Raw genomic sequence first — 49,098 nt, forward strand, 5'->3', positions numbered from 1 at the left:
GAACTATTTATGTATTCAACATTTTTAGAATTAGGCGAAAATATTGAAATTTTAGAAGTCTTTATTAAAGAAAACTTTGGGGACTTATTGCCTGTGTAATTAAATACCAGTCAAGTATTTCGAATATAAAGCCAATTTTGGAACGTTATTTTTTGTTAATTTTAGGTATAAGGGTTAGGATTGCCAATGTAAGCACAAAACACTTGTTTTGGTGCATTTTAAATAAAAGGTGATGAGTTTTATGAAAGAAACACATCGGAGAATTAGCGACTTGAGTTTGCCTTCTGTCCAAGAGATGACCTACCTACGCCTAAAATACGAACAGCAATTAACAAAAGGGCATAAAAGTGATTACAGTTTAGGATATGACCAAGCAAAACAAAATTTAAACTGTCATTTTACTTGGCATCACTATCCTGAAAAGTTGCCTAGTTTGAGTAGTTTGTCTCACTTTTTAACAGATGGTGCTTTTCAAAACTATTTACGTGGTTACGAAGATGCAATGATTAGTTGAAATAAGTTGAAAATAAGCCTTCAAGTGAAGGCTTATTTTTTGTTGTTTTAATTAAATTAAAATGATATATTTAATCTAACATTTATCTAAGAGGAGAAGAAGATGTCATATATTACAATGAAAGGTGTGAGTTATAGTTATCAAACCTATCAAAAGAAATCAGGTCTTAAAGCTAATCTGGCTGATTTGATAAAGCGTCACTACCAAAGTAAACAGGTTTTAGATAACATTTCACTATCCATCAAACAGGGAGAAAAAGTAGGATTGTTGGGGCCTAATGGTTCAGGGAAATCAACCATTATCAAATTATTAACTGGAATTTTACAGACTACTTCAGGAACTATTTCAGTGGCAAACAATACGCCTGATACAAATAATGCTGACTTTTTAGCCAAAATCGGGGTCGTTATGGGGCAAAAAAGCCAACTAAATTGGGATTTGCCGGCAGCTGACACTTTCAAAATTTTAAAATCGATTTATAAAATTAAAGAAGCAGATTATCAAAAAAGGTTATCAAAGTATCTATCAATGTTTCAACTAGAAGAAGTTGTGTATGTTCCGGTGAGAAAGTTATCATTAGGAGAACGAACCAAATTAGAAGTTATTGCAGCGTTATTGCATGGTCCTGAATTATTAATCCTCGATGAACCTACAATCGGCATGGATATCGTCAGTCAACATGCTTTGCACAGTTTCATTAATGAAATCAACCGATTAGAGAATGTGACCATTTTGCTGGTTAGTCACCAAATGGCAGATATTGAAGCGATTACATCACATCTGTTAGTTTTGTTGGATGGGCACATCACCTTTGATGGGTCAGTCCACCAATTCATCAAAAAAGCGCAACTACCCAAACCACAAATTACGATTACACATCACACTGATCAATCGCCGATTATCGCTCAGGAGCATACCCAATTTAAAACTGATTCAATGCAAACCACAATTACAGACTATGAAGATGAGAGTACAATTACGTTAAAACTTAAAGACATTCAAAACTTTCAAATTGATAATCCATCGTTAGAAGACTCCCTGTATGAATTATTCAAGAAAAGAAAGGAGTAGATTGACCGTTGAAGTATCTCACTAGTGCCAAAAATAGTTTTTTAAGCTTATTAACGTATCGGGCTAATTTTTTAATTTCATTAATATCACGAGCAATTCAATTAGGGTTAGCATTTTTAATGTGGGCAGCTATTTATCAAAATACCGCAGATACTGTTATTCAAGGATACACAGCTTCCCAAATGTTTAAATATCTGTTATTGACGGCATTATTATCTTTTATTTTTACTTTTGCACCCGTTTTTAAATTAGCTAGTTCGATTAAAACAGGGCGTTTGAATACGCTATTACTTAGACCAATCAGCATCAATCATGATAGCTTAGCTATTTTTTTAGGTAGTAGCAGTCCCTTTATTCTATTAGTATTAGTGTTTATGACCATCTCTCAAACGCATATTGTGATGACTTTATGTTTAATTGGTTATTTCATATTGAGTTTAATTGTTTGGCACGAATTAATGTTTATCATTGGAACATTAGCTTTTTGGCTAGTACAAATTTGGCCACTTCGTCCGATTATTAATGGGCTTTATCTACTTTTTGGGGGATTATTATTTCCGTTAGATATTTTACCGCCATTTATTTATCAATTATTTCGCTTTTTCCCAATCTCGCTAGTTTCTAGCGACTTTGTGGAATTAATTGTCAAAGAAGAACAAAGTTTGCAATTAATGGTGGTATATAGTGTAGCTTTAATTGGTTGGTATTTAGTGTTAAAAGTTTGTGCAAACTTTCTTTTTAAAAAAGGACTTAAAAAATTCGAAGGGGTAGGATTATGACACTAACCTTATACTTTATTCTAGCCAAACAAAGTTTTAAAGAGTTTACCACTTATCGGGGAACTTCTATTTTAGTTGCTCTCTTTGGTTTTATCCTAACTTTAATAGAGGTTTTAGCCGGTAATGTTTATTATACATTGAGTGATACGATTGGTGGTTTAACTTACAATCAATATTTAGTTATGATTATGGGTCTTGCTTGCGTGACGTCAACGTATCAATTCTTGTTTGTTGGTGCTCACGAGAATTTAGCTAATGATATTATCTCAGGTAATTTAGATTATACGTTTTTAAAACCAATTAATTCTTATTTTTACTATGCTTTGAGAAAATTAGATTTTCCAAGTTTAATTAATTTAATTATCTACTTACCCGTGACAATTTCACTAATTAATAAATTCAGCCTTAACTTTGGTCAGTGGTTAATTTTAATAGCCTTTTACCTGGTAGGCGTGTTATTTGTTTTTTCTTTAAATCAACTTGTAGTTGAAGTTGCCTTTTTTAAAGATAATCTAACGGCATTGAATGGTGTACCGGAATATTTAATTGATTCTGCTAATCGTCCTCAAGGAATTTTTCCAGGAGGATTACGTCTCATCTTATTATATTTAGTCCCTGTGCTATCGTTATCTAACGGTATTATTTATTTAGTGATGACACAAGATAAAATTCAATTAGGCATTCAAATGTTTTTAGCCTTAACAGTTTTTACAACCTTACTATTTTTAGGATCATACTTACTTTGGCAAAAAGGAATTAAAAAATATGTTTCAACTAATTAAAGACAAAATGACACTAAGTCAATTGTCTTTTTTTATTACTTTTTTACTTCCGGGAATAATGATTTTCAGAAGTTTCATACATTTTCAAAAAGAACGAGGCTATTTTAGATGTCTTTTTTTAATTCTGATTAAATTATTAACTATATAATAGGAAGAAACACGTCATTAAGTATTAGTAAAGAAAATTGTTATTTTAAATTTGGTATATTATAATCAAAAAGACGTATTGATACAAAAGGAGATTAAATAATGGCAATTTTAGTTTTAGGTGGTGCCGGTTACATCGGTTCCCAAATGGTCAAGGAATTAGTTAACAAAAATGAAGAGGTTGTGGTCGTCGATAACTTAAGTCGTGGACATCGCTATGCTGTTGCTCAACAAGCTAAATTTTATGAGGGTGATATCCGAGACACAGACTTTTTAAGTCGAGTTTTTACCAAAGAAAGCATTGATGCTGTTATTCATTTTTGTGCAGATAGCGTGGTCCCAGAATCTGTTGTGAATCCGCTCAAATACTTTGATAACAATGTGAATGGATTAATCAAATTGCTAGAAGTAATGGTTCAATTTGATGTTAAAAAACTGGTTTTTTCTTCAACAGCGGCCGTTTATGGTATGCCAAAAACAATGCCCATTAAGGAAACCGACCCAACAAATCCCATCAACCCCTATGGCCAGAGCAAATTAATGATGGAACAAATGATGAAGTGGGCTGAACAGGCTTACGGCATTCAGTATGTCGCCTTACGCTACTTTAATGTTGCAGGTGCTAGCTTAGATGGTAAACTGGGTGAGAATCATAGCCCAGAAACCCATCTGATTCCAATTGTCCTAGAAGCAGCTGGTGGCATTCGCGATAAAGTTCAAATGTTTGGAAATGATTATAATACTCGTGATGGTTATAATGTTCGCGACTATGTTCACGTTGTTGACTTAGTACATGCTCATTATTTGAGTCTAGCGTATTTAAATAACGGTGGTAAAAGCGATATCTTCAATTTAGGTTCTAAAACGGGCTTTACTGTTAAAGAAATTGTAGAAGCAGCACGTGAAATTACTGGACAAAAAATTGTAGCAGAAGATGCCCCACGACGTGGTGGTGATCCAGATGAGCTTGTAGCTGATAGTACGAAAGCTGAAACAATTTTAGAGTGGCACCCAGAACATACAAATCTAAAAACTATTATTTCAACTGCTTTTGAATGGACTAAAAACAAAAAAAGCTACTGATTTTTAATCAGTAGCTTTTTAGTTTGCACTATTATCTTGTCATATAAGCGTTTTCAATCCATTGTTGGTCATTACCAATACGGTAATATAATTTGCCATCAATAACTTTTTGTGCAAATACACGCCATTGTGTACCTGGTAGAACATATTGTGACATCATGTTTCCTTTTCTATCACGTAAATAGATTGCGTAATTAGAGTTAGGAGCAGTTGCTGTTAGTACACCAGATACCGGGGTTTCGGAGGTATTATCATCTAGGTATTCAGACTGAATCCAGAAAATACCATCTTTTGTTTGAGCTTTAGTATAGTTTCTTCCATTATATGCCATGGTTTCATAAGCAGTTACTTGACTGTTTGTTGGTGTGTAACTATTTGCCACTGCAACAAATGACCCATCACTTTGTAATTGCCAGTTTTGAACACCATAACCATCAATGTATGAAACAACTTTATTAGCTCCTGAGACACTGAATGGTTGGAAACTATCATTTGTAGCATTCAATATATCATCTAATCCATTAAAAGTAGTTGCATTTTTAATATCATCAAGAGCTTTTTGTGTAATAGTGTTAATTTGATTACGTTGAGTATTATCAGCATTTTTACTGATATTGGTTGCTGTTTCATTAACAATATAACTATTTCTTGATTTTTTATTCAATAATGCATTTTGAGTATCTTCGTTATGCTTAATGCTGTCTTTGCGAATTTGATCATATTTATCAACAATATTTTGGACATCATCTTTTGTATTATCTTTAGCTGAATGACTATCCTTAGAGTTCTTGGATTTTTCGATATCATTTTTTCCATTATCTATTTGTTTATTAATATCATCTTTCGCATTTTTCTTGTCATTATCATAAAGAGGATTCATTTCATCTACTTTATTTTTTTGATCTTGTCGAGTTTTTTCTAGCTCAGACTTGTCTTTAGCTTTATCAACAGTATGTTGGATATTGTTTTGAGCATCTTCAAGAGCTTCATTAGCACCATTTTGGTCAGTTGCTTTTTCAATGGCATCCTTACCAGCTTTGGTTTGTTGATCGATATCGTCTTTAGCTTTTTTCTTATCAGCATCACTAAGAGGATTTGTATTTTGAACTTCATCTTTCTTAGCTTGTTGGGTTTTTTCTAGCTCAGACTTGTTCTTAGCTTTATCGACAATAGTTTGGATATCATCTTTCGCATTATCTTTAATGTCATGGGACTTATTACTATTTTCCGCATTATTGATATCCTTTTTAGCATCATCAACTTTTCGTTGAATTTCATCTTTTGTCTGTTTAACATCATTAGAGTCTAGAGGATGAATTCCATCAATATCTTTATTTTGATTCTGTTGAGCTTGTTCTAACTCAGACTTATCTTTAGCTTTATCAACGATAGTTTGAATATTGTTTTTATTTTTATCAATAATATCATTCAATTGATTTTGAGTAGTTACATCGTCTTTATTAACATTTTGTCTACCCTCTTGTGCAATCTCATTAATTTTTGTTCGAGCATCATTAGCATCCTTTGAATCAAGAGGTTTAATTTTATCAATAACCTGATTTTGTTTATTAACTTCTTCATCAATAGCTTTCTTCGCTGTTTCTTTCATTGAATCGAGTTTAGCTTTGTCAATAATGTTTTGAATGCTTGTGCTACGACTACCTAGAGTACTTGTTGTATCTTCATCAGATTTATTAGTAAAGTCTTTTAGAATAGCATCTGGCGTTACTTTACCTTTCAACACATTATCAACTTGATTTATATAACTTTGATTATCAATATTTGGTAACTTATCAATTTGATTATTAGCATCGTGATGAACATCAAGTAATGTTGCTGATTTAACATAATTATTAATTTCAGTTTGTAAATGTGAAAGCTCTGCACTTATAGCGTTAGTATCATCATTTAGAGATACTTCAGGTAAATTACTAATTCTATCTTTAAAAACTTTTTTCTCATCTTCAGATAAGTGGTTTAAATCATTTATACTATTATACGCACTTTGTCTACTTCTATTCAATTTAATATTAGCTTGATTCTTGGCTTCTTGTAGTGTCTCTCTATTACTTTGTCGTACTGAATCAACAATATTGTCAATTTGTTCTTTCGCATTTGAAAGGATGTTATCTGCATTTTGCTCAGAGGTAGCATTGTTGATATTGTCTAAACCAGTTTTTACAATTCCTTCAGTTTCATCACCAATATCATGCTTTTTATCCTCACGAATAGTTGAATCAACAGAATTAAAACTATTAATAGTAGTTTTAGCACGGTCAGCATAATTTTTTAACTCGGAAGCGTTTTTAGCAGTTGCATCTTTTAGTAAAGCATCATCTCGAACAGAATTAATTGCTTGTTCTCCGATTTGACGATTTGTTGAAACTTCTTGAGGACTACCATTTGTTATTGCATTTTTAGCGTTCTCAAATTCAGTATTAATTTCAGTGTTTGCTGAGTCTTTGTTTGAAATATTTTTGACAGCATCTTTTGCTTTATCTCGAACATTTTCTAAATATTTGATGGCATCGTCTGCTGCTTGTTTGTTACGATCATCAATAGTCTTTTGATTAACATTATTAGAACTAGATTTAATATTATTTAAATCATTTTTAGCCCGAATTGTCGCGTTATTAATTCCATCGATTGTTGTTTGCTGGTCAATGTGACCGCCAAATTGATTATATCCTAATTGATGTTTGCTCTCGTTACCATTTACTGTATCATCGACAAATTGTTTAGCAGCGGTTCGTTCCGGTTCAGACAATCCATCTAACCTGTCAATAGCTTTTTTAGTATCATCAGCATAGCCTTGAATCTCTTTTTTAGCTTGTTGACGAGCGTTTTCAACTGTTGCGTTGTTTACCGCTTCTTGAATATTTTGTTGAGCATTATTAGATACTGTCTTAACACCATCACTGGTTTTAACACCAGAATCAGTATTATCATTTAGCTTGTTAATTGCCGCATTTCTAGCATCAGTAACTTCTTTAATAAAGTCACCTTTTTTATCTAAAGGTTCAAGTTTATTTATATCATCAATAGCTTTTTGGGCTACAGATTCGATATTTTTCTTTTCAATTTCCTTTTGATCATTAACTAGCTTAGTACTTTCACCCTTAGCAGCTTCAATAACACCGTCGATATAACGTTTGTATGTTACTACGTTAGCCTGAACAGCATCATTATCTTTGGAAGAAACAATTTGACTATTACCATTTTTATTAAAGTTATCGATTTCAGTAATAAATGATGTTTTATCCGGCAGGGTATTGATACCCTCAATTTGATCTTTTTTGCTTGAAGCATAGTCAGTTAGAGTTCCAATAGCAGCACGTTTTTGACTAGCTAGATCTTTAGCATCTTGGGCAGGTTTGTGAATTTGAACTTTGTTGCTATCAACAACAGCTTGCATATCTTCAGCAGTTATTTTTTGTGCCAGTTCCTGTTTAGCATTAGCTAATGCTTGATTGACTAGTTTACGATATTCACTTTTATCAACAGCGTCAGCATCTGTTCCATCAATTTTAGCAATATCTTGAATTGTTTGCTTAGCTGTATTAGCTTCTTCATCTAACTTAGATGCATAGTCATTTCTTATATTATTGATATTACTATCACTCTGGTTTTTACTATCTACCTTAACATTATTGATAGCTTCTTTAGCTTTATTAACTTGCTCATCAACTTCAGTAAAACTATTAGCATGGTTTTGAATTTGATCTTTATAATCTGTAGGTGATGTGATACTTCTTTTGACTTCAGCTTTAGCAGAATCTCTTTCTGTTTGAGATAGTCCTGAGTACTTGTCGATATCAGATTGGGTTTGTTCAACAGATTTATCTAAGTCGTTTTGAGCATCTTGTTTTTTAACCTCTAAAGCTTTGTTATTGATATTCTTTTGAGCTTCTTGAACAATATTTTCAATCTTATCGGCTGATTTTACTCCATCTTCAGTTTGACTACTACTTACACCTTGAATATCATTTTTAGCTTTATTTAAGAGTTTTTGAATAGAACCTTCATTAAAATTGCCAGCACTATCGGCTACACCTTTAGCGTCATTTTTATCGTTGTCTGTAATGTGTTGCAGTTTATCAATCGAATCTTTGGCATTTTGAGCAACGCTATTCAGTTGATCAATAGCTTTATTTTTAGAGTTTTTAACAGCTGTTTCATTTGAACCGTTATATTCATTGTAAATATTATCAATCTTACTCTTAGCATCTTGTGTATTAGCATCGATTCCTTCTAATGTTTTAGAATTTTCAACAGCGTTTTTACCATCATTTTGAGCTGTATTAATATCTTCTTCGGCTCTTTGTCTAGCTGCTGTATCTATTTGACTTTGAGCTTTTTGTTTATCTTCATCAGATAAACCACCAAAATCATTAATTTTCTTTTTAGCATCATCAGCCCATTTATCAATTGATTTTTTAGCATCATCTTTTTTACCATTTAAAGTAATTTCATTAATTTTATCTTGGCCTTTTTTGACAGAGTCATCAATATCTGTCTGATTTTTTGCACCATTAATATTGTTTCTAGCATCAGTAGCAGCTGAAGAGTCTTGATTCCCCGAATCAATTTGCTTTTTGAGTGCTTGACGTTCATCGTCTGATAAATTAGTAAAGCCATCGATTATAGAATTAGCTTGATTAACAGCATCAGTTATTTTATTAATACCTTCATTTTTCTTAGCTTGGAAATTATCGTTAGCATCTTTAGCATGTTGAGCTATGGTATCAATATCATTTTTAACTGTTTGTGTATCAGAACCACTATTAATAGTGTCTTTAAGTTTTTGATCAATCTGATTATTATAGTCATTTTGATCATCAGAAGAAATCCCAGGGAGATTGCTGATTTCAGATTTTTTATCATTAGCATGTTTTTGTAAGTCATTAGCTTCATTTGCTTTGTTTACAACATCATCAATTTCAGTGTTTCCCTGACTTTTAGCAGTATCAATACTATCTTGATTGTTACTTTTTTCGATATTTGTTTTTGCTTCAGTCGCCGCTTCATCAACTTTATCTTTAAATTTCTTTTTGTCATTGTCGCTTAATGGTGAAAGACTTTCAATGGTTTGTTTATCTCCATTAGCTTTTTGATCAATATCGTTTTTAGCAGTATCTTTATTATTATTTAGTTCTTCTTGATCTTGGGCATTTTTAGCAGCAATGATTGAATCAACAACAGCTTTAGTTGTATCTCGTTCATTTTCAACTACTTTTGTTGTAGATGCATTATCAACTTTACCCTTACCAGAGTCTGCAGCATTTTTAATAGTATTAATTGTTGACTGATCTAATCCACTGCTCTTTTCACTAACATAACCATCGATAGCAGATTTTGCTTGGTTCTTACTGTTGTTTAATCTCGCGTCATTCAATATATTCTGAATATTAGTAATACCTGTGTTCATAGCATCGTCGGCCGCTTTATTGTTTTCTTTATTTAGATCAATAGTATCAACAGTTTGGCTACGTTGTGATTCCACATTGTTTATAGCATTCGTTCTTTCAGGATTAGATAAATTAGGCAGTTGAGTTGAATCATTAATAATTCTCTTTGCATTATCAGCAGCTAGGTTAACAGCCTCTTGTCGACTATTATTATTAGTAGTAATGTTAGTTGAATTTTGTGAATTTATATCTTCCATCACACGATCAACTGCCTGTTTAGCTTGGGTTATGTTAGTTGTAATTGAGGTTTGAGAATCAGCTGTCAAGGTACCATCTGTGCCAACAAGTTCATTATTGATATTAGTGCGATAATCATTAGGTGCTTTAATACTGTTTGCAATATCATTTTTAGCATTATTTTGTTGATCAGTGGTTAAACCTGGTAGTGGCTCAACTTGTTGTTGTTTGGACTTAACGTAGTCGTTAATTTCTTTATTAGCACTATCTTTTTTGTTTGCACTATTAACCACATTAGTAAAGATATTGGTTGCATCTTGAATAATATTGTTTATAGCATTGATATTATTTGTGTCAGTACTATTCAATTGCGTGTGTGCATCGTTGTTTTTAGTATCAATAATTTGATTAAGTCTGTCTTTAGTATCTTGATCAATATTAGTTAGACTATTGACTTGTTTTTGAGCATCTACAGCAAAATTGTTCAAACTGTTATTTGCTGCTGATTTTCTGTCACTTACTCTTTGTTTTTCAAGACCTTTATAATAAGCGTAAGTGTTGTCCATATCTTGTTTACGGTTGTTTACATTAGCATCAACTGTAACTACGTTAGGAGAAGTATCAACCTGACTGTTCCCGCGTTCTAAAGCACTATTGTGAGTGTCATTATCGCTTCTAACTTCTTTTTCAGCCTTTTCTTTTTCCGCTGGTTCTAAAGAAGACAAGTTATTGATGTTCGTCATTGTAGTATCAGCATGATTCTTTAAGTCTGCTTTAGCGTTTGTTTTTTTATTCGCTAAGTCTTCTGCTTGAGCTTGTTGAACAATATCATCAATTTGCTGTTTACCCGTATTAGCAGCATTGTTCATTTCAAGCTGTGTTTTTGCTTGCTCAATTTTAGACTCTGCATCTAATCTTTTACTGTCTACTTTGCCATTATAATCAGATTGATTATTTAAGTTCGATAAACTATCAATTTTTTCTTTAGCTTTATTTGCATAATTTTCAAGATCTGTTTTTGTGCTACCTTGTTTTTGTGTTACTTCGCTATTACTTTGATTTTGTGCTTGATTTACCTGTTCATCAACTTTATTTTGTGCTTCATCTAATTTAGATTTCACTTGATCTTTATTTTGAGCACTATCAATTTGTTTATTGTAATTTTTGCTGTCATCAGTGCTGTTATTGACAGCATCGTTAATTTCTTTTTTAGCATTAGATTTTTCGGTTTCATCTAATCCTGGCATTTTATCAACTTTACTTTCAGCATCATCTGTTGCTTTTTTAAGTTGTTCTTTTGCATTATTTTTTGCATCTTCCAGTCGAGCTTCGTCAACTATATCTCTAATCTTTTGTTGAGCATTATTAAAAGCATCTTGAACACCTTGAGGTTTCGTTTGTCTATTAATATTGCTTTGGCCAGTTCGATATTCTGTATCTACTCTGTCTTTGTAATTTTGTTTACTATCATCGATATGATTAAGTCTATCAATATCATTCTTAGCACCATTAGCTACATCTTGAAGTCTAGTGTTAGAAGTATCTTTATTTCTTTGTACAATTGTCTCATTACGTCCATTATAAGCACTAACTACGTTTTGAATTTGTTGATTATAGCTATCATAAGTAGACTGAACTGACTGTGAATTAGGAGAGTTGGTAATTGAATTTTGTCCTTCAGACACCAGGTTTCTAATGTCTGTTTGAGCTTGAGACCTATCTTGCTCTAACAATCCAGGAAGACCATTAATAGTAGTTTGAGCTGTCTGTCCTGCTTGAGATAGCTTGTTTCTAGCATCGTTTTGTTGGTCTAATAACTGAGCATCTTCTACCACTTTTTGAATAGCTTGTTGTCCATTAGTGAAAGCACTATGTGTGTCTGATTGATAGTTACTATCATTAATTGCCTTTTGATAGTTATCTTTTTGAGCTTTTGCTTCATCAATCTTAGCTTTTTTCTCACCACTAGTTTCATCGCCACTTAAATTAGGTAAACTTTTTATAGTATCTTTTGCTTGGTTGAAAACAGTCTCTAAGTTAGATTGTTTACGTTCCTTGTCTTGACGAAATACTTCCTGCTGTTTTTCAGCCTTATCTTTAATAACATTGTCTAACTGTGATTTATAATCGTTCAACTTACTATAAACATCTGTACTGGTTGAAGCATATTGTTGTATATCATTTTGACCATCTCTAACAATAGAATTTAATTCAGCTTGAACGTCTTGATTATCTTGTAGCCCTGAGTTATTCACTTGATTTTGAATGTCATTATTACGATAATCTTGCAATTGTTGCTTGGCAACACCTTTATCATGATCCAATTCCGCTTTTGGCAAAACATTTTGAATGTCTTTTATTCCTTGATCTAAAACATTGTCTAAATTAGATTCTGGATCATCTACTTTATTTTGAGCATCATTAAGAACTGCTCGAGCCTTGTTTATAGCACTTTGTTTTTCACCACTATTTTCATCACCGGTTAATTTTCCAGAGTTTAAAATATCTTGTTTTGTTGAGTCAAAGACATCTTGTAATTGATTTTGAATATTTTTTCGTGAATTCAGATTATTAGCGCTATCAACAATTGACTGAATTTTTTCTTTACCGCTTTGAACAATGCGGTCCTGGTCATCAGTAGTAATATTGGGATCATCAATAGACGCTTTTGCATTATCACGCGCTTGTGTTACCTCATCAATTTTAGATTTTTTTTCACCGCTATTTTCGTCACCACTCAACTTAGGTAAATTCTTCACTTTATTAATTGCATCACTTGCAGATTGATCTAGAGTATCTTTGGCATTTCGTTTTTGAGCATTTAATTTGGCTTTTTCAATGTCTTGTAGCGCTTGATTATAAATACTATCTACGTCATCGCTATTTTCTTGTCTATTTATGCTACTTTTAGCCCTATCAATAATATCACCTACTTGGCTAATTGCAGGATCATTATATTGATCAAGTTGACTTTTCTTAGTGTTTTTATAACTTTCTAATTTAGCAGTATCAATAATAGAATCTAATTGTGATTGTGAACGGCTGATGTTTCCAGAAACAGTTTTAGTATTACTAATTTGTCGATTATAGTAAGCTAATTGTGAATTTGTAAGCGGTTTTATATCCCTTAGTTGCTGTTGAGCTGTATTCTTTTTCTCTTGCATTGCATTATTCTTGTCAACAGCTCTATCATAAGAACTAACAACATTATTCGGATTTCCATAATTATTAACTTGTCTTTCATAGTACGAAATATCATCAGATCCTAAATTAGGCAGCTTATTAATATTTTGAATCGGAATTAAACCAAAGTTACTATCTTGAGTTATTTTGTAATAAACGGTAGAAGAACTCTCATCTCCTGACAAGTTTGAGTCTAAATAACCTTGTGGAAGTTGTTTTGCATTTCCTTCTTTATCAGTCATAAAATTTTTTTTAGTTTCATAGGTGTAGATAGCTACAATGTCACCAGATTCCAATTGTAAATCCCCACCTAGTCGATTCCATTGACTATTAATAACACGTAAAGTCTGACCACCAGTAATAGACAAATTACGTTTCACTTGTCCTGAAGCTCCTACAACTCTAATTCGTATATAAAGTTCGCCAGAAAATTTATCATGTATCGCTTGACTACCTTTGCTTGTATCAAAAGAAACATTTAATTGACGATTTGAATCAATTGATAATTGTATAGGTCTCCATACCGGGCCGTTACCTTGAGTCCATGCTCCAAGCAGTAATTTTCTACTTGTATCTATTTGCGAGCTTGAGCTATTGGCTACTGTTTCAGCTTTTACTGTGGAACTTTGGGGTAAGTACATATTCATAGCTATATTGGCACTAGGTTGAACAACTGATAAAAATGTAGTTGTTAATCCTGCATAAGCTAGAATTTTTTTATTTGTTTTGTTTTTTATATATTTTTTTGACATTTAAGACTTCCTCCTAATTTACTGCTATTAACTATAATAATATTAATTAATGTGTATTACGGGTAATGCTACATTCTAAAAAAAAAAGTCAACAAGCATTATACTTGTTAACTTTCTAGTTAATTTAAATTTTTTAAACAATTCTTAAAATATTCAACACTTTGGTAACCCTTTTCATCCATAATTGTTAGTAATTCTTGTTGTAATTTTTCAAAAAGACCAATACCTTGTCGTTGAAGCTCTGTTCCAATAGAAACTAAATCAGCTCCGCATAAAATATGTGCAAAAACCTCTTCGCCACTGATTACACCACCAGTACCAATAATCTTAATCTCTGGATTTAACCGTTCGCGAAAAGCGCGGACATTCGCAAGTGCTGTCGGAAGAATCATTGCACCTCCTAGGCCACCGAAACCTTTTTTAGGTTTAATGACTGAAGATTCAGTTTCAATATCAACATATAAGCCATTACCAATTGAGTTTACTGAATTGATATGTGATAGTGGAAATTGATTTAAAATATCAGCCATTTGATCAAAATGAGCAAAATCAAAGTACGGTGGTAACTTGACACCTAAAGGTTTCTTAAAGAATTTAAAAACTTCTGTCAAAATTTGGTGAGTCGTCTCAAAATCATAGGCGACTTGAGGCTTACCCACAACATTTGGACAAGACAAATTGAATTCAGTAATTCCTTGAAAATCTGAATCTTGAACCCGTTTTAAAAGCTCAATTCCTTCAGCCATTGATAGACTAGCCACTGATAAAATAACGGGTTTTTGTGTGTGGTCTTGACTAACATAGTCTAAGTAGTAGTCAAATCCGTTATTCGGTAACCCCATAGAATTGATAGAACCTTGTTCGAATTCATAGTAAGAAGGACGGGGATTTCCTGTTCTAACTTCTTTAGTTGAACTCTTAGTTACAGCAGTTGCAACGTAGGGTGAAGCTAAGAGTTCGTCTAGTTCCTCTTTTGTTTGGCAATGGACACCTGAAGCGTTAGCTAAAACACCTTCAAAATTAATATCAGCAATGGTTGCGTGTAAACGATTGGTCATGTGTAAACTCCTTTAATAAACTTCGGTCACTTCTAGTTGGTCAACAGTTGTTTTTAAAATTGATAAGTAAACCCTAATTGTATCAAGTGCTGTGAATAAGCTCAGATTATCTTCAATAGCAGCACTTCTGATTAAACGATTTTGGTCAGAATCTAAATCAACATTGTCACAAGTGTTAATCACAATGTCGACTTCTTTTTGGCGTAAGTAAGCTAAAGCATCTGTTGTAAGTTCTGATTCACTTGCTAAGTCAGATTTAATTCCTGTTGCTTTTAAAATCGAATTATTACTATCGATAGCCAGTAACTTGAATCCTTTTTCAATTAACTCTTGGGCTACTTTGATTAGGGCATTGGGATTTTGAGGATCCATAGCCAGTAAAACAGTGCCGTTATTGATGACTTTAATTCCAGCACCAACAAATGCTTTATAAAGTGCATCCTGATAAGTTCGACCTGTTCCCATGACTTCACCTGTTGACTTCATCTCTGGTCCAAGTAAAGTATTGATATTATGGATTTTATTAAAACTGAAAACGGGCGCTTTAACATGGATTAACTCTGTTTCAGGTAAAACTCCATCTTTAAAACCTAACTCACTGAGTTTTTGACCTAACATCACTTGGGTTGCTAATTGTGCCAGAGGGGTATTCGTGATTTTTGAGATAAAAGGTACAGTTCGAGAAGCACGCGGATTAACTTCAATTACGTAAGCAATATCGTCTTTGATTACGAATTGAATATTCATCATCCCAATAATTTGTAATTCTTTAGCTAGTTTAATTGCAGCTGTTGTCATTTGGTCTTTGACTGATTGTGATAGTCGTTGAGTCGGATAAACAGCCATCGAGTCACCAGAATGTACACCGGCTTTTTCAATATGTTCCATAATCCCTGGAATGACAGCCGTTTTACCATCGGATAACACATCAACTTCGGTTTCAAATCCCTCAAGGTAATCATCAATCAGTACCGGATGGTCATGTGAAACCGCAACCGCTTGCGTCATATAATTAATTAGTTCTTTATCAGACTGAACGACTGCCATACCACGTCCACCTAGTACATAGGAAGGTCGAACTAAAACCGGATAACCAATGGTGTTAGCAATGGTAACTGCTTCTTCAACTGTCGTTGCAGTATCGCCTTTTGGTTGAGCTAAACGGGCATTTTGAATCACTTGATTAAATAAATCACGGTCTTCAGCCCGATTGATATCATCAACTGTCGTCCCCAGAATATTCACGCCATAATCTTGAAGCTTTTTGGCTAAATTGATACTAGTTTGACCACCAAATTGCACCACAACACCCCTAGGTTGTTCTAAATCAATAATGTTTAAAATATCCTCTAAATCGAGTGGTTCAAAATACAGTTTATCTGAAATCGAAAAATCAGTGGAAACTGTTTCAGGGTTGGAATTGACGATGATGGCTTCATATCCTAGTTTTTGAATTGCTTTCACACTATGAACTGTCGCATAATCAAACTCAACGCCTTGTCCGATTCGAATAGGACCTGAACCTAACACTAAGACGGACTTTTTGTCAGAAGCAGTAGATTCATTTTTGTGATCATAAGTTGAGTAATAGTAAGGCGTTTTAGATTCAAATTCACCTGCCACCGTATCAACCATTTTATAAGCTGGTATAATACCTGCTTCTTTTCTCAATTGACGGATTTCTTCAGTTGCACAGTTGGTATAATGAGCAATCGTTTTATCAGTAAAGCCATTTTCTTTAGCGGTTTTGATGAGGGTAATATCAGCTTTGTTTGCTTTCAGAACTTTTGCAATTTCTAAAATATGAAGCAGTTTATCCAAAAAGAATACATTAATTTGAGTTAAATCAGCTAACTCATCAATATCAACGCCACGATTTAAGAGTTCAAATAAGATAAATAAGCGGTCATCTGTCGCAGGATTCAGTTTTTTCATTAAATTAGCAGTTGAAACCGCCTCATAATTGATATCTTCAATACCTGCAATCTCAATTTCAAGTGAACGAATTGCCTTTTGAATCGACTCTTCAAAGTTACGACCAATCGCCATAACTTCACCAGTAGCTTTCATTTGTGTCCCGAGCGTATTATCCGCAGTTGGGAACTTATCAAAGGGCCATCTTGGAATTTTGGTCACCACATAATCCATAGCTGGTTCAAAGTTTGTAACGGTTGTTTTGGTAATTGGGTTTTTAATTTCGTTTAAAGAGTAACCTACAGCGATTTTAGCCGCAATTTTTGCAATGGGATACCCTGTCGCTTTTGAAGCAAGGGCTGATGAGCGCGACACTCGCGGATTAACTTCAATAATGTAATACTGCAAACTTTTAGGGTCTAATGCCATTTGAACATTACAACCCCCTTCAATTTTAAGAGCTTTGATAATTTTAATTGCTGAATCTCGCATCATTTGATACTCACGGTCTGATAAGGTTTGCACAGGTGAGGTCACAATTGAATCACCCGTGTGTACCCCAACTGGATCAATGTTTTCCATGGAAGCCACAATTAAAGTATTATCTTCATGATCACGCATCACTTCAAATTCAATTTCTTTAAACCCTGAAATCGATTTCTCCACTAAAACTTGATTAACTGGTGAAAGTTCTAAGCCGTTGGTAACGATTTCTTCAAGTTCCTTATCACTATGGGCAAATCCACCACCTGTACCGCCTAAGGTATAAGCTGGTCTAATCACTAAAGGATAGTCAATTTGGCGGGCAATTGCCTTGGCTTCAACTAACGTATTGGCGATTGCTGATTCAGGAACGGGTTCATGCAAGCGGTCCATTAACTGTTTGAATTTGTCTCGATCTTCTGCTTCTTCAATGGTATGTAAGTTAATACCTAATACTTCAACGTTATACTCAGTTAACACGCCAGCATCAGCCAGTTCTTTAGCCATATTAAGTCCGGTTTGACCACCTAAAGTGGCTAAAATCGCATCAGGACGTTCTTTTTCAATGACTTTTGTCACAAAGTCTAATGTAATAGGTTCAATATAGACTTTATCAGCAATATCATGGTCAGTCATAATAGTGGCAGGGTTTGAATTGATTAAGACCACTTCATAACCATCTTCTTTTAGTGATAAACAAGCTTGTGAACCCGAATAATCAAATTCTGCTGCTTGACCAATAATAATCGGTCCAGAACCAATTACCAGGATTTTTTTAATATCTAAACGCTTAGGCATGTTGTAATCTCCTTTCAGCTTTTGTCATCATTTGTGCAAAACGGTCAAACATATACGCTGCATCATGTGGACCTGGACAAGCATCAGGATGGTATTGGACTGAAAAGGCAGGACGATTCATTAACTTCAACCCTTCAACGGTGTTATCGTTAACTTCTTTTTGCGTTACTTGCAGATGTGTATTTTGAACAGAGGCTTCATCGACGGCATAACTGTGATTTTGAGAGGTGAAGTTTGATTGTCCCGTTTCAAAATCATACACTGCATGGTTAAAGCCACGATGTCCGTATTTCATTTTGTAAGTTGTGGCCCCGTTAGCTAAAGCAAAAAGTTGGTGGCCCATACAAATTCCCATTAGAGGATAACGGGCTTGTAGTTGTCTAATCAATGGTAGAACCTGTCGATGATTCGTAGGATCTCCTGGCCCATTTGAAAGTAAGATCCCTGCTGGGTTGACTGCTTCAACCGCTTCAAAAGTAGTCGTATAAGGAAACAGTACAACGTGAAGTTGACGTGCTTGTAAGGCTTTAATGATTGAGTCTTTGATTCCAAAATTAATAACCGCTACCGTATGACCTGTGTTATTATCTAAAGATTCTCCTTCTTGAACATCATTTTGGAATTGACTGTTGAGGTTAGTTTTCAAAATAGCGTCGATTTTAGCTTGATCAATTTCAGAAACAATAACGGCTTTCATTGAGCCATAATCTCTGATTTTTTGTGTTAATTCACGGGTGTCAATTCCCTTAATTCCAGGTAACTCATGCTGCTCAGCATATTCTTGTAGTGTCATGTCTGCTCTTTGATTCCCAATTCTTCGAGCAAGTTCATGAACAATGATTGCAGCAGCTGCTGGTTTGTCAGCTTCAGAATCTTCTAGATTAATCCCATAATTCCCAATCAATGGATAAGTAAAATTAATCATTTGACCTTGATAACTGTTATCAGTAATGGTTTCTTGGTAACCCGTCATACCAGTATTAAACACTAGCTCTGCATAAACATCTTTAGTTGAGCCAAAACTTTCACCTGTATATACGCTGCCATCTTCTAAAACTAAATATTTTTTCATGTTAGTTGCCCCCTTAAACTTAACCCTTGTATGCGATTTTGCCATCTACTATTGTATATTTTGTTTGTCCAAAAACTTGCCATCCTAAAAACGGTGTATTGGTCCCTTTAGATAAGAAGTCTTCTGCTTTAATTTCATATTCTGAGTCTAAATCCATAATCGTCAAATCTGCTGGTTGTCCGACTTCAAGTTGCCCGCCTTGAATGTGGAAGGCTTGTGCTGGATTTTTTGACATCCACTTCACTAAAGTTGCCAAATCAACTAATCCACTTTTAACAAATTTGGTATAAATCAAGCTAAATGCGGTTTCAATCCCCACAATTCCAAAAGCTGCAGTTGTCATGCTTCCCTGCTTTTCTTCTCGGCTGTGAGGGGCATGATCAGTCGCAATCATATCAATTGTGCCATCAATCAAACCGGCAATAAGTGCTTTGCGGTCATCCTTTGATCTTAAAGGTGGATTCATTTTCATCATTGGATTATCGAATTCAACCATTGAATCATCTAATAGTAAATGATGAGGTGAAACTTCTGCTGTCACGTTAACGCCCATTCGTTTAGCTAGCCGTACCAGTTCGACAGACTCTTTAGTCGAAATATGAGCGACATGATAATGAACGCCTGTACTGTGTGCTAAAACTAAATCTCTTGCTAGTTGAGAAGACTCACTTAATGGACTAATTCCTGGTAAGCCTAATTTTTTTGATGACTCGCCTTCATTCATAACCCCTTGATTAGTTAAGCTGTTATCTTCAACGTGAGCAATAATTGGCTTATTCACGTCTTTGGCTTTTAACATCGCTTCGTACATAATATTAGCTTGTTGTACACCACAGCCATCGTTTGTAAATCCAATAGCTCCCATCTGCGCCATTTTTTCAATATCGGTATTATCTAAAGCACTCAAGTTACTTGAAATAGCCGCATATTGCTGCGTTTTAACCACACCATCTCGTTGATTTAATTCAAACATCTGCTGTAATCTCTCAGGGTTATCAACCACTGGCTTAACATTTGGCATGGCAAACACGGTTGTAAATCCGCCACGTGCTGAAGCCTTTGTACCTGTTTCAATCGTTTCTTTATAAGTTAAACCGGGTTCACGAAAATGAACATGAACGTCAATTAATCCCGGTAAAATGGTGTTCCCCTCACCTTCAATCACGGACATCTCTGGTGTTTTTTCAATGGTTGGTGCAATCTGTTTGATAAGGTTATCCTCAATTAAAAGGGACACCAATTCATTATTTAATTTTACATTTTGAATTAAAGTCAGTTTAGTCAATGTTCAAATCCTCCTGTAATAACCCTTTTTCGTCAAGTAGACTAGCTAGAATCGCCATTCTGGCAAAAACGCCATTGGCCATTTGCTTGAATATACGTGATTGTGGAGCTTCCACTAAGTCTGAATCGATTTCAACCCCGCGATTAACTGGAGCTGGGTGCATGATAATCGCTTGTTGCTTAGCTTTTTTAAATCGAGCTTTGGTTAGTCCAAATTGAGTGTGATAATCTAAAGCTTTAAATTGTTTGACTGAATTTGTATTGAGTCGTTCAAGTTGTACGCGTAGTAACATGACCACATCTAATTTTTCAATTAACTCATCGATATTTTCAATATATTGCCCATAAGGTGTAAATGACTCGTCATACCATTCTTTTGGTCCTGAAAAATAAACGGTTGCCCCTAATTTATGAAGCAATTGTGCATCTGACTTTGCAACTCGTGAATGGGCTAAATCACCAATGATGCCGACTGATAATCCTTTGAAATAGCTAAATTCTTCGTAAATCGTCATTAAATCAAGTAAACACTGTGACGGATGTTGTCCTGACCCGTCTCCACCGTTGACCAGCGACGTTGTCAAACTCTTATCGGCGACCATTGCCTCATACCAACCGTTTTGACCATGACGAATCACTTCAATATCGGTTCCCAAAGCCTGCAAGGTTTTAACTGTATCTTCTAGCGACTCACCTTTTTGGGTGGAGCTAGTTGCCATATTCAAATCTAAAACAGTCATGCCCAACTTTTGTTCCGCCATATAAAATGACGCATGCGTTCTTGTGCTATTTTCAAAAAATAAGTTCGCAGCATAAACTGGACGTTTCAAAGTTAGTTTAAGACCTGCTTTAAATTGTTCACTCAACTCAATCAACTTCATAATTTGGGTTGGTGAGTCATTATTCATGTCGACAAAATGTTTTGTCATGTTTTTGCCTCCTAATTAACTTACCCTCTCTGGAGTAATCTTTATTAATTACAGAATCAAAACCAATAAAAAGACTCTTTGGAAAATTCCAAAGAGTCTACTGTCTAGTCTTAATGATGGTTGTAACTATCCCTTGATTAATTCTGCCGTATGAACTTTTGCGTACACTTCAGCTAAAAATAGGATAAGGTTACAGTTTGGTTATTATCATAAGACCTTTGTGACTCTCTGGCCAACATTAAAGGTTCTAACTTGTGATGTGCTTGTAATGATAATAACATCCTCGCTTTTAAAAAGAAAGGAAAGTTTTGATTTTATTTAGCTTCCACTGAAATAAAGTCCTGCTGATTAAAGTCATATAAGCCTTGATCAGTTAATTTAATTGATGGAATAACTGGAAGTGTTAAAAACGACAGCGTAATAAATGGGTCAAACACTCGGTTTGTGCTAATCTTTTGATAAGCTTGGTTCACAAGATCTAAGTCTTGTTGAGCTTCTTGGTAAGACTTAGCAGACATGAGTCCGGCAATTTTTAGTGGCATCGTTGCTAAAACTTTGCCATTTTGAGTCACTGCAATTCCACCACCAGATTCAGTAACCGCTTGAATCGCTTCATTAATGGAATCATCATCTGTTCCGACTGCCACAAGGTTGTGAGAATCATGTGCTACTGTAATGGCTACGGCACCATTTTGAATCTCAAATCCCTTAACTAATCCCAAACCATAAGTTCCAAGATTATGATGACGTTCAATCACAACCATCTTCAAAATGTCCTGGTCAATGTCTGAATTAAATTGACCGTTGTCTAATTTAACGTGTGTTTGTAAGTGATCGGTCACAATGTGGTTAGGTTGAATTTGGATAACGTTACAATAATCACTGCTTAATGGCATTTTTAAATCTTCCAATTTAAAATTGTGATGCACGGTTGATTCTGAAAATTGAGCAGGTTGTGTCGTAAACTCACTCAAAATTTCACCGTTCTTCATCACTTTATCAATTGTAACGTCTTCCAAATTATCTAAGAAAACAATATCAGCTTGATAACCAGTTGCTAAAGCACCTGTTTGATTTAATTTATGAGAAGTTGCCGCATTAAAGCTCGCCATCGTAAAGGCCGTTTCAGGTCTAACGCCGTGTTTAATTGCTAATTGAATACAGTAGTCAATCGACCCTTCACGATCTAAATCTGTAATTAATTTATCATCTGTACAAAAAGCTAATCGTTGAGCGTTTGATTCTGTTACCGCACCAATCGTATTTTCAATATCACGTTCAACCGTTCCTTCACGTAAGAAAACATAGTAGCCGGCACTAAGTCTGTCTTTAACTTCTTGGACGCTAGTCGCTTCATGATCCGTGTCAATCCCAACTTGACGATAAGTATCTAGTTGCTCAGGCGTCAGTCCAGCTCCGTGCCCATCTGCATGATAACCTGCTTCTTGAGCATCTTTAATTTTTTGCATAATTTCATGACTTTGACTTGCAACAGCGGGAAAGTCCATTACTTCTGCTAAGCCATTCACTTCTGGATAGCGATATAGCGGTTTTAAATCTTTAGCATTTAGGACGGCTCCACTATGATCAAAAGGTACACAAGGAACCGATGAAGGTAACATAAATCGCACATCAAGTGGCGTTTGACGCGCATCTTCAATCATGTATTCAATTCCTTGAGTTCCCATTACATTACCGATTTCATGAGGGTCTGTCACAATCGTAGTCACACCATGTTTGAGTAGAACTTTAGCCAATTCACTGGGAGAAACCATTGCACTTTCAATATGAACATGTGCATCAATAAATCCAGGTACTAAATATTGGTTGCGAGCTTCAATAACAGTTTTTGCTTCAAGTTGATTATTTTCACCAACCGACACAATCTTACCTTTATCTAACCATAGTGTCTGTGGTTCAAATTCTCTTGTAAAAACATTCAAAACTAATCCATTTTGAATGCGTGTATCAACCAATTTCATAATCCAATTTCCTCCCGAACGAAAATTATTTTATAGACTATCTTATAAGAAAAACTGATTTATTTCCAGTTTTTTTATAAAAAAGTTCGGTTTTTAATTAATTTCTCAATAAAAAAAGCGGAACAGATTGTCCGCTTTTAAAACCAATGATTATATAATAAATAGAAATTCACAATCATCACCAATCGACACAGCTGTCTAAACCACAGCTCAAAGTTACCGTTGACACGATAATAATACCAGCGATACTTTCGCTTTTTTTGATAAGATTTAAACTTTGGATTATAGCGATATCTCCCAAATGGGAAAAACCAATTCACACCTTGTTTAGAAAAATTATCTAAAATAAGATGCAAGGCATAACTTATTGTAAATCCTAGAATTAAATTACGAAATAAATAATCATTAGCTCCCATTTGTGGTAACTGATAAAACAATAATACCAGTAAAGCCACAATCCATAAGGTGTGGGTATATGTCCGATGGGGAATATACTGCAATACATTGAGCTTGCCTAACAGTCTTGTCAGTTCAGAGTCATAGGTATCGCCACCATCTAAATCAGGTGCAAAAGAACCGAAATGAGCACCAACTAATAGTGGCAGTGCTGCTTTAACTGGATAATTTGTTAATAATATGCCGCCAGATATCACAGCATGTGAAAACGCAATATGAGATTTTTTTAACAATTAAATCTACTTTCTAACCGAGTGTTTTACCATATTGATAATTATGGATTTTTTCGTTATCGGGCATCAAACTACCACCAGTAGCCCAAACGATATGAGTGGTTTTAGGGGTATTCATTGCCACTTCATTAGCAATTAAAGCTTTCAAACCACAAAATCCAGCCGTAGCTGAAGGTTCAACTGAAATATGTTCAGTATCTTCTAATCTAACCAAGTAACGATAAATATCTTTGTCTTCAAATGTTGCACTGGCAAAGAGCAAGGTTCGCATAATTGGTCCGGCGATTTTTGAAGGACGGCTCACTGCTAAACCATCCGCAGCAGTTAAGCCATCAAGACCGAAGTCTTCTACACAAATACGGCTGTTTTGTTTGGTAATTAAACCAAGTGTAACAGATGGCACATGTGTTGGTTCACAAAAGACAGGGTAAACATGATCACCAAATAATTGTTTTAATCCAAATGAAACGCCACTTGGACTACCTCCAACACCTGCTGGTAAATAAACAACTAATGGATGTTTGTCATCCACTACAATATTATGGTCTTTCAATTGCTTTTGAATACCTAATGCTGCAACAGAATAGCCTAAGAATAAATCTGTTGAACTTTCATCATCTACAAAATAAGTATTGGGGTCGGCTTGAGCACATTTTCGACCTTCTGTAATCGCATGAGAAAAGTCGCTATCATATTCCACAACTTCAACACCATTAGCACGTAATTTATCTTTCTTCCAGTCTTTAGCATCATGTGACATATAGACGGTTGTTCTAAAGCCAAAACTAGCCGCAGCAATACCCACGCTAAGTCCTAAGTTACCAGTTGACCCAACAGCCACTTTATATTTTGCAAAAATATTCATGAATTTTTCTTCTGCCAAAACAGCATAATTATCACGATAAGTTAAGTCACCTTTTGTCATCGCAATATGTTCAGCGAATTTCAAGACTTCATAAATACCACCGCGAGACTTAATTGATCCCGTAATAGGGAGTAAGTTATCTGCTTTTAAGAATAATGACCCCTTAACTTGCAAGGCTTCGTCCATTTCGTCATTCCATTTTTTTTGGAATTCGTCTATCCTAATTAAAGGTGATTCAATAACACCTTTGTCAGCTTTCGTTTCGGGAAATACTTTTGCGATAAATGGTGCAAAACGTTGCCATCTAGCGTCTGCATCAAAAATATCAGCCAAACTAAATCTCAAATCGGCTTGGTGATTATATTCTAGATTTTTCCAAAAAATTGGTTGTTCGTTTTCAATATCAGCTATCTCTGGTAGATGTTTGTAATCTTCTTTAGAAAATGTCATGATGATACCCCACTTTTTAATCATTTATTGGCTTCATTTTATCATTAAATCCTTATAATATCAGTACACAATGTTAATAAAATTAACACGATATCACTTTGGGTTAGTTTAATATTTATTAAAGATCGAATTTATAGTAATATTCAACTATATCTTATTATTGAACAGAAAGTAGGACAAATTCATTGAAAAGAAAACGTGAACGTCATAATCGTTCAAATATTGGGGTTATTTTAATTATTCTTGTAGCACTTATTATCGTTGCTATTGGTGGATGGCCCTTATTTGCAAATTCAAAACATACCTCACCAATGACTAACCAAAGCACAGTTGAATCTTCTCAGATAACCAACGCTTCTGATGCTCATTCAACTTCATCTGTTAATACAGGTTTTAATGCAGCTAAGGTTGAGCAGATGGATAATTATATGGCAGATTTTAGTAGTTACATGGGACAAAACTATAAACGTTACTACCCCCAAGTTCTTAATCAAACAAAACTTAATTTTTATGGTTTTGACATCACGACTGAGTTAGATCAATTTAACTACTATGTGGATAACACACCGGTTAACTTCCGCTTAGCTTCGCCTCAAGAAACGACTTATCATAATTCTGATTACAACATTGTTGGCGTCTATAGTGATGTTGAATCTGCACCTTTTGCTGGGGCTCATTTATACTTGCTAGCCATTTACAACCAGAAACCACAGGTATTAATTACGATGCAAAACCAAGGTATGCCTGGAAATGCCATGTACTTTAAACATACTGAAAATTCAAACTTAGCAACTAACTTTGCAAAAATCTATAATAATTAAATCAAACCATCATAAATGATGGTTTTTTTATTTAAAAAAGAGTTGATTTATTAAAATAAAATTAGTATTATATTAGTAACAAGAAAACAATAACTACTCAACTAATGGATAGCTTCCTAGATTTGAAGCGTTGGTTCGACTCCAACTTGGGTAATTATCTTAGTGAATTGTTCCAATTCCATTCCTTTTCCGTTATACTAATTTAATTTTTTCATAATTAATTCACTAAGATATTAATGCTCGATGGCACAATGGTACTGCGCTCGGCTGTTAACCGAGAGAGTGTTGGTTCGATTCCAACTCGGGCAGTTTAAAAAGCTGATATAGACTATCAGCTTTTTATTTTTGCTTATTTTCAATTAAACTTGTATCATTTATAGTGATTAGACTTATACCATTATAAAAAAGGACTATTAATCAAATGAAAAAAAGAAAAGACTACTTAAAAGAACATCAAAAAAAATCGTTCACACCTTGGATTATTGGCGGTATCATTGGACTGATTGTCATCGTTTTAATTGCGGTAACTTTACTAATGCCTAAAGCTAGTACAAGCTCCTTACCTGTGCAGTCTTCTGAACAAGAAACAAGTTCAACCAAAACTGAATCACAAAGTCAAAGTAGCACGCAATCTTCTGAATCTAGAATTCCAAACAGTGCACGTTTAGTTCAAGAAATGGATACTTTCATGCGTTCTTTTAGCAGTCAAATGGGACAATCTTACCAACGCTATTATCCTCAAAAAAACAGTCAAACAACTTTTTATGGCTTTGATTTCGTTAATGGTTTAGACCTTTATAACTATTACGTGGATGGTTCTCCTGCAACAATTGGCTTGATTAACCAAAAAACAATGCGTGGCACATCTGATTATAATGTTATTATGGCCTATAGTGATATCAAAGATAATTCAACCACTTATACTGATAGACATCTTTATCTATTTACATTACACAATAATCAGCCTGAAGTTTTAGTGGCTACACAAGATCAAGCGACTGCTGGTAGCGTTTACTTTAGACACACGCAAAATACTACCTTAAAAACCGGATTTGAGAATCTCTATAACCAATAAAAAAGAAAGCTGATTTAATCAGCTTTCTTTTTTATTGCCTTTCTTCTTCAAACGTTTCATATTGACGTGCTTTTTTGTGGTTGATTCGGCGTAACTTAATATGAGGTTTATACCCCAAGTTAACCGGCACATTTTCAATTCGCACGTCGCTAAAAGATAGTCCAAACCATTGAATAGGCGTTGCTGTATGATTTTGAAGCCAAATTCTAGCTGAAACTAACCATCTATCAAAACCAGAGATATTAGTTGCTAATGATAACGCTTCTTTCAAAATAACAAATTTAAAATCTCCAACTCGGCGACCTTTTGATGTGGTATATCTTTGAGGCTGTGCTTCAATCGTTCCCTGTTCAATTAAGTCATTGATGATTTGGCGTAAGTAGACATTTACTTTTTGAGATTTTTTAAACCCTAAGTAAATAGTTACTTGGATAACGTTCTTGGTACCATAAGTTTCGACCGTATAATCATGGGTATAAGGACTATCCGTTGTGACCATCGTAATAAACCAATAAACTTTAGCACGTTTTGGACGTTTATCTAAAATAGAATACAAAATGGACTTCTTAACTTGATGTCCTTTTTTAACTTTAGCCATATAAACCAAATTCGTTGAGGTTACAGGATAGTGTTCATCTTGACTCAATGAAACTAACTGATCTTTATAGTCGGTCAAACAGCCATATTCATTATCTGTTTCATATTTAGAGCGAACTTTATTACCAAAATACCAAATATACATTACTAAGATAATCGCTAATGTGATGAGTACTGTAACATAACCCCCATGTTCAAACTTCACAGCACTTGAAATGAAAAATGAAAATTCCACAATCAAGAAGAATGCTGTTAATAAGCCTGATAACCATTTAGAAACCTTTGTATCCAAGAAATTATGTAATAAAATTGTTGTCATTAGCATGGTTACCGTAATAGCTAACCCATAGGCTGCTTCCATATGTTGTGAGTTTTGGAAATATAAGACTAGAGCAATTGTAATCACACATAGCAACCAATTGACTGTCCCAATATAAATTTGACCACGCTTATTACCTGGATGATGGATGTTCATCCTTGGCAATATTTTGAGTCTAATGGCTTCAGAAACTAACGTATAAGACCCTGTAATTAATGCTTGTGACGCAATAACTGCCGCTAACGTTGCTAAAATAATCGCAAAAAATGTTAAACTATCGGGCACAACAGCATAAAAGGGATTAAGTGCTGTACTTTGGACGTTCAAGTGATTATTAATCAACCAAGCTCCTTGCCCCATATAGCTCAAAACTAATGAGAGATAAACAATTGGCCAGCTAAAGTAAATATTATGTTTACCAACATGACCCATATCTGAATAAAGGGCTTCAGCCCCTGTTGTTGCTAGGAAAATGCTCCCTAAAATAAAAAATCCTGACTTGTTAGCGGGACTAAATAATACTTGCAACCCATAAACAGGCGATAAAGCTTTCAAAATTCCTGGGTAACTTAACAAGTTACAAAATCCAACAATAGCGATGAAGAAAAACCAACCACACATAATGGGGCCAAAAGCTTGTCCGATTTTTGCGGTTCCAAAACGCTGCATAGCAAATACCACTAACAATATTGTAATGACTACCGCAATTACGACATTTTGATCACTACTGAACGTAAACAAACCTAGATTTTGAGACTTCAATCCTTCAATAGCACTGGTAACTGTTACAGCAGGTGTAATAGTCCCATCGGCTAATAAAGCCGCCCCACCAATTAAAGCCGAGATAATCAACCACTTTTTCTTTCGTCTAACTAAGGTATATAAGGCGAAAATACCACCTTCACCATGGTTTGATGCTTGCATGGCAATAATCACATACTTTAATGTTGTAATAATCATCAAAGTCCAAATGATTAAAGAAATACTTCCTATAATATAATCCGGCTGAAGATTTTTAAATCCACCGCCATCACGAATAATTGCATTCATCGTATATAACGGTGATGTCCCGATATCACCATATACGATACCAAAAGAAACCAAAATCCCCATTAAGGACAGGTTCTTTTTCTTTTGAGTTAAACTCATTGTGACCACCTCTTACCTTCTTTGTCGCCTACATTTTAGAATTACACCTTCAAAAACGCAAAGATTTTGTTACTTTTTTCAGTAAGTGGTTGAAATTTGTGTTTTTCACTTATATAATGTAAGTACAAATTGATTAAAGGAGAATTATTTATGAGTAAAATCGCAGTAATCGTGACAAACTACGTTGAAGATATTGAATATACTTCACCTGTTGAAGCTTTACAAGCTGCAGGACACGAAGCTGTCACAATTGAAAACGAAGCTAACAACGCTTTCACAGGTAAAAATGGTGGCCAATTCAAAGCTGACCTAGGTATTGCAGATGCAAACCCCGAAGACTTTGATGGGCTACTTGTACCTGGTGGATTCTCACCTGACATTTTAAGAGCAGATGACCGTTATGTTGAGTTTACTAGACATTTCTTCTTAACCAATAAAGCAATCTTTTCAATTTGTCATGGTCCACAAATCTTTATTCAAACTGGACTAACAAAAGGTCGTCGTCTGACAGCTTATACTTCTGTTGTCCCTGACTTATACTATGCAGGTGCAATTATTGAAGACAAACCTGTTGTTATTGACGAAAACTTAGTGACAAGTCGTACTCCTGATGATTTAGATGCTTTCAACAAAGCCATTGTTGAAGTTTTAAACTAAGTCAAAGATTCTTTTAAAAAAATTTAAGAAATTTCTGTTAAACTACGCTCATGAGCGTAGTTTTTTTATGACTATTATTACTAGGAGGAATATTTATTTTAGAATTTAAAGATATCACCCAAGAAAGTCCCGAAAAACAACAACTGGTTAAGGATTTATACTTAACTGCTTTTCCTGAACACGAAAGACTAGCCTTTTCTTTTATTTTGGATAGAGCTAAGTTAGATCAAAACCATCTTGTTGCAATCGAAGATGACGGTCAATTTATTGGGCTTGTTTACTACACAATCTCAGGAAAAAACTTACTCATTTCATACCTTGCTATGGATCCTTCAACTCGTTCAAAAGGTTATGGTACCCGTGTTCTTGAACAATTCAAAGAAAAGTATCAAGATAAAACTATCTTTTTGGAAATTGAAGAAGTGATTGAAAACGCTGATAACTATACTCAACGTGTTAAACGCCAATCATTCTATGAAAGAAATGGTTTTACTAAAAGCAACATTTATATGAAAACCAAAATTGAAGGTAACGGGCTTGAAATTATGACCACACAGCCAATTACATTCGCTGACTATAAAGATGCTGTGACAACTTACTTAGGTCAAGATAATATGAGTGAGTGGAACAGCTACTTTGAAGCTGTTATTAGATAAAACAAAAACATCAACTCATTTTGAGTTGATGTTTTTTAGTTTAAACTCGACACAATCGCTCTAACTTCTGGTTCTGACGTACAACAACAGCCACCTATCCACTTGGCACCTTGTTCATGCCACTGTTTAGTATAAGTGTTGAAAGTTTGTTGACTGTGAGGTGCTTTGTCCCATTCCTTAACTTCTGGTGAATAACTTGCACCAGAGTTTGGATAAATGACTAAATCTTTTTGGGCAGTTGGTTGAACTTGTTTCAAAAATGAAGTAACTAACTCAGGTGCAATACAATTTGCACCATAAGCAATTACTTGGTTATTTTCTTCAAGTAATGCTTGAACCTGTTCAAAAGGTGTGCCATCACTTAATGTTTTGGCATCTTTCAATGTACAAGTCACCCAAACAGAAATTTCTGGTAACTCTTTAAGTAGCTCTAAAATTACCTTGATTTCTTGATAGTTAGGCATGGTTTCAATCGCTAATAAGTCACAACCTTCTGCTATTAAAACATCTAGACGATCACGATGAAATTCACGATACGCTTCATCAGATAACGCGTAATCTCCTCGATATTCTGAACCATCTGCTAGATAAGCCCCATAAGGTCCCACCGCTCCTGCTAAAAATTTTGGTTGAGTTGAGTCACTAGCCTGACGGGCTTCATCAGCTAATTGAACTGCACGTTTAATCAACGTTTTAGCTTGGTCAACGCTGTAGCCTTGATCTAAATAACCTTGAACACTAGCTTGATAGGTGGAAACAATTGCAATATTAGCTCCAGCATCAAAGTAGGCTTGATGAACATCTTTGATTTTTTCGGGGTAGTAGTCAATAGCTGAAGCTGTCCATAATTTATTGTTTAAATTAACCTGACGTTCTTCAAGTCCTAGTGACATTGCCCCATCAATTACAATACTATTTTGTTGCTTTGCCCAATTTTTGATTAACTCTTTTGACATGTTTAGTCTCCTTTTTTTGAATAATAAAATAATAATAAGCAAATACGATGGCCGAGAATAATACACCGGCAATTAAAGATAGCTGTTGTTCTGGATCAAATCCAATCCCAACCAGAGAAATGGTACATAAGATGATAACTGCCCACGGTACAATTGGGTAGAAAGGAGTTTTATATTTTAAGTCTGACGTTTTGTGCCCTTCTTTTAAAAACTGCTTTCTAAATCGTAATTGTGCAACCCCAACAGATAACCAAACCGAAACGACCGCAAATCCTGACAATGATGTTAACACTAGATAAACGGTTCCAGGTGCATAAATACTAGAAAACAAGGATAATAATCCGCCTAATAATGTGAGTGTTAACCCGTAGATAGGTAAGCCATTTTTATTTAACCTAGCTAACTTTTTAGGAAGTGGGCCTTGATTAGCTAGTGACCAAATCATTCTGGATGCAGCATAAACACCTGAGTTAGCACCTGAAAGAACGGTAATAAATAAAACCACGGACATTAAATTACCTGCATAAGCAAACCCCGCGTTATTTAAAATTGCAACAAACGGACTTGTGGTCAGCCCTGATGACTCTTGTGGCAGTAAAGCTCCAATTACAAAAATGGCACCGATAAATAAGATGACTAAAATAACAAGTGTCTTTAAAATGGCACCAGGTAAAACTTTTTGAGGGTTTTTAGTTTCACCTGCAGCAACTGCGATAATTTCCGTTCCTGAAAAAGCAAAGTTAGCAGCTAAAATTACCGAAATCACAGGCAAAATTCCATTAGGTAGTAAGCCATTTTTAGTAAAGTTTGATAATAAAACGGGTTGTGTTTGACCTGCTGATTGAATAACCCCAAAAACTAAAGCTAGTCCAATTACAATAAAAACCAGTAAAGCTAAACTTTTAATAATAGACATTACCAACTCACTAGCTGCAAACCATTTGACCTGTGATAAATTCAATGCTGCTAACAAGACAATGAATATCATGCACCAAATCCAAACAGGTATGTTTTGATAAAAACCATTTGCAATCATGGCTAAGGTAATGAGTTGCGACCCTAATGAGACAGTCCAAGTTAACCAATATAACCAAGCAACGACAAAACCAACACCTGGATGAATATGCTTGCTAGCATAAGTATGAAATGATCCTGTTGTTGGATTATGAACGGACAATTCTCCCAAACACAACATCACCAAACATACCAAAATTGCCCCAATAATATATGCAGCTAAGGTTCCAATGGGACCTGCTGATTGAATTAAATAACCTGAACTCATGAAAATACCTGTTCCAATAACACCTCCAAGTGATAATGTCACCAGGTGCTTACTTTGCATTTGTTTTGTAAATGATTCTTTTGCCATGTGATTGACTCCTCCTTTTTAATTAATGAAATAAAAAAAGACACCCGCCCTAAAAAGGGCGAGTGTCTCTCGCGGTACCACCTTTGTTTTAAATTTAGCCGTGATTAAATCCACAGCTAAACTCTCTCAATCCGGAACTAACATTCCTTCACGCTATATCAGGCGTACCCGTTGTAAGCTCAATTACTTTACTCACAAAAGCTCAAAGACCATTTTCATTCTGCTTCAAATATCTACTCTCACCAACTGTAGACTCTCTTTAAAATGAAGTTGAGAATTACTTTTCTCATCATCGCTTAATCATTTCATTTTTTTATAATGTTTACATGGTTTTCACCTTTTGTCAACACTTTTATGGAACCATGGAATATTTTTATCAAATAAAGCTAACGCATCATTCAATAAGTAAAGCGTATATGTAAATAGTAACGTAAAGTTAGCATCGCCTTGAAAAGCGGTTGTGCCCCATAAAATCACACTCATTACACCTTGGAAAATCCAAAAGTAATATTGATCTCTAAATCTTAATGTTGCCAAAATAGAACCGGTAATACCAACTGCTCCAGCAAAAGCATCAAGTACTGGTCGTGGACTAATAAACAACTGTGTATCCATTAAATAAAGTAATCCAAACACAACAATAAAGAATAAAGCTGTTAGCCCCCAGTCTCTTAATGGTTTTGAGTCAGAAAGACCTCGAATATGAGCTTGTACATTCTCAGACCACTTAGGTAGAACTAAAACTGGAATGTCTAATAAAATAATATAAGCTGCCTGTAAAACAACATCAGCATAGTTCTTAGCTGAAATTGCGACAATAATATATAAAATCGCACTGATTAAACCAAACATACCATTAACAGGTTTGGCGTTTGTAATTGCAAGTGTTGTGGTGTATCCCAAAATACCCGCAAACATCGTTGTAATTGAAATAGCATTAATATCACTTGTAATTGTTGTTAAAATTACAACAATTATCCCCAATGTTAACAACTGGTAACTTCGCTTAGTCCACCCCTTCATTTGATGAATATACCAGCTTGGTTTTAACACACGTAATGCGTCTTGATTCAATTTCATTCCCCTTCTCTATAAAAAATCAACACTAGATATTGTACACGTCATTCAAAAAAACGCAATATTTTTCTATATGTTGTGTTTTTTGAAAAAGTCAAGTATTTTAACATTTGATTTTTATGTAATAAATGTTAAAATTTAATAAATTTATAATATTCGGAGGTACAGATTATGAGATATGCAGTTTTGGGATCAGGAGCCATGGGTTTTAGATATGGTGTTATGTTACAAGAAAATGCAGGTGTCACTGTTGACTTTGTTGATTCATGGGAACCTAATATTGAAGCTGTCAAAAAGCAAGGCGGCGTTCGTGTTCAACGTGATCACGAAAATGAACAGTTAATCGATGTTAATATTTACTCACCTGAAACGTATGATCAAAAACCAGATGTTTGGTTAGTTTTTGCCAAACAAATGGAACTCCAAAACTTACTTGACTGTTGTCAAAAAGCTGGATTGTTCAACGATAATCAATATGTTGTCAGTGCTATGAATGGGATTGGCCACATGGACAAAATCGTTCAATTCTTCCCAAATGAACATGTTCTGGGTGGAACAGCAATGATTGCAACACTAATGCCTGAACCTGGGTTTGTTGACTTCATGGGTAAAGAAGGCAAAGAAAGTATGCATCTTGCAACTTATGGCGATAACGAGCCTGATGCTAACCAAAAACAAATCATGGCTGATTTAGAAAGTGCTAAACTTCACCCAATTTATAGTGAAGATTACTTGAGTATGGCCATGACCAAGCTATTGTTCAACTCCGTTGTTAATACAATCTGTACGATGTTTGAAATTCCAATGGGACAATTCGGTGACTTCAAAGGGGCTAAAGAAATGACTACCCAAATGATGGATGAAGCCTTTGAAGCTTGTAAACGAAACAATATTGACCTACCTCAAACAAAAGAAGAAGCTATTCAAGGTGTTTTAGATGGTTGTGTAGATTACAAATATCACCACCCTTCTATGTATCAAGACCTTTCTAAAAATCGTCCAACAGAAGTCGATTACATTAATGGCTATATTGTCAAACTTGGTGACAAAGTTGGATACAATTGTGCCGTTCACCGCTTTGTTGTGAACGAAGTTCACTTAGCTGAAAGTATTAAACAAGCTCAAAAGTAGTTTGAATATCAAACTTTTTTACACGCTAAATAAAAACCGCTAAATCCTTTATATAAAAGGGTTTATAGCGGTTTTTGTTTTATCGAAATTCAAATTTTAATTAGCCAATTTTAAAAAAAGGTTTGATATTCAAACAAAAATAATATACCATGAATTCCAGTTCAGAAAAGTAACACAATTGCTGAACATTAGGAGGAAATTATGGAGCCAGTTTTAACTGCAAGCGAAATTATGAAAATGATTCCCAACCGCTATCCAATTCTTTTTATGGATTACGTTGATGAAATCAATCCCGGAGAATCAATCGTGGCAACTAAAAATGTCACAATCAACGAAGAGTTTTTCCAAGGACACTTCCCTGGAAACCCTGTTATGCCGGGAGTTTTAATTATTGAAGCTCTTGCTCAAGCCGCTTCTATTTTAATTTTAAAATCTAAAGAATTCGAAGGCAAGACTGCTTACATGGGTGCGATTAAAAACGCCAAATTCAGAAAAGTAGTTGAACCTGGTGATGTATTAAAACTTCACGTCAAAATGATTAAGCAACGTGCCAACATGGGTATTGTTGAAACTTACGCAGAAGTTAATGGTAAGAAAGCTTGCCAAGCCGAACTTACTTTTATCGTAGCTAATCGCGATTAAATCAAACAGACGTTGCGCTTATAACTTAACTGAGGAGAAAAGTATGTCAGTTCATGATGACGAAACAAAGTTCAAAAAAGCGGAACATGATTTTATTAATGAAGCTTTAGCTAATGTCTATGACAATATTTTAAGAATCGAAGAAAAGGAGTTAAAAAAGAGCTCTTTTAGCGATATTACTGTCAAAGAAGTCCACTTAGTTCACGCCATTAGTTTGCATGAACCCAAAAGTGCTTCACAGATTGCTAAAAAAATGCATCTATCAAGAGGAACCTTGACGATTAACTTGCGAAACCTTGAACGAAAAGGTCTCATTAATCGCACCAAAAACCCTCATGATCAACGTGTAACAGATATCACTCTAACCAAACGCGGTCGAGTGTTATATCGTGCACACAATGCATTTCATTCAAAAATGGTAGACCGTTTTTTAGCAGGTTTCAGCCTTGACGAGCTCAAGGTTGTCAAACATGCTTTAGTCAACTTACAAGACTTTTTGGATGAGCTCACTTAAAACCGACATGAAAAATTTTTCTATCGAACAAACCGCTCACGTTGTCCCTGAAAATGTTGTCACCAATAATGACCTCACGGCATTTATGGAAACTTCAGATGAGTGGATTTCAAAGCGAACCGGCATCAAACAACGACATATTTCAAATCAGCAAACCACAAGCGATTTATGTTTAAGCGTTGCTGAAAATTTGATTACTAACAGCCAATACAATGCCGAAGACATTGACTTGATTATCGTTGCAACAATGTCTCCTGACTATATGACACCTAATGTAGCGTCTATGGTTCAAGGTGAACTTGGTGCTACTAACGCGATGGCGTTTGATATCAATACCGCCTGCTCAGGCTTTGTCTACGGATTGAAAATGGCACATTCATTATTTAATGATGACAAAATTTCAACCGCTATTGTAATTGGTGGTGAAGTTTTAAGTAAACTAGTTGACTTCAATGATCGCTCAACAGCCATTCTCTTTGGAGATGGTGCTGGTGGTGCCTTAATTACGAAAAATGAAGGTACTGGTCATTATCTAGGGGATAATTTTGAAACTTACGGTGATATGGGACGCTTCCTAACTGCCGGACATTTCAATACCCAAACCCCTTTCAACCAAATGCTTGACACAACACCCCTATCTTTTGAAATGAATGGCCGTAAAGTTTATGACTTTGCGACTTCAGCTATTCCTGAGTCATTAAATAAAGCTCTTGAAGATGCTGGCTTAGACTTGGAAGATATTGATCATTTTATTTTTCATCAAGCTAATGCTCGAATTATAAAAACCGTGGTCAAAAAATTAAAACTAGATCCAACTAAAGCACATGTTAACATTGATCGATTTGGTAATACAGCTGCTGCCAGTGAACCTATTCTTCTAGATGAAGTGATTCAAAATGGTACAGTTAAAAAAGGTCAAACCTTAGCTTTAATTGGATTTGGTGGCGGTCTTGAAATTGGAACCGTCATTTTAAACTATTAAAAAACAACAATTAAAAATAATAATAAAACTATTGAAAAATTGAGAGGAAATTTAATTATGACTAACGAACAAATTTTAAACAAAATCAAAGCTATCGTGGAAGAACAAACAGATGCAGATGTAGAAAGCATTGTTGAATCAACAAACTTTAAAGATGACTTAGACTTAGACAGTTTAGATGTTTTTGAAATCGTTAACGAAATCGAAGACGAATTTGACATTGAAATCGAAACAGAAGACGAAAGTCTAGACACTGTTGGTGAAGTTGTTAACTACGTTAGCAAAAAATTAGGCGAATAATCGAGGTTCGCTTATGAATTTTAGTTATTTATTTGCTGGCCAAGGTCAACAGTCTAAAGGTATGGGACAAGACTTATATGAAGCTGAACCTTTATATCGTCAGACCATCCAAGAAGCTTCAAAAGCGTTAGACCTTGATTTAACTAATCCGGAAGTCTTTGACGCAGAAGAAAACACGCAAGTTGCGATTGTTGCAATGAGTCTTGGAATTTTCAGAATTTTAAATCATGAATTTGGTCAAGCTAGCAGCTATATTGGCCTTAGTTTAGGTGAATATAGTGCCCTACTCGCTGCAAATAGTTTAGATTTTAGCCAAGGTTTTCCACTTTTAGCCGATAGAATGCGTTATATGCAAGAAGCTGGCGATAATAATCCTGGTAAGATGATGGCTATTTTGAACTGTGATGCAGAACTTCTACAAGAAGTACTAACCGACGTCAACCAGACAGATGCGGCTTATCCTGCAAACTACAATACCCCTGATCAAACAGTTATCGGTGGTAGTGCTAGTGGTCTAAAACAAGTGAAAAAGACTTTAAAAGAACATGGTGTTAAAAAAGCCATTCCACTTAAAATGTCTGTTGCCTCACATACCCCTCTTATGCAAGAGGCTAGTGAGAAGTTAGAAAAAAGACTTGAAAGCGTTGACTTCAATACACCTGACGTTCCTGTTATGAGTAACACAACTGTCACACCGTTTGAATTGTCAACAATCAAGCAAACACTAACTGACCAACTAGTTCAACCAACCCATTTCTATCAAGGATTAGAAAAATTAGTTGCACAAGATAACCTATCTGCTGTAATTGAAATTGGTCCTGGCCAAACACTAAGTCGTTTCGCTAAAAAAACATGTCCAGAACTTGAAACTTATGCTGTTCATGATTTAGAAAGTCTTAATCAATTGCGTCAAAAATGGACAAAATAGGAGACATTATTTAAATGAGTACTGAAAAAAAAGTTGCCCTAGTCACTGGTGGTGCCAAAGGTATCGGACTAGCAACTGCTAAGCGTTTAAGTCAAGATTTTAAAGTCGTTATTAATATTCATAGCGACCCAACACCTGAACAATTGAAAATTTTTGATGACTACAACTTAACTTATGTTAAAGGCGATGTCGCTTCTGAAGCTGACAGCAAACAAATTATCTCAGATATTGTTGATGAATATGGTCATTTAGATGTTTTAGTTAATAATGCAGGAATCACACGTGACAAATTAATGACACGTATGAAACAAGCAGATTTTGAAGATGTGATTAACACAAACTTAACTGGAACATTTAATATGTCTAAATTTGCATTAAAACAAATGCAACGTCAACGTTCTGGTAATATTATTAACCTTTCAAGTATTGTGGGTCTAAATGGTAATATCGGTCAAGCTAACTATGCGGCAAGTAAAGCCGGCATTATTGGTTTAACTAAGACAATCGCACGTGAAGGTGCTCTTCGTGGCGTTCGTTGTAATGCTGTAGCTCCTGGTATGATTGAAACAAGTATGACTGATGCACTTAGTGATAAAACAATGGATTACTATAAAGAAACAATTCCTTTAAAACGTTTTGGAACAGCTGATGAAGTTGCCCAAACCGTAGAATTCTTAATTCAAAATCCATATATCACCGGACAAGTTATCGCCGTTGATGGCGGTTTGACAATTTAGGAGGGCTTTTATGACTAGAGTTGTAATTACAGGAATGGGGGCTGTTACCTCACTTGGTAACGATAGCCAATCATTCATCAAATCTATCTTAGATTCAAAATTAGGTATTTCTAAAATCGAAAAATTCGATGCAAGTAATACTGGTGTTTCTGTTGCAGGTGAAATCAAAGATTTTGATGCAACAAAACGCTTAGAAAAAAAACAAGCTAAGAGAATGGATTTATTCTCACAATACGCACTTTACAGTGCCATTGAAGCTATGGAACAAGCAGGATTAAGTGACGCTAATATTGATCCTGAACGTCTAGGTGTTATTTATGGCTCAGGTATTGGTGGTTTAACAACTATCCAAGAACAAGTCACTAAAATGAATAACAAAGGTCCTAAACGTGTTTCCCCTATGTTTGTACCAAATGCTATTATCAATATGGCTGCTGGTAATATTTCAATGCACTTCAATGCTAAAAACACAAGTCAAGCTATTGTAACAGCTTGTGCTTCTGGTACTAACGCTATTGGAAATGCGTTTGAATTAATCAAACAAAACAAAGCGGATGCTATCATTACTGGTGGTTCTGAAGCTTCTGTTAATGAAATTGGTATTGCAGGATTTGCTTCTCTAACTGCCCTTTCTACTGCTGAAGACCCAGCTAAAGCTTCAATGCCTTTTGACAAAAACCGTCGTGGTTTCGTTATGGGTGAAGGTGCTGGTACATTAGTCCTTGAAAGTTTAGAACACGCTCAAGCTCGTGGTGCTAACATTTTAGGTGAAGTAGTCGGATATGGTAGCACAAGTGATGCTTTCCACATTACACAACCTGATCCTGAAGGTAAAGGTGCCATTCGTGCTATGAAAGAAGCTATTGATGAAGCTGGTATTTCTGTTGATGATGTTGATTATATCAATGCTCACGGAACAGCTACTGGTGCTAATGATTCTGGTGAATCAAAAGCCATTGCAAGCTTATTTGGTACAAATAACCACGTTAGAACAAGTAGTACTAAAGGTATGACTGGTCACTTGTTAGGTGCTGCTGGTGCTATTGAAGCCGTTGCCACAGTAGGTAGTTTATTAAACAGCCAAATGCCTGAAAATGTTGGTGTTTACGAACAAGATGACGAATGCCAAATTGAACTTGTTAACAAAGAAAATGCGAAAGCAGATATTACATATGCCATCAGTAATTCATTTGGATTCGGTGGTCACAATGCTGTAGTTGCTTTCAAAAAATGGAGTTAATGACTAATGAATGAGAAACAAATTGAACAATTATTTGATAAATTTGAAAATTCTTCACTCAAAGAGTTTGAGCTAGTACAAGGTGACTTCAAACTTTCCCTAAGTAAAAGAGAAAGTGCAGCGCCTCAAGTAGCAGCTCCTGAAGCTGTAACTGCTGCTCAACCAACAACTCAAAATACACCTATAACAACTGAAGCTCCAACAGAAACTGAAGGGACAGCAAATGCTGCCCCTTCTAATCTTGAAGACATCAAAAGCCCACTTGTTGGTGTGGCTTACTTAGCACCAAAACCTGATGCTGATGTGTTCAAAAAAGTTGGTGACTCTGTTAAAAAAGGTGACGTTGTTTGTGTGATTGAAGCCATGAAAATGATTAATGAAGTCAAAAGTACCGTTGATGGTGTTGTCAGCTCAGTTAATGTTGAAGACGGCACAATGGTTGAATTTGACCAATCACTATTTTCAATCGAACCTAAGGAGTAAGTTATGACTCAATACAGTAACCATGATGTCTTTGAAGCAATTCCTCAACGCTACCCGTTTATGATGATTGATACCATTAAAGAAATCAATCCTGGGCAAAATGCCATTGCAACCAAAAACGTCACGATTAACGAGTGGTTCTTCAAAAGTCAAAATCCCGATCACCTAGAGATGCCTCGTCCTTTGATTATTGAAGCACTCGCACAAACTGGTGTTTGTGCTTTACTTTCACAACCAGAATTTGAAGGTAAAAACGCCTTCTTTGGTGGGATTAAATCAGCTGAATTCTCAGATGGTTTTTATCCTGGTGATGAGTTAACACTTGAGGTTAAATTAACCAAAATCAAACGCAATATCGGATTAGGGACAGGACAAGTCGTTCGAGATAACAAGGTTATTTGTGAAGCGGAGCTCATGTTTGCTATCCAATAATCCGAGGAGGAATTACATCATGTTTAGTAAGGTCTTAGTGGCTAATCGTGGAGAGATTGCCTTACAAATTATTAGATCTTTACAAGAAATGAATATTAAAGCTGTTGCCATTTATTCAACTGCTGACAAAAATGAATTATTCGTCAAACAAGCTGATGAAGCCGTTTGTATTGGTGAAGGTCCAGCTAACAAGTCTTATCTTGATATGTCAGAAGTCATTAGTGCAGCTGTTCTAACCGGATGTGAAGCACTTCATCCAGGATATGGATTTTTATCTGAAAATGCTGAATTTGCTGAACTATGTGAAAGTTGCGGCATTACTTATATTGGTCCTAAATACCAAACCATCAACTTGATGGGAAATAAATCTAACGCCCGTTTAACAATGAAAAATAGCGGTGTGCCTGTTATTCCTGGTAGTGATGGTTTAGTTGATACAGCTGAAGATGCAGTCAAAATTGCTGAACAAATCGGCTACCCAGTTATGCTAAAAGCTGCTGATGGTGGTGGTGGTAAAGGTATGCGTCAAGCTAATAATAAAGAAGAAGTTCTGACTTTATTTGAACAAACTCAACAAGAAGCCAAACTTTCTTTCAATAATGGGAGTCTTTATTTAGAAAAGATTATCGAAAAAGCTAAGCATATCGAAGTTCAAGTCATGAGCGATCAATTTGGTAATACCGTTTATTTCCCTGAACGTGACTGTTCACTGCAGTTCCATCACCAAAAAGTCCTAGAAGAAACCCCCTGTCGCCTAATCAACGATAACCAACGTCAACAACTTGGTGAAATCGTGGTTAAAGCGTGTCAAGAAATCGGGTATTTAAATACGGGTACTTTTGAGTTCTTGATGGATGAAGACCAAAACTTTTACTTTATGGAAATGAACACTCGATTACAAGTTGAACATACCGTTACTGAAGAAGTCAGTGGTGTTGAAATGATTAAGACACAAATCAAAGTAGCTGCTGGTGAAGCACTTCCTTTCAAACAAGAAGATGTTAAAGCTACCGGTCATGCTTTGGAATGTCGAATTAATGCTCAAAACCCAGCTCAAAACTTTACCCCTTCTCCTGGTCAAATCAAGAAATTGAATTTACCAATGGGAACGCTTGGCGTACGTATTGATACAGGTATTACAGCAGACAGTTTCATCTCCCCTTACTACGATTCAATGATTGCCAAATTAATTGTGCACATGGATACACGTGAACAAACAATTAATAAGATGAAACGTCTATTAGGCGAATTCGAAATTGAAGGTGTCAAAAGTAATCACCTCTTCTTAAGAGACTTACTTTCTGATGAAACAGTTGAAAATGAAACCTTCAATAACGATTACATCGAGCATTCATTCTTTAAAAGGTGGGTATCTGATGACACAAAATAATTTATTTGAATCACCAACACCAAAACAACTTAGCGAGCGTATGGATCATATCCCATCTAATACCATGATGGCGTGTCCTTATTGCCAAGCTAAGTTTTTCAAAACACAACTTGATGAGTTTCGTCAATGTCCTGAATGTCACTATGGCTTTCGTATCATGGCTTATGACCGCATCAAGTTATTGTGTGATGACTTTAGCGAAACTGAAAAAGAATTAGCACCTTCAGCTACTGACTTTCCTGAAGAAAAATACCAAGCCAAAATCAAACAAGCAAAAGCTAAAACGGGTCTAAATGAAAGTGTTTTAACTGGTTTAGCTAAAATTGCTGACCAAGATTTTGCTTTAGGTGTGATGGATCCTTACTTTATTATGGGAAGTCTTGGAAGTCAGACTGGTGAAAAATTAACTCGCTTGTTTGAACTAGCAACCAAGAAAAAATTACCTGTTGTGCTATTTACAGCTTCAGGTGGTGCTAGAATGCAAGAACGCATTTTTTCACTTATGCAAATGGCCAAAGTCTCTCGTGCTGTCAGTGAACACAAAAAAGCAGGCTTATTCTACTTAACAGTGCTAACTGATCCAACAACTGGTGGGGTAACCGCTAGTTTTGCCATGCAAGGTAATATCACAATGGCTGAACCGCATGCTTTAATTGGGTTTGCTGGTCAACGTGTTATCGAACAAACCATTCATCAAAAAGCCCCTAAAGATTTTCAAAGAGCTGAAACCTTGATGAAAAATGGGTTCGTTGATTTGATTACCCCAAGAGACAAACAAAAAGAAGTGATTGCCAAACTATTGCGTTGGCATCAAGCAAAGTAACGAGGTGATTTTATGACAAAACAAACCGCTTATGACAAAGTTCAAGCTGCTCGTCATCCTTCAAAAATCACAGCAGATGAGTTAATTAACGCGATTTTTGAAGACTTTATTGAACTTCACGGAGATCGTCACAATAAGGATGATGAAGCAATTAAAGCTGGGATTGGCTCGTTAAATCACCAACCAGTTACAATTATTGCGACCCAAAAAGGTACTGATACCAAAGAAAACATCGATCGCCACTTTGGAAGTCCTGAACCTCAAGGCTATCGTAAAGCCTTACGCTTAATGAAAGAAGCAGAGCGTTTTAATCGTCCGGTTATTACATTTATCAATACACCTGGAGCTTATCCTGGTGTTGATGCTGAATATAACGGTCAAGGTGACGCCATTGCACAATGTTTAATTGAAGGAGCTCAGCTTTCTGTTCCCTACCTTTCTGTCATTTATGGAGAAGGTGGAAGTGGTGGTGCTTTAGCACTAGCTTGTGGAGATCAAGTTTGGATGTTTGAAAATAGTACTTATTCTGTTTTATCTCCTGAAGGTTACGCTGCTATTTTATGGAAAGATGCCAAATTAGTTGAACAAGCTTCAGAAGAACTTAAATTGACTCCTGAACAATTACTCAAAGAAGCAATCATTGATAAAATTGTACCAGAAGTTCAAGATGTCCCTTCTGCTCAAAAGCTGAAAGACTTATTAGTAGCTGAAATCGATAAACTACAAGCACTTTCAACAGAAGATTTATTAAACCAAAGAAAACAACGTTTTAGAAAATTTTAATTTAATTGATGGAGTGAAGACTTAATGAGTACGTTAATGCAAGGAAAGAAAATTGTCGTAATGGGAGTTGCTAACTCTCGTAGTATCGCTTGGGGTTGTGCTAAAGCACTAGAAGAAAACGGCGCTGAAGTTATTTATACTTACCAAAACGATCGTATGAAAAAAAGCCTAACAAGAACTGTTGGCGAAGATAAATCAATGATTGCTTGTGATGTTGCTGATGATGATAACGTCACCAAAGCATTTGAAGAAATTCATGAAAAACACGGTAACATTGATGGTGTTATCCATGCGATTGCTTTTGCTGATAAAGAAACACTTGAAGGTGGCGTATTAAACACCAAACGTGACGGTTACCGTATGGCACAAGATATTAGTGCTTACTCACTAATCGCAGTATCTCGTGCTGCTAGCCGTATCATGAACGAAGGTGGAAGCATTGCCACACTAACTTACTTTGGTTCAACTCGTGCTATCCCTAACTACAATATGATGGGAGTTGCAAAAGCTGCCCTTGAATCAAGTGTTCGTTACTTAGCTCGTGACCTTGGCCCTCAAAAAATTCGTGTGAACTCAATTTCTGCTGGTGCTATGAAAACATTAGCCGTTACAGGAATCAAAGAACACTCTAAATTACTTCAACTTTCACGTGACTTGACAGTTGATGGCAACGAAGTCACACTAGAAGAAATTGGAAATGTTGCGACATTCTTAATGAGCCCACTTTCAACTGGTGTAACGGGTGACGTTATCTACGTTGATAAAGGTGTCCACCTTTCATAAAAAACTGTTCTTTTCGGAGGTACCATGTCAAGTCATTATCATCTTAAATACGATACGACAGACAATACCCTTCATCAACCACTCTTTCAACAATTCAATCAATCAAAGCATTGCTTAGAGTTACCCAAAAATGAATTGAAAAAAAACCAATTTATCTTAGGAAGAAAATTATTGGCTGACTTATCTGGTCTTCCCTTTAACCGTCTTCTCTCTAATGAATTGTTTGCCTTTAATTCACTTGGTAAACCAACTCTCAAAAAAAGCAATGCTTTTTTCTTTAGTATTGCCCATTCAGATAAACACGTTGTTGTGGCAACTAGCCAAAGCAACATCGGTGCTGATATTGAACAATACAAACTAATCAATCCCAAACGATTTCATCGGGCTTTTTCAACCAAAGAATGGGATTACCTGATGTCATTAGATGAAGCCAAACAAGCTTATACCGCACTCAAACTCTGGACAATTAAAGAAGCGGTACTCAAAGCAATTGGTGTTGGGCTACCTGGTAATCCCAAGTCCGTTGAAATTGACTTAGTAACTTTTAAATCAGCTAAAAGATATGATCAACAATTCACCTTATTTGATCACTCAACTACTGATTATCTATTAAGTGTTGCTTTAGAAACCAATCAAACAAAGGATACTTATGACTAACTCAACTATTTCAAAACTTGATTTTTTCAACTGGCACAAAACACTCTCTCATTTCAAACTATTAACGTTTGAAACAATTGATTCGACTAATACTTATGCTAAAAAATATATTGATGAAACTTCAGATATTACTCCAACAATCATTACTTCAACTCAGCAAACAGCAGGTTATGGTAAACAAAGTCGTGCGTTTTTTTCGCCTAAGGGACTGTATACGACTTTGATTTTGCCTGTTAAGCACTTAAAAAACCTCAATCCTGGATTAGTGACGATTGCGACAGGACTAGGAGCAGTTGATACTTTAAAACGTTATTTCCCCCATCAATTCTTTGAATTGAAGTGGGTGAATGATGTCTTAACTAATGGTAAAAAATGTGGCGGTATCTTAGTTGAATTAGTACAAAAAGATAGTCAGTTTTTTTTGGTTATAGGAATCGGTTTGAACATTCAAACCCCCTCTTTTCCATATGAACTAGCTCAAATTGCGACATCTGTTACCACAAATACTTGTGATTTAACTCATTTTCTAGCTGACTTAGTCCATCATATTTTGAACCGCATTACTCATCAACTGGATAATCAGTTGATACTTGATTATAAAAATTATTCTAGCCTACTTAATCAATTTATCACGGTAAAAGGTCGAAAACAGTCTTACACAGGTATTGTACGAGACTTCAACACTAAGGGCGGACTTGTTTTACAAGATCCAAAAAACCTAGATTTAACGACTTTTTATAGTGGTGATGTGACTAAACTAATTAAGTAGTCTTTGGAGGAACTATGACAATTAAAGATTTAACTTACACGGCTTTATTCACGGCATTAATCATTGTACTTGGGATTTTTCCACCCATTACAATTGCGATTTTGCCTGTTCCATTAGTGATTCAAAACTTTGGCGTATTGCTGGCAGCAACACTTTTAGGACCCAAAAGAGCCACACTTTCTGTGCTGGTATTCTTAATTCTAGTTGCGTTAGGTTTACCATTTTTAACTGGGGGACGTGGCGGAATTGGTGTCTTCTTTGGTCCAACAAGTGGTTATCTGCTAGCTTGGTTAGGTATTCCGATTGTTGTTAGTTTGACACATCGCTTTATTAATAACCGCTTTAAGACTTGGTATGCGACTTTGTTTAGTCTCATCATTGGCGGCATTGTCTTTGTCGATATCATCGGATCACTTGGGGTGAGTCTTGTTTCTCATCTTCCTTATTTACAAGTACTATGGTCTAATATCGTGTTTTTACCAGGTGATTTGATTAAAGTCATTGTATGCTTTATGATTTACCAACGTGTTAAAAAACACGTTTAGCTCACTCATTAAAAAAAGACTGGTAACGATTATTTCGTTACCAGTCTTTTTATTTTATTGGGTTTCTTGTACACGGCTATTTAAGAAGTGAAGACCTTCAGCATTAATTTTATCAATTAATAAACTGAAGTAATCACTATTAGGTTTTTGGCGAATGCTGATTTTAACGAAGTTACGTTCTTTAAAATCATCTAATGCCACTTTAATTTGATCAAAGTCTACACCATTTTCTACTTCGAATTTCTCTAAATCTTTACGATTGACAAACCCTTTTCTGTTAATTTCATTATAAATATAAACCATTAATAAGGTTTCTAATCTTTCCGATGTCATTAAATCATTCCCTCTTTGTTAGTAGAATTATTCTAGCATAAGGAAAGTCAAATAAGCTAATTTAATGACGATAAAAATAGAAAAAATCAAGGCGAAACCGCGTGATATCAACCGTTAATTTTTTTGGAAATCGTTGCGTTTTGTTAAGACTATCCACAACTGATTGCGTTAGTTACTTACTTAAGATACAGGATATAGTGGTTTTATCGTTTTTTCTGAAATAGACGATATAGCGAAAAGATAATCATAAGTGCCATTGCTACTATAAAGATATTAGCTGTCATGCCAAAAATACCTGAATTAGGATTAACGACACTACCTGAATAAGATCCTAAGAAATGGTTAGCTTTTTCACTAACATAATAAATCATAACGCCAAAAATACCGACTTCTAAAAGTGCTGCCACGGCACCTAAAAAACGTAATATTTTGGAATGTGTAAAACACGATAGAACGATAACTAAGATAGGCATTAAAACTAAACCATATCCAAGAGATTGGACGAATCCTGCACCACTTCCAGCAGAACTACCAAAGAATTGGCCCACGCCTTCAATCATTCTAATATATGAAGTCGTCTGCCCAACAAGTCCATACAAGCTGACATTACTATTAGAAATGAATCCTGCTCCTAAAACTCCATATAAAGTTGCTAGACTAGATAGGAATAAGAAGAAGGATGACCAGCCTGACCCCCTTGCTTTAATGTAATTCTTTTTTTGATAATAAGTCTGACGCTTATTTTTTTCTTGTTTAGTGGGCTGAACAGGTTCGCTACTTTCTGCAACGTGATGAGGTTCAGCTTTTGAAACATCAGGCTTATCAGATGACTGTTCTGTTTGACGTTTTGTATTGGCCTCTTCGACACTGTCTTTCACTCGGTGAAAAACTTTAGCATAAAAGTCTTTAACTTGCTGATTAGCTTTAATTGTTTTGCCATTGTGAGAAAGTCCCATCATATACAACACAATAGCTGAGATAATCACTAATAGAAATCCTAGCAATTTAGAAAATAGCGTAAATAAAAAGAGTAATCCATAAATTGTATAAACTAACTCAAAGTTATTTTGCAAGAATTGCTTTAATTGCTGTAACCGTTCTGGATTGGGCTTATATTTGTCAAAATTTTGAGCTGATTCTGACTTAGACCTCACTTTCTGTCCACATTTAGGACAAAATTGTGCATCTTCACTCAGAATCGTGCCACATTTAGTGCATTTTCGATGAGCTTTGTCATCTTTTCTGGTTAATTTTTCAACCATTAACCTCACAACCTTTCATTTAATAAAATTTGATAGTTTCTATTCAAATTATTGCACAATACGCTCTATCAATCACTCAATTTATGCTAGAATTATTACCATAATAACCAAATAAAAGAGAGGTTCTTCAAATGAACGAACAAGAAAAACAGCAACAAAAGTTAATTAAGCGAACTTATATCTACTTTATTGTTGGATTCGCTTTTTT

Annotated in this window: 42 protein-coding genes, 1 tRNA gene and 1 other annotated feature (1 of these 44 cut by a window edge); of the genes, 28 read left to right on the plus strand and 15 right to left on the minus strand. The window is 35.3% G+C overall.

The window, feature by feature from the left end; genetic code table 11:
- From R4Y45_RS06580 to galE, 6 genes are all read left to right on the plus strand, one after another.
- On the plus strand, window positions 1-99 hold the final stretch of the coding sequence (locus tag R4Y45_RS06580; protein ID WP_339970381.1) for a hypothetical protein. 186 nt of this gene lie to the left of the window's left edge; the window shows 99 of its 285 coding nt (coding positions 187-285); the start codon falls outside the window, past its left edge; it ends in the stop codon at window positions 97-99.
- A 142-nt stretch (window positions 100-241) separates the two neighbouring features.
- Complete coding sequence (locus R4Y45_RS06585) at window positions 242-514, plus strand: hypothetical protein (protein WP_339970382.1); 273 nt, start codon at window positions 242-244, stop codon at window positions 512-514.
- Between the two features lie 102 nt (window positions 515-616).
- A complete protein-coding gene (locus R4Y45_RS06590; RefSeq protein ID WP_339970383.1) occupies window positions 617-1,585 on the plus strand; it encodes an ABC transporter ATP-binding protein in 969 nt (322 codons plus the stop codon).
- A gap of 8 nt (window positions 1,586-1,593) precedes the next feature.
- Entirely contained in the window at window positions 1,594-2,364 is a 771-nt protein-coding gene (locus R4Y45_RS06595; RefSeq protein ID WP_339970384.1) for an ABC-2 family transporter protein, read from the plus strand.
- Window positions 2,361-3,146: an ABC-2 family transporter protein gene (locus R4Y45_RS06600; protein WP_339970385.1), complete on the plus strand. Its 786-nt coding sequence runs from the start codon at window positions 2,361-2,363 to the stop codon at window positions 3,144-3,146. The genes R4Y45_RS06595 and R4Y45_RS06600 overlap by 4 nt, the downstream gene beginning before the upstream one ends.
- A 249-nt stretch (window positions 3,147-3,395) precedes the next feature.
- Entirely contained in the window at window positions 3,396-4,376 is a 981-nt protein-coding gene (gene galE / locus R4Y45_RS06605; protein WP_339970386.1) for a UDP-glucose 4-epimerase GalE, read from the plus strand.
- A gap of 31 nt (window positions 4,377-4,407) precedes the next feature.
- Here the strand turns inward: galE and R4Y45_RS06610 are convergent, their stop codons facing one another.
- From R4Y45_RS06610 to R4Y45_RS06650, 9 genes are all read right to left on the minus strand, one after another.
- Window positions 4,408-13,956, minus strand: coding sequence for a DUF1542 domain-containing protein (locus tag R4Y45_RS06610; protein WP_339970387.1), 9,549 nt, complete (start codon window positions 13,954-13,956; stop codon window positions 4,408-4,410).
- Between the two features lie 119 nt (window positions 13,957-14,075).
- Complete coding sequence (locus tag R4Y45_RS06615; protein ID WP_339970388.1) at window positions 14,076-15,014, minus strand: dihydroorotate oxidase; 939 nt, start codon at window positions 15,012-15,014, stop codon at window positions 14,076-14,078.
- Between the two features lie 12 nt (window positions 15,015-15,026).
- A complete protein-coding gene (gene carB, locus R4Y45_RS06620) occupies window positions 15,027-18,209 on the minus strand; it encodes a carbamoyl-phosphate synthase large subunit (protein ID WP_339970389.1) in 3,183 nt (1,060 codons plus the stop codon).
- Window positions 18,202-19,281 carry a carbamoyl phosphate synthase small subunit gene (locus R4Y45_RS06625; protein WP_339970390.1) on the minus strand — a complete coding sequence of 360 codons (1,080 nt, stop codon included), beginning with the start codon at window positions 19,279-19,281 and terminating at the stop codon, window positions 18,202-18,204. Before R4Y45_RS06625 ends, carB begins: the two co-directional genes overlap by 8 nt.
- 19 nt (window positions 19,282-19,300) lie before the next feature.
- Window positions 19,301-20,557 carry a dihydroorotase gene (locus R4Y45_RS06630; RefSeq protein ID WP_412747372.1) on the minus strand — a complete coding sequence of 419 codons (1,257 nt, stop codon included), beginning with the start codon at window positions 20,555-20,557 and terminating at the stop codon, window positions 19,301-19,303.
- 1 nt (window position 20,558) lies between these two features.
- The gene (locus tag R4Y45_RS06635) at window positions 20,559-21,494 is read right to left on the minus strand and encodes an aspartate carbamoyltransferase catalytic subunit (protein WP_339970392.1); all 936 of its coding nucleotides are present in this window, start codon (window positions 21,492-21,494) and stop codon (window positions 20,559-20,561) included.
- A gap of 314 nt (window positions 21,495-21,808) precedes the next feature.
- Window positions 21,809-23,479, minus strand: coding sequence for an adenine deaminase (ade, locus tag R4Y45_RS06640; protein ID WP_412747373.1), 1,671 nt, complete (start codon window positions 23,477-23,479; stop codon window positions 21,809-21,811).
- Between the two features lie 134 nt (window positions 23,480-23,613).
- Entirely contained in the window at window positions 23,614-24,165 is a 552-nt protein-coding gene (locus R4Y45_RS06645) for a metal-dependent hydrolase (protein WP_339970394.1), read from the minus strand.
- Window positions 24,166-24,178: 13 nt separating this feature from the next.
- Window positions 24,179-25,480: a D-serine ammonia-lyase gene (locus R4Y45_RS06650; RefSeq protein ID WP_412747374.1), complete on the minus strand. Its 1,302-nt coding sequence runs from the start codon at window positions 25,478-25,480 to the stop codon at window positions 24,179-24,181.
- A gap of 185 nt (window positions 25,481-25,665) precedes the next feature.
- On the opposite strand from R4Y45_RS06650, the gene R4Y45_RS06655 reads away from it, so the two are divergent.
- The 3 genes from R4Y45_RS06655 to R4Y45_RS06665 all read left to right on the plus strand — a co-directional run bounded on the left by R4Y45_RS06655 (window position 25,666) and on the right by R4Y45_RS06665 (window position 27,376).
- Window positions 25,666-26,301 (plus strand): DUF4767 domain-containing protein, encoded by a 636-nt coding sequence (locus R4Y45_RS06655; RefSeq protein WP_339970396.1) that lies wholly within the window; start codon window positions 25,666-25,668, stop codon window positions 26,299-26,301.
- 237 nt (window positions 26,302-26,538) lie between these two features.
- Window positions 26,539-26,610, plus strand: a tRNA-Asn gene (locus R4Y45_RS06660).
- Between the two features lie 112 nt (window positions 26,611-26,722).
- Complete coding sequence (locus tag R4Y45_RS06665; RefSeq protein ID WP_339970397.1) at window positions 26,723-27,376, plus strand: DUF4767 domain-containing protein; 654 nt, start codon at window positions 26,723-26,725, stop codon at window positions 27,374-27,376.
- 31 nt (window positions 27,377-27,407) lie between these two features.
- Here R4Y45_RS06665 and R4Y45_RS06670 read toward each other — a convergent pair whose 3' ends face one another.
- Window positions 27,408-29,441 (minus strand): KUP/HAK/KT family potassium transporter, encoded by a 2,034-nt coding sequence (locus R4Y45_RS06670; RefSeq protein WP_339970398.1) that lies wholly within the window; start codon window positions 29,439-29,441, stop codon window positions 27,408-27,410.
- 150 nt (window positions 29,442-29,591) lie between these two features.
- On the opposite strand from R4Y45_RS06670, the gene R4Y45_RS06675 reads away from it, so the two are divergent.
- Window positions 29,592-30,098, plus strand: a complete 507-nt coding sequence (locus tag R4Y45_RS06675) for a type 1 glutamine amidotransferase domain-containing protein (protein ID WP_339970399.1) — start codon at window positions 29,592-29,594, stop codon at window positions 30,096-30,098.
- Window positions 30,099-30,241: 143 nt separating this feature from the next.
- Window positions 30,242-30,754, plus strand: a complete 513-nt coding sequence (locus R4Y45_RS06680; RefSeq protein WP_339970425.1) for a GNAT family N-acetyltransferase — start codon at window positions 30,242-30,244, stop codon at window positions 30,752-30,754.
- A gap of 35 nt (window positions 30,755-30,789) precedes the next feature.
- Here the strand turns inward: R4Y45_RS06680 and mmuM are convergent, their stop codons facing one another.
- The 3 genes from mmuM to pnuC all read right to left on the minus strand — a co-directional run bounded on the left by mmuM (window position 30,790) and on the right by pnuC (window position 34,159).
- Complete coding sequence (gene mmuM / locus R4Y45_RS06685; protein WP_339970400.1) at window positions 30,790-31,710, minus strand: homocysteine S-methyltransferase; 921 nt, start codon at window positions 31,708-31,710, stop codon at window positions 30,790-30,792.
- Window positions 31,667-33,079, minus strand: a complete 1,413-nt coding sequence (locus R4Y45_RS06690; protein WP_339970401.1) for an amino acid permease — start codon at window positions 33,077-33,079, stop codon at window positions 31,667-31,669. Before R4Y45_RS06690 ends, mmuM begins: the two co-directional genes overlap by 44 nt.
- A gap of 51 nt (window positions 33,080-33,130) precedes the next feature.
- Window positions 33,131-33,381, minus strand: a binding site (T-box leader).
- A 31-nt stretch (window positions 33,382-33,412) separates the two neighbouring features.
- Entirely contained in the window at window positions 33,413-34,159 is a 747-nt protein-coding gene (pnuC, locus tag R4Y45_RS06695) for a nicotinamide riboside transporter PnuC (protein WP_339970402.1), read from the minus strand.
- A gap of 168 nt (window positions 34,160-34,327) precedes the next feature.
- On the opposite strand from pnuC, the gene R4Y45_RS06700 reads away from it, so the two are divergent.
- The 17 genes from R4Y45_RS06700 (at window position 34,328) to R4Y45_RS06780 (ending at window position 47,295) form a co-directional block, all read left to right on the plus strand.
- Window positions 34,328-35,287: a ketopantoate reductase family protein gene (locus R4Y45_RS06700; protein WP_339970403.1), complete on the plus strand. Its 960-nt coding sequence runs from the start codon at window positions 34,328-34,330 to the stop codon at window positions 35,285-35,287.
- Between the two features lie 201 nt (window positions 35,288-35,488).
- Entirely contained in the window at window positions 35,489-35,929 is a 441-nt protein-coding gene (gene fabZ / locus R4Y45_RS06705) for a 3-hydroxyacyl-ACP dehydratase FabZ (protein ID WP_339970404.1), read from the plus strand.
- 43 nt (window positions 35,930-35,972) lie between these two features.
- Window positions 35,973-36,443 carry a MarR family winged helix-turn-helix transcriptional regulator gene (locus R4Y45_RS06710; RefSeq protein ID WP_339970405.1) on the plus strand — a complete coding sequence of 157 codons (471 nt, stop codon included), beginning with the start codon at window positions 35,973-35,975 and terminating at the stop codon, window positions 36,441-36,443.
- Window positions 36,444-36,450: 7 nt separating this feature from the next.
- On the plus strand, window positions 36,451-37,425 hold the full coding sequence (locus R4Y45_RS06715) for a ketoacyl-ACP synthase III (RefSeq protein WP_339970406.1): 975 nt from the start codon (window positions 36,451-36,453) through the stop codon (window positions 37,423-37,425).
- A gap of 57 nt (window positions 37,426-37,482) precedes the next feature.
- On the plus strand, window positions 37,483-37,725 hold the full coding sequence (locus R4Y45_RS06720) for an acyl carrier protein (protein WP_339970407.1): 243 nt from the start codon (window positions 37,483-37,485) through the stop codon (window positions 37,723-37,725).
- Window positions 37,726-37,738: 13 nt separating this feature from the next.
- Entirely contained in the window at window positions 37,739-38,653 is a 915-nt protein-coding gene (locus R4Y45_RS06725) for an ACP S-malonyltransferase (protein WP_339970408.1), read from the plus strand.
- Window positions 38,654-38,667: 14 nt separating this feature from the next.
- A complete protein-coding gene (locus R4Y45_RS06730; protein ID WP_339970409.1) occupies window positions 38,668-39,390 on the plus strand; it encodes a 3-oxoacyl-ACP reductase family protein in 723 nt (240 codons plus the stop codon).
- Window positions 39,391-39,400: 10 nt separating this feature from the next.
- Window positions 39,401-40,630 carry a beta-ketoacyl-ACP synthase II gene (gene fabF, locus R4Y45_RS06735; RefSeq protein ID WP_339970410.1) on the plus strand — a complete coding sequence of 410 codons (1,230 nt, stop codon included), beginning with the start codon at window positions 39,401-39,403 and terminating at the stop codon, window positions 40,628-40,630.
- A gap of 6 nt (window positions 40,631-40,636) precedes the next feature.
- Window positions 40,637-41,113, plus strand: coding sequence for an acetyl-CoA carboxylase biotin carboxyl carrier protein (accB, locus tag R4Y45_RS06740; RefSeq protein ID WP_339970411.1), 477 nt, complete (start codon window positions 40,637-40,639; stop codon window positions 41,111-41,113).
- A 3-nt stretch (window positions 41,114-41,116) separates the two neighbouring features.
- Entirely contained in the window at window positions 41,117-41,545 is a 429-nt protein-coding gene (fabZ, locus tag R4Y45_RS06745; RefSeq protein ID WP_339970412.1) for a 3-hydroxyacyl-ACP dehydratase FabZ, read from the plus strand.
- Window positions 41,546-41,564: 19 nt separating this feature from the next.
- Window positions 41,565-42,935: an acetyl-CoA carboxylase biotin carboxylase subunit gene (accC, locus tag R4Y45_RS06750; protein WP_339970413.1), complete on the plus strand. Its 1,371-nt coding sequence runs from the start codon at window positions 41,565-41,567 to the stop codon at window positions 42,933-42,935.
- Entirely contained in the window at window positions 42,922-43,758 is an 837-nt protein-coding gene (locus R4Y45_RS06755; protein ID WP_412747371.1) for an acetyl-CoA carboxylase carboxyltransferase subunit beta, read from the plus strand. Before accC ends, R4Y45_RS06755 begins: the two co-directional genes overlap by 14 nt.
- Window positions 43,759-43,770: 12 nt before the next feature.
- On the plus strand, window positions 43,771-44,541 hold the full coding sequence (accA, locus tag R4Y45_RS06760; RefSeq protein WP_339970414.1) for an acetyl-CoA carboxylase carboxyl transferase subunit alpha: 771 nt from the start codon (window positions 43,771-43,773) through the stop codon (window positions 44,539-44,541).
- Between the two features lie 24 nt (window positions 44,542-44,565).
- A complete protein-coding gene (gene fabI / locus R4Y45_RS06765; RefSeq protein WP_339970415.1) occupies window positions 44,566-45,324 on the plus strand; it encodes an enoyl-ACP reductase FabI in 759 nt (252 codons plus the stop codon).
- 24 nt (window positions 45,325-45,348) lie between these two features.
- On the plus strand, window positions 45,349-45,981 hold the full coding sequence (locus R4Y45_RS06770; protein ID WP_339970416.1) for a 4'-phosphopantetheinyl transferase family protein: 633 nt from the start codon (window positions 45,349-45,351) through the stop codon (window positions 45,979-45,981).
- Window positions 45,974-46,750 carry a biotin--[acetyl-CoA-carboxylase] ligase gene (locus R4Y45_RS06775; protein WP_339970417.1) on the plus strand — a complete coding sequence of 259 codons (777 nt, stop codon included), beginning with the start codon at window positions 45,974-45,976 and terminating at the stop codon, window positions 46,748-46,750. The genes R4Y45_RS06770 and R4Y45_RS06775 overlap by 8 nt, the downstream gene beginning before the upstream one ends.
- Window positions 46,751-46,764: 14 nt before the next feature.
- Window positions 46,765-47,295: a biotin transporter BioY gene (locus R4Y45_RS06780; RefSeq protein ID WP_339970418.1), complete on the plus strand. Its 531-nt coding sequence runs from the start codon at window positions 46,765-46,767 to the stop codon at window positions 47,293-47,295.
- A 54-nt stretch (window positions 47,296-47,349) separates the two neighbouring features.
- On the opposite strand, the gene R4Y45_RS06785 is transcribed toward R4Y45_RS06780, so the two are convergent.
- Both R4Y45_RS06785 and R4Y45_RS06790 read right to left on the minus strand, forming a co-directional pair.
- Entirely contained in the window at window positions 47,350-47,628 is a 279-nt protein-coding gene (locus R4Y45_RS06785) for a hypothetical protein (protein WP_339970419.1), read from the minus strand.
- A gap of 203 nt (window positions 47,629-47,831) precedes the next feature.
- Complete coding sequence (locus tag R4Y45_RS06790) at window positions 47,832-48,890, minus strand: zinc ribbon domain-containing protein (protein ID WP_339970420.1); 1,059 nt, start codon at window positions 48,888-48,890, stop codon at window positions 47,832-47,834.
- Between the last annotated feature and the right edge of the window lie 208 nt (window positions 48,891-49,098).

Source organism: Holzapfeliella saturejae, from assembly GCF_037546065.1.
Lineage (GTDB): Bacteria > Bacillota > Bacilli > Lactobacillales > Lactobacillaceae > Holzapfeliella > Holzapfeliella saturejae.

What these genes read in the sequence shown, in the direction of transcription:
- R4Y45_RS06585 (WP_339970382.1), top strand. Translation starts at nt 242, where the DNA reads ATGAAAGAAACACATCGGAGAATTAGCGACTTGAGTTTGCCTTCTGTC.
- R4Y45_RS06590 (WP_339970383.1), top strand. Translation starts at nt 617, where the DNA reads ATGTCATATATTACAATGAAAGGTGTGAGTTATAGTTATCAAACCTAT.
- R4Y45_RS06600 (WP_339970385.1), top strand. Translation starts at nt 2,361, where the DNA reads ATGACACTAACCTTATACTTTATTCTAGCCAAACAAAGTTTTAAAGAG.
- galE (WP_339970386.1), top strand. Translation starts at nt 3,396, where the DNA reads ATGGCAATTTTAGTTTTAGGTGGTGCCGGTTACATCGGTTCCCAAATG.
- R4Y45_RS06610 (WP_339970387.1), bottom strand. Translation starts at nt 13,956, where the DNA reads ATGTCAAAAAAATATATAAAAAACAAAACAAATAAAAAAATTCTAGCT.
- R4Y45_RS06615 (WP_339970388.1), bottom strand. Translation starts at nt 15,014, where the DNA reads ATGACCAATCGTTTACACGCAACCATTGCTGATATTAATTTTGAAGGT.
- carB (WP_339970389.1), bottom strand. Translation starts at nt 18,209, where the DNA reads ATGCCTAAGCGTTTAGATATTAAAAAAATCCTGGTAATTGGTTCTGGA.
- R4Y45_RS06625 (WP_339970390.1), bottom strand. Translation starts at nt 19,281, where the DNA reads ATGAAAAAATATTTAGTTTTAGAAGATGGCAGCGTATATACAGGTGAA.
- R4Y45_RS06635 (WP_339970392.1), bottom strand. Translation starts at nt 21,494, where the DNA reads ATGACAAAACATTTTGTCGACATGAATAATGACTCACCAACCCAAATT.
- R4Y45_RS06650 (WP_412747374.1), bottom strand. Translation starts at nt 25,480, where the DNA reads ATGACATTTTCTAAAGAAGATTACAAACATCTACCAGAGATAGCTGAT.
- R4Y45_RS06665 (WP_339970397.1), top strand. Translation starts at nt 26,723, where the DNA reads ATGAAAAAAAGAAAAGACTACTTAAAAGAACATCAAAAAAAATCGTTC.
- R4Y45_RS06670 (WP_339970398.1), bottom strand. Translation starts at nt 29,441, where the DNA reads ATGAGTTTAACTCAAAAGAAAAAGAACCTGTCCTTAATGGGGATTTTG.
- R4Y45_RS06675 (WP_339970399.1), top strand. Translation starts at nt 29,592, where the DNA reads ATGAGTAAAATCGCAGTAATCGTGACAAACTACGTTGAAGATATTGAA.
- mmuM (WP_339970400.1), bottom strand. Translation starts at nt 31,710, where the DNA reads ATGTCAAAAGAGTTAATCAAAAATTGGGCAAAGCAACAAAATAGTATT.
- R4Y45_RS06690 (WP_339970401.1), bottom strand. Translation starts at nt 33,079, where the DNA reads ATGGCAAAAGAATCATTTACAAAACAAATGCAAAGTAAGCACCTGGTG.
- pnuC (WP_339970402.1), bottom strand. Translation starts at nt 34,159, where the DNA reads ATGAAATTGAATCAAGACGCATTACGTGTGTTAAAACCAAGCTGGTAT.
- R4Y45_RS06700 (WP_339970403.1), top strand. Translation starts at nt 34,328, where the DNA reads ATGAGATATGCAGTTTTGGGATCAGGAGCCATGGGTTTTAGATATGGT.
- fabZ (WP_339970404.1), top strand. Translation starts at nt 35,489, where the DNA reads ATGGAGCCAGTTTTAACTGCAAGCGAAATTATGAAAATGATTCCCAAC.
- R4Y45_RS06710 (WP_339970405.1), top strand. Translation starts at nt 35,973, where the DNA reads ATGTCAGTTCATGATGACGAAACAAAGTTCAAAAAAGCGGAACATGAT.
- R4Y45_RS06715 (WP_339970406.1), top strand. Translation starts at nt 36,451, where the DNA reads ATGAAAAATTTTTCTATCGAACAAACCGCTCACGTTGTCCCTGAAAAT.
- R4Y45_RS06720 (WP_339970407.1), top strand. Translation starts at nt 37,483, where the DNA reads ATGACTAACGAACAAATTTTAAACAAAATCAAAGCTATCGTGGAAGAA.
- R4Y45_RS06725 (WP_339970408.1), top strand. Translation starts at nt 37,739, where the DNA reads ATGAATTTTAGTTATTTATTTGCTGGCCAAGGTCAACAGTCTAAAGGT.
- R4Y45_RS06730 (WP_339970409.1), top strand. Translation starts at nt 38,668, where the DNA reads ATGAGTACTGAAAAAAAAGTTGCCCTAGTCACTGGTGGTGCCAAAGGT.
- fabF (WP_339970410.1), top strand. Translation starts at nt 39,401, where the DNA reads ATGACTAGAGTTGTAATTACAGGAATGGGGGCTGTTACCTCACTTGGT.
- accB (WP_339970411.1), top strand. Translation starts at nt 40,637, where the DNA reads ATGAATGAGAAACAAATTGAACAATTATTTGATAAATTTGAAAATTCT.
- fabZ (WP_339970412.1), top strand. Translation starts at nt 41,117, where the DNA reads ATGACTCAATACAGTAACCATGATGTCTTTGAAGCAATTCCTCAACGC.
- accC (WP_339970413.1), top strand. Translation starts at nt 41,565, where the DNA reads ATGTTTAGTAAGGTCTTAGTGGCTAATCGTGGAGAGATTGCCTTACAA.
- R4Y45_RS06755 (WP_412747371.1), top strand. Translation starts at nt 42,922, where the DNA reads ATGACACAAAATAATTTATTTGAATCACCAACACCAAAACAACTTAGC.
- accA (WP_339970414.1), top strand. Translation starts at nt 43,771, where the DNA reads ATGACAAAACAAACCGCTTATGACAAAGTTCAAGCTGCTCGTCATCCT.
- fabI (WP_339970415.1), top strand. Translation starts at nt 44,566, where the DNA reads ATGAGTACGTTAATGCAAGGAAAGAAAATTGTCGTAATGGGAGTTGCT.
- R4Y45_RS06770 (WP_339970416.1), top strand. Translation starts at nt 45,349, where the DNA reads ATGTCAAGTCATTATCATCTTAAATACGATACGACAGACAATACCCTT.
- R4Y45_RS06775 (WP_339970417.1), top strand. Translation starts at nt 45,974, where the DNA reads ATGACTAACTCAACTATTTCAAAACTTGATTTTTTCAACTGGCACAAA.
- R4Y45_RS06780 (WP_339970418.1), top strand. Translation starts at nt 46,765, where the DNA reads ATGACAATTAAAGATTTAACTTACACGGCTTTATTCACGGCATTAATC.
- R4Y45_RS06785 (WP_339970419.1), bottom strand. Translation starts at nt 47,628, where the DNA reads ATGACATCGGAAAGATTAGAAACCTTATTAATGGTTTATATTTATAAT.
- R4Y45_RS06790 (WP_339970420.1), bottom strand. Translation starts at nt 48,890, where the DNA reads ATGGTTGAAAAATTAACCAGAAAAGATGACAAAGCTCATCGAAAATGC.